At 33.4% G+C, this 46,111-nt stretch carries 39 protein-coding genes and 3 tRNA genes (1 of these 42 running past the window's edge); 24 read left to right on the forward strand and 18 right to left on the reverse strand.

Going from position 1 to position 46,111, the window contains the following annotated elements; genetic code table 11:
• A protein-coding gene (locus F0000_RS07620) for a hypothetical protein (RefSeq protein WP_149624119.1) crosses the window boundary here: on the reverse strand, window positions 1-381 show its 5' portion. Its footprint begins 1,089 nt before the window's first position; only the first 381 of its 1,470 coding nucleotides appear in the window; its start codon is at window positions 379-381; the stop codon falls past the left edge of the window.
• A gap of 185 nt (window positions 382-566) precedes the next feature.
• Between F0000_RS07620 and F0000_RS07625 the strand changes: the two genes are divergently transcribed.
• Genes F0000_RS07625 through F0000_RS07635 form a run of 3 tightly spaced genes read left to right on the forward strand, consistent with a single transcriptional unit; the run spans window position 567 to window position 4,611 of the window.
• The gene (locus tag F0000_RS07625; RefSeq protein ID WP_149624120.1) at window positions 567-1,088 is read left to right on the forward strand and encodes an RNA polymerase sigma factor; all 522 of its coding nucleotides are present in this window, start codon (window positions 567-569) and stop codon (window positions 1,086-1,088) included.
• Window positions 1,089-1,145: 57 nt separating this feature from the next.
• Window positions 1,146-2,057: a FecR family protein gene (locus F0000_RS07630; RefSeq protein ID WP_149624121.1), complete on the forward strand. Its 912-nt coding sequence runs from the start codon at window positions 1,146-1,148 to the stop codon at window positions 2,055-2,057.
• 43 nt (window positions 2,058-2,100) lie between these two features.
• On the forward strand, window positions 2,101-4,611 hold the full coding sequence (locus F0000_RS07635; RefSeq protein ID WP_188112048.1) for a TonB-dependent receptor plug domain-containing protein: 2,511 nt from the start codon (window positions 2,101-2,103) through the stop codon (window positions 4,609-4,611).
• A gap of 68 nt (window positions 4,612-4,679) precedes the next feature.
• Here F0000_RS07635 and F0000_RS07640 read toward each other — a convergent pair whose 3' ends face one another.
• A complete protein-coding gene (locus F0000_RS07640; RefSeq protein WP_149624123.1) occupies window positions 4,680-5,099 on the reverse strand; it encodes a nucleoside-diphosphate kinase in 420 nt (139 codons plus the stop codon).
• Between the two features lie 266 nt (window positions 5,100-5,365).
• The gene (locus tag F0000_RS07645) at window positions 5,366-6,394 is read right to left on the reverse strand and encodes an alkaline phosphatase D family protein (RefSeq protein WP_149624124.1); all 1,029 of its coding nucleotides are present in this window, start codon (window positions 6,392-6,394) and stop codon (window positions 5,366-5,368) included.
• A 78-nt stretch (window positions 6,395-6,472) separates the two neighbouring features.
• Between F0000_RS07645 and F0000_RS07650 the strand changes: the two genes are divergently transcribed.
• Genes F0000_RS07650 through F0000_RS07660 form a run of 3 tightly spaced genes read left to right on the forward strand, consistent with a single transcriptional unit; the run spans window position 6,473 to window position 9,255 of the window.
• A complete protein-coding gene (locus F0000_RS07650; RefSeq protein ID WP_149624125.1) occupies window positions 6,473-7,486 on the forward strand; it encodes a bifunctional oligoribonuclease/PAP phosphatase NrnA in 1,014 nt (337 codons plus the stop codon).
• Window positions 7,486-8,037 (forward strand): gliding motility-associated peptidyl-prolyl isomerase GldI, encoded by a 552-nt coding sequence (gene gldI, locus F0000_RS07655; RefSeq protein ID WP_149624126.1) that lies wholly within the window; start codon window positions 7,486-7,488, stop codon window positions 8,035-8,037. The genes F0000_RS07650 and gldI overlap by 1 nt, the downstream gene beginning before the upstream one ends.
• 15 nt (window positions 8,038-8,052) lie before the next feature.
• The gene (locus tag F0000_RS07660) at window positions 8,053-9,255 is read left to right on the forward strand and encodes a peptidylprolyl isomerase (protein WP_149624127.1); all 1,203 of its coding nucleotides are present in this window, start codon (window positions 8,053-8,055) and stop codon (window positions 9,253-9,255) included.
• A 570-nt stretch (window positions 9,256-9,825) separates the two neighbouring features.
• Here F0000_RS07660 and F0000_RS07665 read toward each other — a convergent pair.
• Window positions 9,826-11,292 carry an aminoacyl-histidine dipeptidase gene (locus F0000_RS07665; protein ID WP_149624128.1) on the reverse strand — a complete coding sequence of 489 codons (1,467 nt, stop codon included), beginning with the start codon at window positions 11,290-11,292 and terminating at the stop codon, window positions 9,826-9,828.
• Between the two features lie 98 nt (window positions 11,293-11,390).
• Between F0000_RS07665 and F0000_RS07670 the strand changes: the two genes are divergently transcribed.
• The 3 genes from F0000_RS07670 (at window position 11,391) to F0000_RS07680 (ending at window position 16,869) form a co-directional block, all read left to right on the forward strand.
• Window positions 11,391-12,455, forward strand: coding sequence for a DUF3810 domain-containing protein (locus F0000_RS07670; protein WP_149624129.1), 1,065 nt, complete (start codon window positions 11,391-11,393; stop codon window positions 12,453-12,455).
• Window positions 12,456-12,570: 115 nt separating this feature from the next.
• Complete coding sequence (locus tag F0000_RS07675) at window positions 12,571-15,558, forward strand: amidohydrolase family protein (protein ID WP_149624130.1); 2,988 nt, start codon at window positions 12,571-12,573, stop codon at window positions 15,556-15,558.
• Between the two features lie 18 nt (window positions 15,559-15,576).
• Complete coding sequence (locus F0000_RS07680; protein WP_149624131.1) at window positions 15,577-16,869, forward strand: amidohydrolase family protein; 1,293 nt, start codon at window positions 15,577-15,579, stop codon at window positions 16,867-16,869.
• 361 nt (window positions 16,870-17,230) lie between these two features.
• Here F0000_RS07680 and F0000_RS07685 read toward each other — a convergent pair whose 3' ends face one another.
• A complete protein-coding gene (locus F0000_RS07685; RefSeq protein WP_149624132.1) occupies window positions 17,231-17,806 on the reverse strand; it encodes a hypothetical protein in 576 nt (191 codons plus the stop codon).
• A 451-nt stretch (window positions 17,807-18,257) separates the two neighbouring features.
• Between F0000_RS07685 and F0000_RS07690 the strand changes: the two genes are divergently transcribed.
• The gene (locus F0000_RS07690) at window positions 18,258-19,394 is read left to right on the forward strand and encodes a M57 family metalloprotease (RefSeq protein WP_149624133.1); all 1,137 of its coding nucleotides are present in this window, start codon (window positions 18,258-18,260) and stop codon (window positions 19,392-19,394) included.
• Between the two features lie 1,117 nt (window positions 19,395-20,511).
• Here the strand turns inward: F0000_RS07690 and F0000_RS07700 are convergent.
• The 8 genes from F0000_RS07700 to tgt form a co-directional block, all read right to left on the reverse strand.
• Window positions 20,512-20,829 carry a hypothetical protein gene (locus F0000_RS07700; protein WP_149624134.1) on the reverse strand — a complete coding sequence of 106 codons (318 nt, stop codon included), beginning with the start codon at window positions 20,827-20,829 and terminating at the stop codon, window positions 20,512-20,514.
• Between the two features lie 205 nt (window positions 20,830-21,034).
• Window positions 21,035-21,856, reverse strand: a complete 822-nt coding sequence (locus F0000_RS07705) for a DUF6503 family protein (protein WP_149624135.1) — start codon at window positions 21,854-21,856, stop codon at window positions 21,035-21,037.
• Window positions 21,857-21,917: 61 nt separating this feature from the next.
• Window positions 21,918-23,102, reverse strand: coding sequence for an asparagine synthetase B (locus F0000_RS07710; protein WP_149624158.1), 1,185 nt, complete (start codon window positions 23,100-23,102; stop codon window positions 21,918-21,920).
• A gap of 837 nt (window positions 23,103-23,939) precedes the next feature.
• The gene (gene dnaB, locus F0000_RS07715) at window positions 23,940-25,484 is read right to left on the reverse strand and encodes a replicative DNA helicase (RefSeq protein ID WP_149624136.1); all 1,545 of its coding nucleotides are present in this window, start codon (window positions 25,482-25,484) and stop codon (window positions 23,940-23,942) included.
• Window positions 25,485-25,653: 169 nt separating this feature from the next.
• Window positions 25,654-26,607 carry an acetyl-CoA carboxylase carboxyltransferase subunit alpha gene (locus tag F0000_RS07720; protein ID WP_149624137.1) on the reverse strand — a complete coding sequence of 318 codons (954 nt, stop codon included), beginning with the start codon at window positions 26,605-26,607 and terminating at the stop codon, window positions 25,654-25,656.
• Between the two features lie 71 nt (window positions 26,608-26,678).
• Entirely contained in the window at window positions 26,679-27,593 is a 915-nt protein-coding gene (locus tag F0000_RS07725; protein ID WP_149624138.1) for a DMT family transporter, read from the reverse strand.
• On the reverse strand, window positions 27,580-28,656 hold the full coding sequence (locus F0000_RS07730; protein WP_149624139.1) for an LptF/LptG family permease: 1,077 nt from the start codon (window positions 28,654-28,656) through the stop codon (window positions 27,580-27,582). The genes F0000_RS07725 and F0000_RS07730 overlap by 14 nt, the downstream gene beginning before the upstream one ends.
• A 1-nt stretch (window position 28,657) precedes the next feature.
• The gene (tgt, locus tag F0000_RS07735; protein WP_149624140.1) at window positions 28,658-29,788 is read right to left on the reverse strand and encodes a tRNA guanosine(34) transglycosylase Tgt; all 1,131 of its coding nucleotides are present in this window, start codon (window positions 29,786-29,788) and stop codon (window positions 28,658-28,660) included.
• A gap of 175 nt (window positions 29,789-29,963) precedes the next feature.
• Here tgt and F0000_RS07740 point away from each other — a divergent pair, with 175 nt between their 5' ends.
• The 3 genes from F0000_RS07740 to F0000_RS07750 all read left to right on the forward strand — a co-directional run bounded on the left by F0000_RS07740 (window position 29,964) and on the right by F0000_RS07750 (window position 32,550).
• Window positions 29,964-30,809 (forward strand): transketolase, encoded by an 846-nt coding sequence (locus tag F0000_RS07740; RefSeq protein ID WP_149624141.1) that lies wholly within the window; start codon window positions 29,964-29,966, stop codon window positions 30,807-30,809.
• A gap of 10 nt (window positions 30,810-30,819) precedes the next feature.
• On the forward strand, window positions 30,820-31,773 hold the full coding sequence (locus F0000_RS07745; RefSeq protein ID WP_149624142.1) for a transketolase family protein: 954 nt from the start codon (window positions 30,820-30,822) through the stop codon (window positions 31,771-31,773).
• 159 nt (window positions 31,774-31,932) lie between these two features.
• A complete protein-coding gene (locus F0000_RS07750) occupies window positions 31,933-32,550 on the forward strand; it encodes a porin family protein (protein WP_149624143.1) in 618 nt (205 codons plus the stop codon).
• A gap of 71 nt (window positions 32,551-32,621) precedes the next feature.
• Here F0000_RS07750 and F0000_RS07755 read toward each other — a convergent pair whose 3' ends face one another.
• Entirely contained in the window at window positions 32,622-33,878 is a 1,257-nt protein-coding gene (locus F0000_RS07755) for an FKBP-type peptidyl-prolyl cis-trans isomerase (RefSeq protein WP_149624144.1), read from the reverse strand.
• A gap of 90 nt (window positions 33,879-33,968) precedes the next feature.
• On the opposite strand from F0000_RS07755, the gene F0000_RS07760 reads away from it, so the two are divergent.
• Both F0000_RS07760 and F0000_RS07765 read left to right on the forward strand, forming a co-directional pair.
• Entirely contained in the window at window positions 33,969-34,358 is a 390-nt protein-coding gene (locus F0000_RS07760) for an RNA-binding S4 domain-containing protein (RefSeq protein ID WP_149624145.1), read from the forward strand.
• A 155-nt stretch (window positions 34,359-34,513) separates the two neighbouring features.
• Window positions 34,514-35,014, forward strand: coding sequence for a phosphoribosyltransferase family protein (locus tag F0000_RS07765; protein WP_149624146.1), 501 nt, complete (start codon window positions 34,514-34,516; stop codon window positions 35,012-35,014).
• Here the strand turns inward: F0000_RS07765 and F0000_RS07770 are convergent.
• Entirely contained in the window at window positions 35,006-35,527 is a 522-nt protein-coding gene (locus F0000_RS07770) for a shikimate kinase (protein ID WP_149624147.1), read from the reverse strand. The two genes, F0000_RS07765 and F0000_RS07770, sit on opposite strands and share 9 nt — an antisense overlap.
• A 134-nt stretch (window positions 35,528-35,661) precedes the next feature.
• On the opposite strand from F0000_RS07770, the gene F0000_RS07775 reads away from it, so the two are divergent.
• From F0000_RS07775 to F0000_RS07815, 9 genes are all read left to right on the forward strand, one after another.
• Window positions 35,662-35,734 (forward strand) — tRNA-Lys (locus tag F0000_RS07775).
• A gap of 69 nt (window positions 35,735-35,803) precedes the next feature.
• Window positions 35,804-35,876: transfer RNA gene (locus tag F0000_RS07780), tRNA-Lys, on the forward strand.
• A gap of 78 nt (window positions 35,877-35,954) precedes the next feature.
• Window positions 35,955-36,038 (forward strand) — tRNA-Leu (locus F0000_RS07785).
• Between the two features lie 1,283 nt (window positions 36,039-37,321).
• Complete coding sequence (locus F0000_RS07790; protein WP_149624148.1) at window positions 37,322-37,774, forward strand: nuclear transport factor 2 family protein; 453 nt, start codon at window positions 37,322-37,324, stop codon at window positions 37,772-37,774.
• Between the two features lie 230 nt (window positions 37,775-38,004).
• On the forward strand, window positions 38,005-38,880 hold the full coding sequence (locus F0000_RS07795) for an AraC family transcriptional regulator (protein ID WP_149624149.1): 876 nt from the start codon (window positions 38,005-38,007) through the stop codon (window positions 38,878-38,880).
• 257 nt (window positions 38,881-39,137) lie between these two features.
• Window positions 39,138-39,851, forward strand: coding sequence for a pirin family protein (locus tag F0000_RS07800; RefSeq protein WP_149624159.1), 714 nt, complete (start codon window positions 39,138-39,140; stop codon window positions 39,849-39,851).
• 16 nt (window positions 39,852-39,867) lie between these two features.
• The gene (locus tag F0000_RS07805) at window positions 39,868-40,497 is read left to right on the forward strand and encodes an NAD(P)H-dependent oxidoreductase (RefSeq protein ID WP_149624150.1); all 630 of its coding nucleotides are present in this window, start codon (window positions 39,868-39,870) and stop codon (window positions 40,495-40,497) included.
• A gap of 405 nt (window positions 40,498-40,902) precedes the next feature.
• Window positions 40,903-41,097 carry a hypothetical protein gene (locus tag F0000_RS07810; protein ID WP_149624151.1) on the forward strand — a complete coding sequence of 65 codons (195 nt, stop codon included), beginning with the start codon at window positions 40,903-40,905 and terminating at the stop codon, window positions 41,095-41,097.
• Window positions 41,098-41,186: 89 nt separating this feature from the next.
• On the forward strand, window positions 41,187-41,369 hold the full coding sequence (locus tag F0000_RS07815; protein WP_149624152.1) for a hypothetical protein: 183 nt from the start codon (window positions 41,187-41,189) through the stop codon (window positions 41,367-41,369).
• Window positions 41,370-42,160: 791 nt separating this feature from the next.
• Here F0000_RS07815 and F0000_RS07820 read toward each other — a convergent pair.
• The 3 genes from F0000_RS07820 to F0000_RS07830 all read right to left on the reverse strand — a co-directional run bounded on the left by F0000_RS07820 (window position 42,161) and on the right by F0000_RS07830 (window position 45,855).
• A complete protein-coding gene (locus F0000_RS07820) occupies window positions 42,161-43,123 on the reverse strand; it encodes a beta-agarase (RefSeq protein WP_149624153.1) in 963 nt (320 codons plus the stop codon).
• 173 nt (window positions 43,124-43,296) lie between these two features.
• Window positions 43,297-44,094 (reverse strand): DUF1080 domain-containing protein, encoded by a 798-nt coding sequence (locus tag F0000_RS07825; RefSeq protein ID WP_149624154.1) that lies wholly within the window; start codon window positions 44,092-44,094, stop codon window positions 43,297-43,299.
• 759 nt (window positions 44,095-44,853) lie between these two features.
• On the reverse strand, window positions 44,854-45,855 hold the full coding sequence (locus tag F0000_RS07830; protein ID WP_255452665.1) for a ThuA domain-containing protein: 1,002 nt from the start codon (window positions 45,853-45,855) through the stop codon (window positions 44,854-44,856).
• Window positions 45,856-46,111: the final 256 nt, after the last annotated feature.

Here is a 46,111-nt window from a genome sequence, read left to right on the forward strand (position 1 = left end):
ATCATTACTAGTATCTTCTTCGATTGTTATTTCCTTACAGAAATCAGTAAGAGTACAGGTTGTACTCTCAGAAACCAGACAAATCGTATATGTCCCTGGTTCTAGGTTCTCAAGAGAAAATTTATTATCCCCTTGATTATCAGTGCCTTCATTTTCTGTAATTGTTTCTTCTCCCAGAGACTCCCCTGTCACTTCCCAGGCGTAGAACTCCAGTGTTTCGGCTCCTTCAAAATTTGCTAGCAATTCTTTCCCATCTTGAGTAAAGGATAATTCTGGACAGTCTGTATCTGGATTCGGATCGACTTCTTCATCTTCACCACAAGAGGTGAAACTTAAAATCATAGCAAAAGCTAACAGACTCCATAATTTAAGATTTTTCATTTTCATCATTTATTTTAACTTATTAATTATTTTACGATTTTTTTGGTTGTTTACTTAAGTACCTTTTTTGTTATAACATTAATAAAACGCTTTATGTATCCATCTCCCTACCCCTTATGAAATTTTTTTTTTTATTTTTGCGACTAATAAAAAAAGTATAGACCTTGTGCCCATAATTTTCATAAATGTCTGACGATAAAAATTCTACCTGTAATGAACGCGCTTTTGATCATTTTTTTAAAAGCCATGCAAAACTTTTGAGGAGTTACTTATATTATAAATTCGGAGATCTGGATCAAGCTGAAGATATTGTACAAGATACTTTTATAAAGTTATGGAACAACTGTTCTAAAGTCCCTTTGGATAAAGCCAAAAGTTATGTCTATACGATTGCGACTAATTTAGGAATCAGTAATGCACGCCACCAACAAGTAAAATTCAAATATCAAAATTATATAACTCAGCGAAAAAATGATATTACGAATGAATCTCCAGAGTTTGTTATTCTTGAAAAAGAATATATGGAAAAACTAAAAAGTGCTATTGCTGATTTACCCGAAAGACAGAGAGAAGTTTTTTTATTAAGTAGAATCGATAAAAAAACTTATAAAGAAATTGCAGAATTATCTAGTGTTTCAGTAAAAGCAATTGAAAAACTGATGCATAAAGCTTTAGTCACATTAAGAAAAAAAATTGGAAATATTTAATATTGAGAGGTAGGGTAACACCACTTTCAAACGTTTCTATTAATATATACGTAGGTTATGTTAGAAGATAAAAAAGATAATATATTCTTATCCAGGTGGGTTAACGGCGAGCTCTCCCCTGAGGAATTTCAGGAGTTTCAATCACATCCTGAGTATGAATATTACACAAAAATAATAGCTGCTACCAATACATTGGACTTGGTTGATTATGATGTAGATGAAGAACTTACAAAGTTAAAATCTAAAAGAAAAACTACGCCCGCTAAAAATAAACCAGTAATCAAATTATTGCCATATATCGCTGTCGCCGCATCAATTGCTATACTATTAGGGGTATTTTTATTTAATGCTAATGATTCTTTCTCTACTTCATATGGAGAGCAGCTAGCAGTCACACTACCTGATGGTTCTGAAATGATCCTTAATGCTAAATCTGAAGCTAGTTTTGATAAAAGTAACTGGAAAAATAACAGAACGGTATCCTTGCATGGGGAGGCATATTTTAAAGTAAAAAAAGGAAGTAAATTTACGGTTTCTACAACCAATGGAAATGTCTCTGTATTAGGAACCCAATTTAACGTAAAATCACATGCTTCATTCTTTGAGGCGGTTTGTTATGAAGGGAAAGTAAGTGTTAAAAATAAACAAGAAAACAAAATTCTTACAGCTGGAAAAGGCTTTAGAGCTATTGCAAACAAACCGTCTGAGCTTTGGGCATTTATAACAGAAAAGCCTTCCTGGATTGATAATACAAGTTCTTTTAGAAGTGTTCCTATACGATATGTTTTCAAAGAACTTGAAAAACAATATAACATATCTATTGACACTACTAATATTGACAATAATATAATTTATACAGGAACTTTTCCTAATAATGATATAAATGTTGCTCTTAAAACAGTTTTTAGTACCTTGGACATTCAATACCAGTTGCTGGATAATGGTAAGACCGTGGTGTTAGAAGAATAGGAGAATGATAAGATTTTTTTGGGCCTGTATACTTTTTTGGGGTATGTCTGTTTTTTCACAAGAAAAGACAGACATTATTATTACTGAAAATCAGCCTCTTTCTCAGATTATTCCCATTATAGAAAAACAATTTAATTTAAAAATTTCTTATATTGATCAGGTAATTAATGACAAGTTAGTTTCTGTACACATCCAAAAGGATACTACCCTGGATGATATTATAGGTACATTGCAACAGCAAACAAAACTAAAATTTGAACCTGCAGGAAATAATTTTTTTACAATCAGAGAGTATTCCAGAAAAGATATAATCCCCATCTGTGGGTATATTCTCAATGAAAATGATGAGCCTCTTGCTGATATCAGCATTTTTTTTAAAGCTTCTTCGGAGAATATAACGACCAATGAAAAAGGGTATTTCGAACATAAAGAAGCTTTTTTTAACACCCCTCTATTAATCAGTGCTCCTGGGTTTAGACAAAAAGTACTAAACTCATCTTCATTCTTAGCAGAAAATTGTATAACCATATATATGATCAACACTGTAGAGGCATTAGACGAAGTAATTATACAGGAATACCTTACCAAAGGAATTACTCTAAATAAAAAAGTAGTAGCCATCAATCTTAATGATATTGAGATACTACCAGGTCTGACAGAACCTGATATCCTTCAGAGTATTCAATTAACCCCAGGTGTTAACAGTCCCTTTGAGACCGCTTCGGGATTATATGTTCGCGGTAGTCCCCCCAATCAAAATCTGGTACTGTGGAACGGAATCAAAATATATCATCAAGGACATTTTTTTGGGATGTTATCAGCATTTAATCCTTATGCTGTAAAAGAGGTAGATTTCTCTAAAAGTGGTGTTAGTGCTAGGTATGGAGATCGCGTATCTGGTGTCATTGATATCAAAACAGATGATCAAGTTGCCAAACAATTTTCTGGTGGAGCAGGGTTTAATATGATAAATGCTGATGCCGTAATTCATACGCCCATTATAAAAGATAAAGTTTCACTACAGATTTCTGGAAGAAGGTCTTTCACCGATATTTTAGAAACTCCTACATATAATCAATTTTCGGAAAGAGTGTTTCAGAATACTACAATTGCTGAAACAAATGAACTAAGCAATGCTAAGAATAATTTTTTCTTTGCTGACTATAATGCGAATCTAATTGCTCAGGTATCAAAAAGTAATAAAATTGAAATTAATTCTTTATACAGTAAAAATGATTTGGATTTTAAGAGAAATGATGCGCTCATGTCTTTTAATGACAATCTGACTACCGAGAATGAAGGATACAACATACGTTGGAATCATCAAAAAAGAGAGCGCTTTTCGATTAAAACAAGTGGATATTATACCAGGTATTTATTAAACTACCAATTCATTACACAAGAATCAAATACCATTACAGAAATCGAAAGCAAAAAGAACAGCGTAAAAGATATTGGAGCGGCATTAGATCTACGTTTTAAATTATCAAACTACCAAAATTTATCTGGTGGCTATCAATTTTCTAATAACGCTATAAAATATGCTTTTGTCACACAAACACCTAGCTATGAATTAATTTTAGATCAAGATGATCGTTTTATCAATACCCATGCTGGATATGCAGAATACAAGTATGAAAATCCTGCATATTTTTATCTCTCAACCGGACTGCGCTTTAACCATTATACAGAATTAAATAAGTCCTTTATAGAACCTAGAATCTTTATACAAAAAAATCTATCTAAATATTGGGAAATCAATATTACCGGAGAATATAGAAGTCAGGTTGTAAGCCAGATAAGAGAATCTGTTGTGAGTGATTTGTCTTTGGAAAATCAGGTATGGACACTCTCTAATGAAGAACAATTCCCTATAATCAGCAGTTATCAATTTACATGGGGAAGTAGTTTTAAAAAAAACAGATGGTATTTTGATGTTGACACATACTATAAACAAATTGATAATATCACTTCGCTAACAGCCGGATTTATAAATCCTATAGACAATACTTATCACAATGGGGATAGCAGAGTATATGGTATTGATTTTTTTCTAAAAAAACAGTTTAAAAAATATAAAACCTGGGTAAGCTACTCTTATATTAATACCAAAAACAGATTTGATGATATTAATAATAATGAATCTTTTCCTGGTAATTGGAATATAGAACACACTATTAAATGGTCTCACTTCTATAAGATTAATAATTTTCAGTTTTCATTAGGATGGATCTGGCATACTGGTAAAGCGTTTACCAATGTATCTGGAGTAGATCAAAGTGGAAACCTTATTTTATTGGATTTTGATGAAATCAACGGTAATAACTTACCTATATATCACAAAATGGATTTTTCTGCCCTTTATAATTTCAAAATAGGTACTAATCCCAAGATAAAATATCGATTAGGACTCTCTGTACTCAATCTTTATAATAAAAAAAATGTGCTCAATAGAGAATTCAGAACTACTAACTCTTTAGAAAATCGATTTATTAATGCTGATGTATTTGCTTTAGGAATTACTCCCAATCTAAGTTTTAGAGTACTATGGTAATAATCAAAAGAACGATTAAAAAATCAAAACCGTCTCAGGATATTGAGACGGTTTTGAATCATATATATTTAGAATTGCTCTCTTCCCGAAAAATGGAAAGCACCTTCAATAGCAGCATTATCATCGCTATCACTACCATGTACTGCATTTTCACTAATTGAAGTTGCATATTTCTTACGAATAGTTCCTTCTGCAGCTTCTTCTGGATTAGTAGCTCCTATTAAGGTTCTAAAATCTTCTACTGCATTATCTTTCTCAAGAATAGCCGCCACAATAGGGCCACTTGTCATATATTCTACTAATTCCCCATAGAATGGGCGCTCGCTGTGCACTGCATAAAAAGCTTTTGCATCATCAGTTGTCAATTGAGTCAATTTCATTGCTACCACTCTAAAACCTGAAGCTGTGATTTGTTCTAGGATTGCACCTATGTATCCTTTTCTTACCGCATCCGGCTTAAGCATTGTAAAAGTTCTATTTGTTGCCATTTTAAAAGTTTATTTTTATCTAATTTCTTTTTTTATCAGAAATTTTTACTAGTTGTCTTAACGGTCGGCTGGTCAAAACGCCAAAGCAAAATTTTGTGCAAAAATATGTATAAAAGCTTCAAATGCAAGAAATATTAGTAGAGATGTGATGCAAACTTTTTTCTTTCCACATAAATTAAGTGGACAACATCCCTATCTATACATCAACCTGTAAAGTAAATATTTGATTAGAAGATAATACGTTTCAGCTATTGTACCTCAATACATTACTCAGTAAGATATTGTTGTCTGAATTCCTGTAGAACAACATTATTAGCACCTCTCATTTGCATCAGTACTTCTCTTGTATCAAAATCAAATTTGAGAATCCCAAAACTGGGCACATAGACAACATCCAAGATTCTATGCTGATTAGGCTCTCCGTCATAATTTACATATGAATGTGTTAATCCACTCGAGGTAAAATCTACAATTGGATATGTTAATCCGTATACATGTTCTCTGGAAAATTCTGAAATATGCCGATCCCCACTTAATATGATAACATTCTTTATATCATGATTAATCAAAATCTTTTTAAAACGATCTATTTCGTGAGAAAAATTACCCCAGGTTTCCCATCCATGTTCAGCTGATAAAAATTGGATACTACTCACTATAATATTAAAATCAGCTTTGCTCGATATTAGTTCTGTTTTAAACCATTCCCATTGCATATCTCCCAGAATAGTGCCTGTTTTATTTGTATACGGCTGATATCTTTTCTTGCCTATACTGTCTTTCTGCAGAGGAGACCTAAAAAATCGTGTATCCAAAACAATAACCTTAACACTCCCTTTTGAGGTACTAAAAACTTTGGACGTATAAATTCCTTCTTGCGCTCTTCTGGGGTCATCTTTTGATACCTCAAGAAAATCTAAAAACAATTGCTGACTTTCTTTTTTCATTCTCCATTCAGCACCAGCATCATTTTTACCATAATCATGATCATCCCAGGTTGCCAGTATGGGAACACTTTTCTTTAATTTTTGATATTCTGAATTCTTATTTTGTAATATATAATCATTCTCTATTTTGGACATATCATCAGAATCTCCATAGATAATATCACCGCCCCATATAAATAAATCTGGAGTGTTTTTTAATATTTCTACCCAAAATGGTTGTGGTTTATCAGGCATACTACAACTACCAAAGGCTATACTAAAGTCTGTCTCTTTTTGTGTAGTCAGCTGTCCAAAAGCAAAATGGACGGAGAGGATACTTAAAATAACAAGTATTACATTTGTTTTCATTACCAAATAATTTGCGCTCGGTAAAATTAAGTCTTCCTATATTATCATATTATTAATAAATAGTATATTCGCTGATATATGGATACTTCTGACATAAAAGAAATAAAAGAGCTTTTAAAGACTCCAAAAAATATTATAATCGTGCCACATAAAAACCCGGATGGAGATGCTATTGGATCTACCTTGGCATTACATCATTATTTAACAATACTCGGGCATACTTCCTGCGTAATGGCACCAAATGAATATCCTTCATTCTTAAAATGGATTCCGGGAGAAAAGACGATTCTCAAATACGATGCTGATAAAGAGCAAGCGAGTTCTAAAATAAAGGAAGCCGATATTATTTTTACACTCGATTTCAATCATTTATCCAGAAGTGGAGATATGGGAGCTGTTTTAACACAAGCTACTGCAATGTTTATTATGATTGATCATCACCAGCAACCTGATGATTATGCCACTTATACATATAGTGATACTAGTATGAGTTCTACGTGTCAAATGGTATATCATTTTATTGAAAAACTGAACGATCTTGAAAAAATATCACCAGAAATTGCTACCTGCCTGTATATAGGAATCATGACAGATACTGGATCTTTCAGGTTTAGATCCACTACCAGTATTACACATACAGTAATTGCAGATTTGATCGATAAAGGAGCAGACAATACTGCAATACACGAAAAAATTTATGATACAAATACATATTCCAGATTGCAACTGCAAGGTGTCGCTTTAAAAAATTTAAAAGTAATACCAGAATACAAAACAGCATATATTACATTATCCCAAAAAGAATTAGATTCGCATAATTTTAAAAAAGGAGATACCGAAGGCTTTGTTAATATTGGTTTATCGCTGAAAGGTGTTATATTTGCTGCTATTTTTATCGAAAACCGAGGTGAAAAAATTATAAAAATCTCACTTCGATCCAAAGGTGATTTTTCTGTCAATGAGTTTTCAAGAAATCATTTTGAAGGAGGTGGTCATCATAATGCTTCGGGAGGAAAAAGTAATCTTTCTCTAGAGAAAACAGTTGAAAAATTTATTAGTATCTTACCGACTTATAAAAATGTCCTAAATTGATGAAACAAAATATTTTACTCTTAGGCCTTTTATTTTTGTTTTTTTCTTGTAAAGCTCCAGAAGCCAGAAGACCCGTTAGCATTTCTTCAGGATCTTTTATAAATGAATCTATAAACAGAAATAAAAAACTCTCGGCAAGAGAAGAAGCAGCAATTCAGAAAATTATAGATAGCGATTCTTTACGTAATTATATATCGTCAGAAAGTGGTTTCTGGTATCATTATAAGAAAAAAGATACGATTGCTACAATGACACCAGAGTTTGGAGATGTTGTAAGCTTCAATTATGACTTAAAAGATCTTAGGGGCAATATCATCTATAATCAGGAAGAAATAGATACGATTACCTATACAATTGATAAAGAGGAATTGTTTTTCGGATTACGGGAAGGACTAAAACTCATGAAAGAAGGAGAAATCGTAACATTTTTGTTTCCTTCTTATCAAGCTTATGGATATTATGGAGACAATGATAAGATTGGTACAAATATTCCGTTAATATCAAAAGTAACACTAAATAAAATTATTAAAAAATCAACAACCGAAAATTAAAACGTAACTCAGAAAATGAAAAAATTAAATCTTTTACTTTTAGCTATTATTGCTTTAACTTTTAGTAACTGCGAAGAAAAATACCCAGATCTTGAAGATGGAATTTATGCAGAGATAATTACCAATAAAGGTACTGCAATTGCTAAGTTATATCATGAAGATACGCCATTAACCGTTGCTAATTTTGTTTCTCTAGCAGAAGGAACCAATACTATGGTAGATAGCACATATCAAGGGAAAAAATACTATAATGGAATTATTTTTCATAGAGTCATTAAGGACTTTATGATTCAAACAGGAGATCCTCTTGGTACAGGAACTGGAGATCCAGGATATAAATTCCCTGATGAATTTGTAGATTCACTGACTCATAAATCTAAAGGAATATTGTCTATGGCAAATTCTGGTCCTGAAACTAATGGTAGCCAGTTTTTTATTACACTTGCCCCAACTCCACACTTAAATGGTAGACATACCGTATTTGGAGAAATTGTTTCTGGGCAAGAAGTTGTAGATAGTATTGGTGCTGTCAAAACAACAAAGCCTGGTGACAAACCTGAAACTGAAGTAAAAATGCAAGAAGTAAATATTATCAGAAAAGGTAAAAGTGCCAAAGCATTTGATGCAAAAACTACTTTTGATGAAAAATTAAAAGCTCTTGCAGAAGAAAAAGCCGAAAAAGAACGTATCGAAAAAGAAAAGCAAGCTGAAATTGCTAAGAAATTTCCTGCGATCGCTGCAGAATATGAAGAATTAAAGAAAAAAGCAACAAAACTGGAAAGCGGACTAGAAATCTTATTTCTGGAAAAAGGTAATGGAACACAGCCAAAATCAGGCGAAATTGTAAATGTAAATTACAAAGGCTTTTTTACTGATGGAAAAATATTTGATACCAACCTGATTGAAGTAGCAAAAGAATTCGGACTTTATGACCCTAATAGCCAGAGAGCTAAACATCCTAAGGGCTATGCTCCTATCCAAATGCCTTATTCTCCAGATGCGCAAATGATTCCTGGATTCAAAGAAGGTATACAAAAAATGAAGGTTGGAGATAAAGCAGTACTTTTTATCCCTTCACATCTGGCATATGGAGAACGTGGTAGAACCCCAATTCCTCCTAATGCTGATTTGATATTCGAATTAGAAATATTGAGCATACAAGATCAACAAGCAGCAGCTCCGCAAGGACACTCAAAAGATGACGGACACGGTCATTAATAAATTTTGATCTATTTATATTTATAAATAGATATTATCAAAAAAGCTGATTAAAAAGTTACACGTACTTTTTAATCAGCTTTTTTGTATCCCTGCTATAACAACCTAGAATTTCTTTGAAAGTAAAATTTAATACGATTTATAACTAAAAATTTCGCATATTCATCGTTTCTTTTTCCTTTCTACTTCGTTTAAAAAATAAACCGTAGCTATAGCTATGCTTGATTTTTTTGCCTTGCATAAAGAAAAAATAATTCAATGAATTTATACGAATTTTTTAATCACAAATCGTATAATTACTATTATACAATAAGAAAAATGTAATATTATTTCTGGCATTATTACCTAAAGTACAAGTAAAAAGAACCTGATGTTACAATAAATGAAAGTCGGAAATGATATATTTTTTTCCTGTTAACTCATATCCACATAACTATAAAATGTAGCATGTCGTCTAGTTCTTTTAAAGTCTAAATGACTTGTTCATAAATTCCGTAACTATTTTATGCAATCTAAACATAGTGCTTTTAAACTTTAAAACAACATCGGCATTAATACGACACTTTATAATTAAATTGTTATAACAGGAATATTCGCTAAAATTTCTTTAACAAAACCCCAATACTTCTGAGTAGAAGAAATACTGGCTCTCTCGTCTGGAGAATGTGCTCCTACTATTGTTGGTCCAAATGATATCATATCCATATCAGGATAGTTTTTTCCTAGTATACCACATTCTAGTCCTGCGTGACAAGCAGCAATATGCGCTTTTTCTCCATTGATCTTTTGATATAATTGATCTAATACCTGTAGTATCGGTGAATCCATATTAGGAGCCCAACCCGGATAATCTCCTCCTGTTACCACTTCGCAACCAATGAGCTCAAAAGTAGCCCTTAGCTTATTTACCATATCCAGTTTTGAAGATTCTACACTACTTCTGGTCAGACATTCAATACTAACCTCTCCTTCGCCAATAGTAACCTTTGCTACATTATTTGACGTTTCTACCAGATTAGGAATAGAAGGACTCATAGCATACACCCCATTATGAGCAGCATACAGAGCTTTCAGCACACCTTCCTGAACTCCCAGCTCCATCACACCAGTAGGTAAATCTGTACCTAATACTTCTATCTGAAGATCAGGGTCATTTATCAAAAGTTCTTGTTTTATAGTACTGCTCAGCTCAGAAATTTCGAATTCAAAAGCGGCTACGTGTATAGCATCCACTACAATAGTAGCAAAGCTCTCTCTGGGAATCGCATTTCTCAGACTTCCTCCTTTGATTTTATGAATTCTAAGCCCAAAATTCTCAAAACCATCAAACAACAATCGATTCATGATCTTATTCGCGTTTCCTAATCCTTTATGAATATCCATTCCTGAATGCCCTCCACTCAGACCTGTCACAGCGATTGTATATGCTTTTTTACCTTCTTCAATCAATTCTTCTCTGTAATTTCTCTTTGCAGTAACATCAATTCCTCCTGCACATCCCACTCCTATTTCATCATCTTCCTCTGTATCTAGATTCAAAAGAATATCACCTTGTAACCAATCTGGTTTTAATCCCATAGCTCCTGTCATTCCGGTTTCTTCATCAATCGTAAACAAAGCTTCTATTGCCGGGTGAGGAATATCTGTTGATTCTAAAAGTGCCATGATTGTAGCGACTCCCAGTCCATTATCTGCTCCCAGCGTAGTGCCTTTTGCCCTTACCCAGTCTCCATCAATATACATTTCGATTCCTTGCGTATCAAAATCAAAAGTAGTCTCTGCATTCTTTTGATGTACCATATCCAAATGTGACTGCATCACCACAGTTTTTCTATTGTCTAAACCCGAAGTTGCCGGTTTTTTAATCAGTACATTCCCTACATCATCAACACTAGTTTCTAACCCAAGAGATTCTCCAAATTCTTTTATAAAAGCTATGACTCTTTCTTCTTTTTTAGAAGGTCTTGGTACAGCATTAAGATCTGCAAACTTATTCCAGAGTACGCGAGGCTCCAGCATTCTTATTTCTGAATTCATATATGTATCGTGTTTTCAACAAATGTACATTATGAAAACCTTAATTCAAATGATATATTAAATGTTGTAGATTTACCAGAAAATACCATTGTTGTTTTATGCCATCAAAAACTAAACTATATCTCACTGCACTACTCCCTATACAGATCGCATTCATACAGGTAATAGCATTCTTCCCAGAATTTATTGAACGATTTTATAGCAACGGGCTTTACATATATATCTCTAAAGCATTACGATATGCTTTTGGCTGGATTCCTTTTTCTTTTGGGGATATTGGATATATGATATTGACTATCCTGATGGTTCGGTTTTTATTCAAAAACATTTTTAAGAGAAAAATACAATGGAAAAATGTATTATTGGATATTGGGGCTACTTTATCCATCGTATATGCCAGTTTTCATATTTTATGGGGAATTAATTATTACAGATTACCGCTACACGAAATTTTAAAAATTGAAGACCAATATACCGAAGATGAACTTATAAGTGTTTCGGAAAAATTAATCCGAAAAGCGAATGACATACACCGCGCACTAGAACCAAATGACTCTTTATCCATAAAAATACCCTATAGTAAAGAACAGATATTTGAGAAAACGATTCCTGCATACAAACAACTAAACAATATATTACCATCGCTTACTTATTCCCCGAAAAGTATTAAAAAATCCATTTTAAGCGTACCACTAACATATATGGGTTTTAGCGGATATCTAAACCCTATAACGAATGAAGCGCAGGTTAATGGATTAATCGTTACCTACAAAACTCCGACTACCAGTTGTCACGAAGAAGCTCACCAAATAGGGTTTGCCAAAGAAAATGAAGCCAATTTTATTGCTGCATTAACGACTATAAATTATAAGGATCTTTATTTTAATTATAGCGGTACTACCTTTGCCTTAAAATTTTGTTTAAATGATCTTTACCTCCGTGACGAACAGAAAGCTATTTGTCTGATAGAAAAACTAAGACCGGGAATACGGAAAAATTATCAAGAAGTAAATCAGTTTTGGGAGTCATATCAAAATCCCTTAGAGCCAATTTTTAAAAGCACCTATGACAGTTATCTGAAAGCAAATAATCAACCTAAAGGAATAGAAACCTATAGCTATGTAGTAGCTTTAATAGTAAACTATTATAAAAATAAACTTTAACTACTATTTTTTTGAAAATGTAATGTTTTATAGTTGTTAAAAAATTATTAATTCCCAAAGTCTTTCTTTAGTAAAAGTTATCTTTAAAACCAATTCAACTTTCACACTAAACCTTATGAGAAAACAATTAATATCACTCTTGGTGGTATGTATGGGGCTTAATTTGTATGCTCAGGAATATTTTCCAAAAAATGACGGTGTAAAATCATCGAATTCTAACTATACTGTTTTTACCAATGCGATCATTCATACTTCTCCGGAAACTGAGATTAAAAATGGGATGTTGATTATACAGAAAGGAAAAATTACACAAGTTGGAACAGCGCTAACGATCCCAAAAAACAGTGTAGTTATCGATTTATCAGGAAAACATATATACGCTTCTTTTATTGACCCTTATACCAATTTTGGCATTGCAAAACCGAAAAAAAGAGGAAACTCTTTTAGAAAAAATCCTCAATATGATGCTTCTCGTGAGGGATATTATTGGAACGACCATATTCGTCCGGAGACTAATCCTCTCGAAGAATTCAAATATGATCGTAAGAAAGCGGAGGAGTTTATTAAGGAAGGATATGGAGTATTGAACACACATCTGCCAGATGGAATCATTAGAGGAACTGGTTCCCTTATAGCACTCAATAAGGATGGTACCGCAGGTGAACGTTTGCTAAGTGATGCTTCATCACAATTACTTTCTTTTACCAAAAGTGCAAAAAGTAATCAGGGATATCCTACCTCACTAATGGGAGCAATGGCTTTGTTAAGACAAGTATATCTTGATGCCGGATGGTACGCTAACGGAAATACAGACAACAAAGATCTTTCTTTAGAGGCTCTCAACAGAAATAAAAATCTCCCACAAATTTTTGAAGCAGGAAGCAGAATAAATGGTTTTAGAGCAGATAAAGTAGGAGATGAATTTAATATTCAATATATAATAGTCGGAGGAGGTGATGAATATGCAAGAATTGATAAGGTAAAAGCTACAAAGGCTACTTATATTCTACCACTTAATTTTCCAGAACCCTATGACGTATCTGATCCGTATATGTCAAACCTTGTAAGTCTGGGAGACATGCGCCACTGGAATCAGGCGCCTTCAAATCCATCTGCACTTGCTAAAAATGGTATACAGTTTTCATTAACTACCCATAAGCTAAAAAAAATATCTGATTTTAAAACACGAATTGAAAAAGTAATAGCATACGGCTTAGATAAGAAAACAGTTTTAGCATCCTTAACGACAATTCCAGCTAAAATCTTGGGTAAAAGCGATGTACTAGGTATCTTAAAGAAGGGAGCATACGCTAATTTTCTAATTACCAGTGAAGAACTGTTTTCTAAAGACAATATCATTTATGAAAATTGGGTACAGGGAAATAAAAATGTAGTTAATGATATACACACTACAGATATCAACGGAACGTATGATCTTGTCCTTGCCGGAAAAACCTATGAATTATCTATATCTGGTAAACCTTCTAAACCAAAGGCAGAAGTAAAACTTGGTGATACGAATTTAGGAAGTAAAATCACTTATAAAGATGATTGGGTATCCATTACCTTTACTGATCCAGATACTACAAAAATACACTATACCAGAATTGTAACCGCCATTAATAACAATCCACAATTTTGGAGTGGAAAAGCAATTCTTCCCAACGGTATCCAAACAACTTTTACAGCAAAACAAAAAACAAAAGAGAACGCTGAAAAAGATGAAAAGAAACCAGAGGATACAAAAGAAACTCCAAAAGTGCTCCCTGTTACGTTCCCGAATATTGCCTATGGCACTCGCGAGCTTCCTAAACCCGAAAATTTATTGTTTAAAAATGCGACCGTATGGACAAATGAATCTGATGGAATTTTAACCGAAACAGATGTGCTTGTGAAAAATGGAAAGATTGCAGCAATTGGAAAAAACCTTAGCGTAGGAAATGCTAAAACAATTGATGCAAGTGGAAAGCATTTAACGAGCGGAATCATTGATGAGCATTCGCATATAGCTGCGGCAGCAATAAATGAAGCTGGTCATAACTCAACAGCAGAAGTTACTATAGAAGATGTAGTATCACCAGATGATATTAATATCTATCGAAACCTTGCGGGTGGAGTAACATCGATACAGATTCTTCACGGATCTGCAAATCCAATTGGTGGTAGATCTGCCATTATAAAGTTGAAATGGGGCGAAAGTGCAGAAAACCTAATCTATACTAATTCTCCAAAGTTTATCAAGTTTGCTCTGGGAGAAAATGTAAAACAAAGTAATTGGGGCGATGCAGAAAGAGTACGTTTTCCACAAACACGCATGGGAGTAGAACAACTTTACATTGACTATTTTACACGAGCCCGAAATTATGAAAAGTTAAAAAAAAGCGGAAAACCATACCGTAAAGATATAGAAATGGAAACATTGGTCGAAGTTCTTAACGACAAACGTTTTATCAGTTGTCATTCATATGTACAGAGTGAAATCAATATGCTTATGAAGGTGGCTGAGAAATTCAATTTTAGAATCAATACGTTTACCCATATTCTGGAAGGGTATAAAGTAGCTGATAAAATGGTGGCTCACGGCGTTGGAGGTTCTACCTTTTCGGATTGGTGGGCTTATAAATATGAAGTTAATGATGCAATTCCCTATAATGCTGCTATTATGCATAAACAAGGAGTTACGGTTGCTATTAATAGTGATGACGGCGAAATGTCCAGAAGATTGAATCAGGAAGCTGCAAAATCTGTAAAATATGGCGGAGTAAGTGAAGAAGATGCCTGGAAATTCGTGACATTAAACCCTGCAAAATTGTTACATATTGACGATCGCACAGGAAGTATTAAAGTGGGTAAGGATGCAGACCTGGTTTTATGGACAGACCACCCCCTTTCTATCTATGCAAAAGCTGAAAAAACAGTGATTGAAGGAGTCACTTATTTTGATCTTGAAAAAGACAAAGCAATGAGAAAAACTATTGCACAAGAAAAAAACGAACTCTCGACCATGTTACTAAAAGCTAAAAATAGTGGTTTAAAAACCCAGCCACCCAAAAAGAAGGAAAAGCAACATTTTCATTGCGAAACCATAGAAACCATTCACTAAAATTAATGTAGTACAAACATGAAAAATATTATATATATATTGTTGCTATTACTATTCGGAACAGAAAATATATCGGCGCAACAAACTCCTGCTAAGCCTCAGACTGAAGCCATAACAATTACCGGAGCAACTGCACACATTGGTAACGGGCAAGTCATACAAAACAGTATGATAATTTTCGAAAACGGAAAAATAACCAATATAGGTACTAACGGAAGCGTCTCTGCTAAGGGAATCATCATAGATGCCTCTGGAAAACACATATACCCGGGATTTATAGCACCTAATTCTACTTTAGGCTTAGTAGAAATTGGAGCGGTAAGAGCCACCGACGATGATAGTGAAATAGGAGGTTTCAATCCTCATATCCGAAGTATCATTGCCTATAATGCAGAAAGTAAAATTGTTGAAAGCATGAGGCCCAACGGAGTATTAATCGCTCAAACCACCCCACGTGGTGGATGGATTTCTGGTTCGTCATCTATAGTACAATTAGATGCCTGGAACTGGGAAGATGCAGCCTTAAAAACAGATGACGGAATTCATATAAATTGGCCCAATCTTTTTACCCAGGGTCGATGGTGGTTGGGTGAAGACCCTGGTTATAAGCCAAATAAAAAATATAAAGAACAGGTAACTGCTCTGAACGATTTTATACATCAGGCAAAAGCTACCATAAAATCAGATTTGAGTACAGAAAATTTACCCCATTTATCCATGAAAAAAATCTTTGACGGTTCGCTGACATTATTTGTTCATGTAAGTCCGGAAAAAGCAATTTTGGATGTTCTGGGATTTGTTAAAGAACAAGGCATAAAAAAAGTAGTTTTAGTAAATGCAGATGAAGCATACAAGGTCGTCAATCAGTTAAAACAACAAAATATTCCTGTATTGCTAACCAGAACTCATTCTATTCCAAATTATGAGGATGACGATTATGATTTACCATATAAAAATGCAAAACTGCTAATGGATGCCGGAGTACTAGTTGGACTAGAAAATAGCGGTCAGATGGAACGTGCCAATGCTCGTAATCTCCCTTTTCAGGCTGGAACTGTAGCTGCTCATGGTTTAGATAAAGAAAAAGCACTACAACTTATTACCGGGAATACTTCAAAAATATTAGGAATTGATGACATGGTAGGTACCTTGGAAGTTGGAAAAGATGCAACTTTATTTATTAGTCTTGGTGATGCATTGGATATGAGAACAAATCAATTAGATAGGGCTTTTATCCAAGGTAGAGATATTAGTTTAGAAAGTCATCAAACCAAACTTTGGAAACGATACAGTGCCAAATATGATAAATAAAATAACAAGGGTAAAATTATAAGACACTAAAGAAAGACTCCCTATCTTATAAAAAAGCATTCCGCAAATGACTATTTTTCACTATTTAGGATCATAATTGAATCTAAAAACGGGCAAATTCTTTCAAGTATAAAAGTAAAATATCTTATCCTAAACTCAACTTGCGCAGTTAGCGAAGGTTTTCTTGTTTACAACAAACCTGTTGAGAATTTTCTTTTTTCAAAAAAAAAAAACAGATCAATACTGTATAGCTCGTAACATAACAACTAAATACATTCTTTTTAAGACAGTATCCAGTTTTAAAAGTATTTGTAACTGCATAAGCGGCTTACTAATGCTATTAATTCTACATTCTCATCCCCTATCTACCAATTCTGAAACTTTCTGCTCTTGCCTTAAACCCATCCAGAACTGTACCTTTACCAAATATACCAACAGCAGCATTGCGTTTTATTAAAAAACCTTTTTTCTGACCTTTAAAATTTAGTTTATCATAGAACGTAACAAACACATTTACAACAACATTACTAATCTTTGCCGAACGAACTCTATTTCTCCAGAATGTATTTAAATTTTGAAATTTATGCTTTCCACAAACCCTAATACTTCTACCTCTTAATCTTGAACTTTCAAATAAAGTAAGTTGAGTATCGTTCATTTTAGCCGTATTTTCAGAAGCATATTCGTCTCTACATTCTTTATTATCAAAAAGAAAAGCATGATCCTTACTTTCTATAAACCAATCCGTATTATAAAGAATATCAGAATGATAGGCTTCAACCAACTCCCTCTCTGTAAATATTTCACCTTTGAAATGGTATGTTAAGTTTTCTGTTTCACTAACTTCTGGAGGAGACTGTAATTCATTTTCTGAACATCCTGTTAGTATTACCGAAAATAGCACAATGTAGATTGGTAACTCGAAACATGTTTTCATGGGTATAAATTTTTAAGTTGGTTATAGCTGTATATATATAAAAATTAAAATACCCTACGTGAAAATACGATAAATTCTTAAAATAATTTTAAGTTAAATTAAACAAAAATTATGATAGTAGGAGTATAACCGTTCAGCAAACTACATCTTGTGTAGTTGCTGCTTAGGCTTTAATTTTGGGATATGCAAAGCGAAAACAAGAGATGTACAAGATTCTGAGGAATTGGAAGAAGAGTACACTAAATCTAAAACACTATAGCGAAAAGCAAGGCATAACTGACACGGGAAGTATAGAGCGGAATTTCCAGATTCCCAGAAAAAAATACTAACCCCAACACGTTCTTTCACCGAAAACAGGATGTCGATTTACCCCAAAAACAGTGGTTTTAGAGGAGATTAAAAACTTATATTTATCTCTAGAAATATATTAATCATCTTAAAAATCTAACACATGAGAAAATTATTATCAGTACTGATTTTACTTGTTATCGTATCCTGTTCTGTAGATCAAGATATTGAAACAATCGAAGAACAATTATTACAAACAAATCCAGAAAAAGCATTAAGTATCCTTGAAGAACTAGGATTCAATACATTTAATGCCACAATGGATGAAGAGTTTATTACTATTGAGGGAGATATAATGATGAATATTGCATTCATCTTAGAGAGTTATGAAAAAGAAAAAGGAGTATCTCAAGCAAAGCAAAGCCTATCACGGAAGCATACTTTCTATGGGGGTAGGGTAAGTAGTGAATATAATAACAGAGTAAAATTCTCAATGGCTCCTAATATGAGAGCAGAGTGGCTTCCAGCATTACAAATAGCTATCTCTAGATATAATAAGGTAAATGAGTGTAGAGTTCAAATGAGTTATACAACGGGTAGAGCACATTCTCATATTTCATTTAGGGATTTAGGATCAAATACTTTAGGTAGAGCGGAATTCCCAAAAAAGACTGTTCATAGTAACCTTAAAACCTATAGAAAACCAGGGGAGTATATCTATATTCATCCAACTCTAAACAGTAACGCTTCATTAGAAGATAAAGTACATTTGTTAATGCATGAAATGGGACATAATATGGGCTTTGAGCACGTTTTTGATAATGCCGCTCATAGAGCTAACTATAGCTTCGATGGCACTCAAATAGCCGGTACGATACTTTATGAGAAAAACTCTGTGATGAATGCCGATGGATATGATTCAAGAGGTATTTTTACGCCAAATGATAAAATTGCATTAAAAACTATTTATCCAGGTCCTTTTGTATCCGATTTTAATCAAACTATCACAGGACCCACACTTGCTGCGACTAAAGAGTCGGTAACTTATCGAACTTCTGTTACCAATCCTGGCAATACTTATCGTTGGGAAGTTAAGTATGTGGGTGCACATCCCTGGACTAGATTGCATTCAAATAGTGCTTCAGTAACTTTTAGAATTAGTACACGAGCAACTCCTAATGGCTTAAACAATATGAATGTTCGTTGTACAATTGTAAAACCAAATGGCGATGAAGGTAGAAAAGTCTTTAGCACCCTTGTGGAAGGAAGACCAACAGATGGAACTCATATTAATCTATAAAAGCAATCCATTACTAAAATATAAAAGCTACTGTATAAAAGCAGTAGCTTTTGTAGTTAATAAGTAATACGATTTATAACTAAAAATTTCGCATATTCATCGTTTCTTTTTCCTTTCTACTTCGTTTAAAAAATAAACCGTAGCTATAGCTATGCTTGATTTTTTTGCCTTGCATAAAGAAAAAATAATTCAATGAATTTATACGAATTTTTTAATCACAAATCGTATAATAATACAGATGTTCTTTTCTTCTGATAGTATAATATTCCTAATGATACGGTATTTCAAGGTGTTTTTTAGATATCTTCTTAACTCCATAATCAAGTACACATTTAGACTCAATACGCTGCATCAAAAAAGGTAAATCTTTATAATTAGATTTCTTCATTATGATCAATATCTATTGATATCCAGGATATGCTAGAGCAAGCTGACCCTAAGCTAAATAAGTGATTAGCGATACATTTTTGCTGTTGTTATGCCGGATACGAATACAACTTAATTTCACTGGGAGCTGGAACGCGGTCTACAGATTTACTACAGCGCGGACTTCGGGGTGAATTTGGAAAAGTACCTTCACACGCTATTTTTCGAATACTATTTTCCAACGCAACTGTTATTTACTTCTCCCAGAGGAAAAGGAGTAAAATGGATTATTGAACAGGAAAATAAATATCTTTTATTAGTTAACTTGGAAACTATTGAATACCATACTATTGGATTTAGAAAATCAAAAGAATATTCACGCTGGAAGGAATTATTGCACCATTATTACGAACCTTTTCCTATTGTTGAACATTATGAAACAATAATTTAATTGACAATAAAAAAATCAAAAAAAGTTCGTTTTTGGTTATAAACTTAATGAAGTGGTTTAAACTTTTCTCAATTCGCTATAAAAATGTCCTTTTTCACTCAATTCTCGTCTTTTTCTTACATCGTAGCGCTGCTATGAAGTGCAAAAAAGACTTCAATTGATTAAAAAATTACTATTTTTCGCCAGAATCATAAAAGTTTAAACCACTTCAATAATAGAATTCAATAATAGGTAAATAGTAAATTATATCAATTATATCTGGCTGTAGTTTACTGAATATTCAATTATTATTCTCTACTTTTAGATCCCTAATCTTTCCATTTGGAACTGACTTTTATACTTAAGAGCTACCGTCGCACGAACAGATTCATAAATATCATCTCCTCCTTTTGATCTCCATACCGCTTTTACTCCTTCTTTTATTAACCAGGAAAATGACGGAGTATATGAAGGCCTCGGCACTAAATTCATAGAATTAGAAGCCTCTAATGCTTCTGCATACATCTCAGCTGCCAAATCTCCCAGGTCATTTGTTATGTCGTATTCTGAAATGCTACTGTTTGGATAAAAAAAGGTTAAAATTTCTACGACCATCTGTTCATCTTGTATCTTACTCATTGAATATGTAGTATTAAGAGATTAAAATTTATTTATATTACTATCACAAAGTTTATAAAATCTCCCTAAAGATCAACCCCTGTTTTCAGTGAATCTTAACACCCTATTTGCAAGTAAATTGAACTGATATCCTTTGTCATATAATTTTATAACACGTGTATTATAGTCTCTTAATCAATAATAACCACCACTCTACACGTTTCTTTTATTTTCCTGAGGCTTCTATTGGTTTTATATATATAGATGGGGTTTTCTTCTCCTTGGTTAGAATTGCATTGGTAAAATTTCTTTCACTTTTTACATCGCCTATCACCCCGTCTTTATATTCCAACCATTTTAACGTCTTAGGTAGTAACAAACCACTCACTTTATTCCAGTCAGAATATTCAATCAAACTTATTCTTTCACTACTTTCTTTACTAAAAAATGTAACGGTATATCCTAAATACTTCATTTGATGAGATGAATTATCATAATATAAAAAGTAATTGTCTTTAGGAGAATCTCCCACTCCATCCCCATAAGAAATCTTATAACCAGGATATGATATATTATTCACCAGAAGATCTTCTACTTTTTTATACTTAATTCCCGGATCTCCAAGCACAAAAGGCATCGTATAAAAATAAAACATTAAATTATGGTAGAAACGTGGATTACCTTTAAAAGAGGTGGAATCTTCCTGAACAAGCCAAGCTTCTTTTCCGTCAAACCCCAATGCAAATTTATCTGTTTCTATGCGTGCATATCTAGTTTTGAGATCCGTAGTATGTTTTTCATTCCCTTCTGGTTTTACGAGTTCAAAAACCAATGTATTCATGTCATCAAAAGCTTTGATTCCACCATGAGCTTCAAAAACTGCAGCAATATCATTAGGAAATTCTTGAGATCGTTTGGATGCAATTTCTGCACTGGTATCTTTGGGTGTAACAACAGATTCCTTTTCTGTCTCTTTTTCTACAGAAACCTGTTGCTTACAGGCTACAAATACAATAATTAAAAATAATAGTGTGATTAATCTTTTCATAGTTGAGTTTACATTAAATCTTAAGAAATCATTTTACAAATCTCTACAAATAAATGACATCTTATGTTTTTTGTTTCTTCTTTTTGGCAGCAGGAAAAAGTACATTATTAAGAATTAGTCTGTATCCAGGAGAATTAGGGTGCAGTTCTAGTTCTGTTTTGGGGTCTCCTACCCTGTGCTGATAGTCTTCTGGATCATGTCCTCCATAAAAAGTAAAAAACCCTTTCCCTTTGATCCCATGGATATATCTAGCCTCATTATTAGTTCTATTCTCCCCCAATACCAATACGTTTGATTTAATTTCATCAGGATCATATGCTGTAGTTTGCCCCATAAATCCTTTTACCAAAGCAGTATGATTCTGGCACAACATAGTAGGAATAGGATCCCACTTTGCAGAAAAATCCATTAATGTAAAATAATCAGTAGTCTTAGGGATACGCCGTTTACGAGTCATATCAATAGATGAAAATTCATATACACTAGGGCTTCGTTCTAAGGTAAAATCTTTAAAGGCAAAAGTTTTATTATAATTTATTTTGGATTGATATCCCGGTTCACTGGGATCTCCATCAAACATAGATTCACAAATATCAACTCCTTCTGCAGCCAAAGCTATTTCAAAACTATCAGTTGCACTGCACATAGCAAACATAAAACCTCCACCAACTACATAATCTCTAATTTTTAATGCTACTCCTAACTTTTCTTGTGATACTTTCTGATATCCCAGATCTTTTGCTAATTTTTCTGCTTTGGCTTTTTCCTTTATATACCAGGGATGTGCCCTGTATGATTCATAGAATTTACCATATTGCCCCGTAAAATCCTCATGGTGCAGATGTAACCAGTCATACAATATAAGATTATCCTCTAGTACTTCTTTATCATATATTGTTTCATAAGGGATTTCTGCAAAAGTCAATACCATAGTAACAGCATCATCCCAAGGTTGATTCCCTTTTGGTGAGTATACTGCTATTTTGGGTGCTTTTTCTAATACTACTGCTTCCATATTCTTAGAAGGGCTACTTATTTCTTTCAAAATTTCTCCAGCCTCAGTATCACTTAACACCTCATACGTCACACCTCTAATGGTACATTCTTTTCGTATATTTTCTGTATCCGGTAACAGGAAAGAACCTCCTCTATAGTTTAATAGCCATTTTACTTTTAAATCTTTACTTAATGTCCAATAGGTAATTCCATAGGCTTTTAGATGGTTTTGCTGGTTTTCTACATCCATAGGTATGAGTACCTTTGATGCATACGATTGAAAAGTTAAAAATAATATCAACACATACACGATATAATTTACTCTCGATATAGGTGTTATTTTAAAAAGGAACGTCATCTTCATCATTGAAATCATTAATACTACTCCCAGGAATTTTATCTAAAGTAAAAGTGCTTCTTACAAACAAAAATACGATACGTATCAATACTATCAATATTTTATGACTAGCAAGAATAAAACTCAATATGGAGTACTAAATTTGTCTAATTTATCAAATTTACTTAAGTGACCAATAAATTTTAACCTAATATTTCCCAATTCGATGGTTCAATAATTAAACAGTAGCATGGTACCTTACATTTATATGATTTCATTCGGCAGCACCAAACCTCATTAACTACTAATTATCAATAACATAAACACACTACAAACTGATATATTTAAAACCTACTTTTGACGCTACTTGTTAATTACTTTTTTGTTATACTCTAATATTCTTTGTTAAAAAAAAACGACATAGACCTTTTAAATCATATAACAAGCAAGGCTATAAAGTCCTTTGATTTAAAAGAGGTTGAACTATCTTGACTTTTTATGTTTAACCGGAAATAAGTTAAAATTTGAGCAGATGAGGCACTTTTTGTAGTCTACAGTAGCACTACAGACGAAAAAGTAACGAAATATGGACGAATTTCAGTCATTTTTTAGGAAATAGAAAAGTCAAGATGAGTTCATTATTAAAATAACAAGCTGCAAAACTAGTTAAAGCAAAAAATTCCTGTAAAATAAGTGTAGCCAATTGCTGTGAATTTCAACTAAAAACAACTTGCTCTAATAATGTTTTTTTTAAAAAGGAACATCATCTTCATCATTTGAATCATTTATGCTACTGCCAAAAGCTTCATCTGCACTAGGAAGATTCTTAGTTATAAATGGATCATCCTCATCACCTTCATTCATTTTGGAATGAAACTCAAAAGGAGTACTAAAATCGTCTAAATTGTCAAATTTACCCAGATGACCAATAAATTTTAACCTAATATTTTCTAATCCTCCATTACGGTGCTTAGCCACTATGAATTCTCCTTGCCCTTGTGTAGGTGATCGTTCTTCATCATCCCATTCATCAATCTTATAATACTCTGGTCTAAATATGAACGCAACAATATCTGCATCCTGCTCTATTGCTCCGGATTCCCTAAGGTCACTTAGTAATGGTCTTTTACTGCCACCTCTGGTCTCTACTGCACGAGATAACTGAGATAAAGCTATTACAGGTATATTTAGTTCTTTTGCCAAAGCTTTCAGGTTACGGGATATTGTGGAGATTTCTTGCTCACGATTTCCATTCTTACCACTTCCTCCTGCAGTCATCAATTGAAGATAATCTATAACTATCATTCGTATTCCGTGCTGAGAAGCAAGACGGCGCGCTTTAGCTCTTAAATCAAAAATTGACAACGAAGGAGTATCGTCTATAAAAAGTGGTGCTTTTTCTAAATCTTTTACTTTTACATTAAGTTGCTCCCATTCATGTTTCTCCAATTTTCCCGTTCTTAGTTTTTCTGAAGAAAGACCCGTTTCTGAAGAAATCAAACGGGTAATTAACTGTACAGAAGACATCTCCAGAGAGAAAAAGGCTACGGGTATATTTGCTCCCACTGACATGTTTCGAGCCATCGACAAGGTCAACGCTGTTTTACCCATACCAGGACGAGCTGCTACAATAATCAAATCACTTGGTTGCCAGCCAGAAGTCAGTTTATCCAACTTATCAAAACCAGAAGGCACTCCACTCATTCCTTCTTGATTGGATATCTCCTGTATTTTTTTCTTTGCCTGAATAACTAAATTCTGAGCAGTTTCTGTAGATCTTTTGATATTACCCTGAGTTACTTCGTATAATCGGGATTCTGCCATATCCAATAAATCAAAAACATCTGTTGTTTCATCATAAGACTCTTCAATAATCTCATTGGATATTTTTATCAGACTTCGCTGTATATATTTTTGCAAAATTATACGAGCATGAAACTCTATATGTGCAGAAGAAGCTACCTTTTGAGTCAATTGTATTAGATAATATTCCCCACCGGCAATTTCTAATTTCCCATCTTTCTTTAATTGACTAGAAACGGTTAATAAGTCAATAGGTTCTGAATTTTCAAAGAGTTTATAAATAGCTTCAAAAATAAACTTATGAGACTCTCTATAAAAAACATCAGGGTTCAGAATATCGATAATTTCGTCTACTCCCTTTTTATCAATCATCATCGCTCCTAACACAACTTCCTCTAAATCAGTTGCTTGAGGAGGTATTTTCCCTTTTTCAAGCGAAATTACGTTCCCCCGATCATAATTTACTTGTTGAGATTGCTTTACTTTTTCCATGATTACGAATGTAAAAAAATTGTATAGAGGTGAACCTCCTATAAAGGTAATGAATGTTCACCAGTCTTCAACAAACGAGCTGTTGATAACTTAATATTATTGTTAATAAGTACAAAAAAAATCTGAAGTCGTAAACTTCAGATTTAGGTAGTAGGTGATTTTTTAGGGATTATCCTTTAAACACTCCCATATCTGCATATTTATTCATACGATTTTCTACCAGATCTTCTGGTGATAAGTTTTTTAAGGCATCAAAAGATGTTAAAATTTTGTCTCGTACTGTTTTAAATGTTTTTTCCCGGTCACTATGAGCACCACCAAGAGGTTCTCTTATTATTTCATCAACCACTTTAAGTTTAACACTATCCTTGGCTGTTAGTTTTAATGCTTCTGCAGCAATTTCTTTTTGTTCCCAACTTCTCCATAATATAGAAGAGCAATTTTCTGGAGATATTACAGAATACCAAGCATTCTCAAGCATTAACACTTTATCACCCACACCGATTCCTAATGCACCACCACTGGCACCTTCACCAATAATAATCACTATAACTGGCACTTTAAGGCGTGTCATTTCTAAAATATTTCTTGCTATTGCTTCGCCTTGTCCCCTTTCTTCTGCTTCTAATCCAGGATATGCGCCTGGCGTATCTATAAAACTAACTACTGGAATTCCAAACTTCTCAGCACTCTTCATTAGCCTTAATGCTTTCCTATAGCCTTCTGGATTTGCCATTCCAAAATTACGATACTGCCTGGTCTTCGTATTATTTCCTTTTTGTTGACCGATAAACATAAAACTCTGATCACCTATCTTTCCCAGACCACCGATCATAGCTTTGTCGTCCTTAACCGTGCGATCCCCGTGTAATTCTAAAAACGAATCCCCACAAATAGCATTTATGTAATCCAGAGTATAGGGTCTAGAGGGATGCCTTGATAACTGTACACGCTGCCAAGCTGTTAAATTCTTATAAATATCTTTTTTGGTCTCATTTAGCTTCTTCTCAATTTGCTTGCATGTGTCTGTAACATCTACATCACTTTCTTCACCAATAGCACATGCTTTCTCAAACTGTTCTTCAAGCTCTTTTATAGGAAGTTCAAATTCTAAATATTCCATATCAAAGAATATATTTTATTGTTACTAGGGTTAGCCGACAAATATAAAAAACTTTACTTGGTAAAGTACTATTAAGATCTTTGTCTTTTTATTTTTTTTATATTTTTAAAAATCCCATTGAGTATAACTGTAGCAAGTATAATAAGCGCTCCGTAATAAAATCCAGGGTTCATTTTTTCTGAGTCTCCAAAAATTAAAAATGCCAGTACAATCCCATAAACAGGTTCTAAATTAATCGTAAGCATTACTGTATAAGGACTTAAATACTTCATCACTTGTACCGAAGCAATAAAGGCATAGGCAGTACAGACGGATGCTAAAATGAGTAAATACCCCCAATCAGAAAGAGATAACTGAAAAAAAGATACTGAAAACCCTTGACTTTCACTCCCAAAAATTGTACTCCCTAATAAATAGATGGTTATAAAACCTACACCACTTAATAGTTCATAAAAAGAAATCATGGATGAATTGTATTGTTGGGCAATTTTACCATTGATAAGTGAAAACACAGAAGATAAGAAAGCAGAACAAATTGCATATATAATTCCTAAAAAGTAATCTCCTTCTACATTAAAGATAATATACAATCCTACAATTACCATCATCCCAAAAACAACCTCATACCAAATAAGCCTGCGTTTATAAAATATAGGTTCCAAAATAGAAGTAAAAAATGCCCCTGTAGATAGCACTGCCAGTGTAATTGACACATTCGCAACTTTAATGGCAGCAAAAAAAGTAATCCAATGCAATGATATTATTGCTCCGGCGATGCATAATGTAATTAGAAGTCTTTTTGATATTACAAGGGAAACTCTCTTTAATCTTACGAATATATAAATGAATCCCGATGCCATTAACATCCTATACCAAACAAGTGGTAATGCATCAATAGCTATTAATTCACCAAGAATAGCCGTAAATCCCCATACAAATACTATAAAGTGTAAATGTAAATAATTCTGAAACTTAACGCTTGGCATTATACAATAGATAAATAGCCAACATACCAAAAGTTACGTTGGGAAACCAAACTGCGACTAAGGGCGGAAAATCTGACTGATTAGCTAATGTTCCCAATACTTTATCAAAAAATATAAAAATAAATGCTAATGAAATTCCTACTGCAAGATTAATCCCCATTCCTCCTCTTCTTTTCATTGAAGACACAGCAACACCTATCACTGTCAAAATAAATGCTGAAATTGGGATACTCCAACGTTTATATGCAACGACCTTATATCGGTTGATATCAGAAGATCCTCTTTTGCTTTCTTTTTTTATAAACTTACTCAATTCCATATAATTAAGTGTCTCTGCCACATAACTCACAGAAGTAAATTCGTCTATATTAAACGGAAGCACTGTATCTTTTTTTTTAGCTTTTTCGATAATATCTTTATCCTCCAGTATGGTTCTTTTTACAAAATTACTTAATTCATACAGACTATCCTTTTCTATAAAAGTTATCTTTCTTGCCGAAATTTTGGTCACAAGTTTATTTCCGTCAAAATATTCTAACGTAAAATTAGTTGCTGATTTCTTAAGCGGTTTAAAATCATTAGCATATAAGAATATACTATCATTCAATTGTCTGTATACATTTCTGGTTTCCTGTACTTTTTTTCCTTTTTTCAGGTAAGAATATTTAAACTCATTAAACCCCTGACTTGCTCTGGGAGCCAAAAATAATCCCATTGCTAAAGCACCTAAACAAATCAGTATTGCACCAATCATATAGGGCCTCAAAAATCTCCAGAATGACACTCCAGAACTTAAGAAAGCAATGATTTCAGTTTTATTTGCCAACTTAGATGTAAACCAAATAACAGAAAGAAAAACAAAAAGTGGAAACAACAGGTTCGCAAAATAAACTGTAAAATCCAGATAGTATGTAACCACTGCTCCAAACGGAACTTTATGTTCTAAAATATTGTCAATCTTTTCTGAGAGATCTACAATAATACCTATTGGGATAAACAGAAGAATCATTGTAAAAAATGTTCCCAAATATCTTTTGAGTATGTACCAATCTAATATTTTCAAATTATAATCTTTTATCCATTTGTTTAACCATCTTATTTTTCCACGGGTAAAAATCTCCAGCTAAGATATGTTTTCTTGCTTCTCTAACCAACCATAAATAAAAACCTAGATTATGTATTGTTGCTATTTGTTTTCCCAACAATTCATTTACAGAAAAAAGATGTTTTAAATATGCTTTAGAATACTCAGTATCTACATAGGTAATCCCCATTTCGTCAATAGGCGAAAAATCATCTTCCCATTTTTTATTTTTCATATTTATCGTTCCATGAGCTGTAAAAAGCATCCCATTGCGGGCATTGCGGGTTGGCATCACACAATCAAACATATCAATACCTAATGCAATATTTTCTAATATATTAATAGGAGTACCTACTCCCATTAAGTATCTGGGCTTATCTTCTGGCAAAATTTCTGTTACTACTTCTGTCATTGCATACATCTCTTCTGCTGGTTCTCCAACCGAAAGACCACCAATGGCATTCCCCAGCGCTCCTGCATTTGCAATATATTCTGCGGATTGTTTTCTAAGGTCCTTGTATGTGCTTCCTTGTACAATTGGAAAAAAAGTCTGATCATATCCATACTTAACAGGTATTTTATCCAAATGTTGCATACATCGATCTAACCACCTATGCGTCATATGCATACTTCTTTTGGCATAATTATAATCACAGGGGTATGGAGTACACTCATCAAAAGCCATAATAATATCAGCTCCGATTGTTCTTTGTATTTCCATTACATTTTCTGGAGTAAAAACATGATAAGAGCCGTCTATATGAGACTTGAATTTAACACCTTCTTCTTTAATCTTTCGGTTTGCTGACAAAGAGTACACCTGATATCCGCCACTATCTGTAAGAATATTTCGATCCCAATTCATAAACTTATGTAATCCACCAGCTTTCTCTAATATCGGAGTCTGTGGTCTTAGATACAAATGATATGTATTTCCTAGAATAATATCAGGATTAATATCGTTTTTAAGCTCTCTTTGATGAACTCCTTTTACAGTCCCTACAGTACCGACGGGCATAAAAATGGGAGTCTCAATCACTCCATGATCAGTTGTAATTTTTCCTGCTCTGGCTTTACTTTGAGAATCAGTAGATAATAAGTCGAATTGCATATTTTATTTTTCGTAGAGCGCAAAGATAATTAATAAAACCACTTCCCTAAATGAAAGCTTTTGAAAAAGCTTTGTTATTACCTTTATATATTCATTAAAAGGTCTTCAGACATTTTGCCACCGTAATCAAAACCTGTATTTTTGCGCCTTAATCATTAAGTTAATTAGCATCGCAATGCCAAAAACACAACAATTAGAAGATTTTGTTACTCAAGTGCGTAGGGATATCTTGCGCCAGGTACACAAAGTAAACTCAGGACATCCGGGAGGCTCTCTAGGGTGCACAGAATTTTTCGTTGCACTATATCAAGAAATTCTGGAAAGAAAAGATGGTTTTGATATGAATGGAATTGAAGAAGACCTTTTCTTCTTATCTAATGGTCATATTTCTCCTGTTTTTTATAGCGTATTAGCCCGAAGCGGATATTTTCCGGTTGAAGAACTAAATACCTTTAGATTAATTAATAGTAGACTTCAGGGTCATCCGACAACCCATGAAGGACTGCCTGGGATACGTATTGCTTCTGGTTCTTTGGGTCAAGGAATGTCTGTAGCTATTGGAGCAGCACAAGCAAAAAAACTTAATAATGATACTCATCTTGTGTATAGCCTTCATGGAGATGGAGAATTACAAGAAGGTCAAATCTGGGAGGCTGCTATGTATGCTGCTGGGAAAAAAGTAGATAACTTAATCTCTACAATAGACCTTAATGGTCAGCAAATTGATGGATCTACAGATGATGTTCTGCCTTTAGGAAGTCTTCGCGCAAAGTTTGAAGCTTTTGGCTGGGATGTTATGGAAATTAAAGAAGGAAATAATATTACTGCTGTTATAGAAGGTCTTAAAGAAGCAAAAAGCAGAACGGGTAAAGGAAAACCTGTGTGTATATTAATGCATACTGTTATGGGTAATGGCGTAGATTTTATGATGCACACACACGCCTGGCATGGTAAAGCTCCTAGTGATGAGCAATTAGAAATAGGTTTGGCACAAAACCCGGAAACTTTAGGAGATTATTAAATTAGAAAAGATGAAAAAATATATAGATACAGGAAAAAAAGATACACGTTCAGGTTTTGGTGTCGGTCTTGAAGAACTTGGAAAGACTAATGAAAATGTTGTTGCATTGTGTGCAGATCTTATTGGTTCTTTAAAAATGGATGCTTTTATTGCTAATAATCCAGAGCGTTTCTTTCAGATTGGAATTGCAGAAGCTAATATGATGGGAATTGCTGCTGGTATGACAATTGGTGGCAAAATTCCTTTTACAGGTACATTTGCCAACTTTTCTACAGGTCGTGTTTATGATCAAATCCGTCAATCTATTGCCTACAGCGGAAAGAATGTGAAGATTTGTGCTTCTCACGCAGGGATTACCTTAGGTGAGGATGGTGCTACACACCAAATACTGGAAGATATCGGCTTAATGAAAATGTTACCTGGTATGGTTGTGATTAACCCTTGTGACTATAATCAAACAAAAGCTGCTACGCTTGCAATCGCAGCGTATGAAGGTCCTGTATATTTACGTTTTGGAAGACCTAAAGTAGCCAACTTTACTCCTGAAGATCAAAAATTTGAAATAGGCAAAGCCATTCTTCTTCAAGAAGGTACTGATGTTACTATTGTAGCTACAGGACACTTAGTATGGGAGGCTCTTATTGCTGCCGAAACTCTACAAGAAAAAGGTATTAGTGCTGAAGTAATTAATATACATACTATAAAACCACTGGATGACGAAGCTATCTTACATTCTGTAAAAAAAACAGGGTGTATTGTAACTGCAGAAGAGCATAACTTTTTAGGAGGATTAGGAGAAAGTGTTTCCCGAGTATTAAGTTTACACCACCCTACACCACAAGAGTTTATTGCCACGAATGATACCTTTGGGGAAAGCGGAACACCAGCGCAATTAATGGAGAAATACGGATTAAACGCAAAAGCGATTACAGCTGCAGCCCAAAAGGTTATACAAAGAAAATAATCAAATAGAATTTTAAGTCTATAAAAAGCCCTTGTATTAAAACACAAGGGGCTTTTTTTTATGCTTTAGAATAAATACATTCATATTCCGTTATAAAAAACACTGACAACAACCAAAAAAAGTATAATTATTTATTCATCTTTTAAAAAATCATTTAAAATGAAAAATGTTTTAATTTTTTTGATCTTATTCAATTCTTGTGCAATGATTGCTCAGAATAAAAGGGTTAATTTTGGAGTAAAAGCAGGCCTTAACTATGGAGACAATGGTAAAATTGAGTTTACTGATATCACCAACTCGGGAGAGAATTTATTGTCTGAAAATGCGAATGATAGAGTAGGCTATCATATCGGAGTCTATCTTAGAGGAAATATTACGGATAATCTATATATCAAGCCTGAATTGCAGTATACACAAAATAATAGCTCTTATGAGGTAAATAACTCAAAACTGGATTACGATATCAAGAAGTTAGATTTACCAATTCTGGTAGGAGTCTCTGTTTTTGGTCCCTTACATGTTTTTGGAGGTCCTTCTTTACAATATATTGTAAACAACGAGCTCGATGATGTGAGATTAGGAGATGTAAAAAACGAGTTTACTGTCGGTCTACAATTTGGTATAGGATTACAGTTAGGGCGTCTTAATGCTGATGTACGCTATGAACGCGGGCTGAGCGAGAATCAAGCTCAATCCATCGATGACAATATAGGGCAAAGTATCAGAGTGGATTCCAGACCTAATCAATTTATACTGAGCTTAGGGTTGGATTTATAATCTTTGTAATAGCTTATAAAAATGAAAACTCCGATGATTAGTCGGAGTTTTTTATTTTTATAAGTTAATGATTAATTTGTATCATTTCTAGAACCTTTATCATCTGGATCCAGATAATTAGGAATACCATCTCCATCTGTATCGTCGTTAGCAGGATCTCCATCTCCTATATCATTAGTAGGATCTCCATCCCCATCTCTATCTACTGTTAGATCTGTATCCGGTTCTAAATCCTCATTCACTGTTCTGGTTCCATCTCCATCATCATCTATATCAAGATAATTAGGTCTAACATCACTATCTGTATTATCATCCACTACCAATCGGTCATTATCTAAATCTTCTAAATATGAAGGGATACCATCATTATCATGATCAGCTTCATTCACTCCATACAACTGAATATTAAATATCAATGATTTATAAAAACCTATTCCTGTACCAGAAGGAGGAGCATTAAAATATGCTAATCCAGAAGGTATAAAAACAACCAGATTACCAAAATCGGTATTATAGTTTATGGTTCCATCACCATTTACATCTGGCATAGAAAAATTAGACGCTCCTTTAAAACCAACTAAGGCCTCTCTCCATCCCTCAATCACATTGACCTGATCAAACCATATAGGATTTACAGCACTATCAAAGACACGTCTGTCTGGATCATTATTATCTATTGTGTCTTTATCATCAATAACTCCATCTCCATCAGAATCCGGCTCATCTGGATTGGTATCTACATCTGCAAAATCAGCAATTCCATCCTCATCCTCATCTTCGCGAGTTACTTCTTCACCTTCTACGGTATCCACATCTGCTGCACCATCTCCATCTGCGTCTACATCTGCTGCATTGGGAATCCCATCTCCATCATCGTCTTGATTTTCATAAAACTGTTCTCCTCTGTACGTAACAAAGGTAGAGTCTGCAAAGGTAGGCTTGCGCTCTCCGGCTCCAACTGAAATTCCATCCATCACTCCATCTTGATTTTTCGTCAAATTCAAAATGTATAATGTATAATCAACTTCGAATCTAGTAATCACTTTGGTAGTCAAAAGACCAGAGTCCCATATAGAAGTTTGCTCACTATTCACTCCCGCAATCGTATCAATCTCCACTATCGGATAATCAGGATTCGCATCATTATCTACCAAATTGAAAAAATGTTTTTTAAGATACTCTTGTATTAATGGGTCTTCATTAGCCTGCTGTTCAGCAAAATCTCTGGGAGGCACTCTTTCAACCCCATCATCATCATCATCATTATTACACGCATATAAAAATGCCATAACCACTATCAGGGCATATATATATTTTCTTACATTCATCTATTTTACTTTTTTGAAGGTGCAAGATACAATTTTCTTGTACTTTTGTTTTACTATTATTAGAGATAAAACTCCTTTTTTCCATTTTTTATGAGAGTTGATAAATATTTATGGTGTATTCGATATTTCAAAACCCGAAGCATTGCTACAAAGGCTTGCAAAGACGGCAAAATAAGGGTGAATGGAGATTTAATAAAACCATCTCGCGAAGTTTACCCTACAGATAAGGTTACCGTTAGAAAAAATCAAATAAACTATGAACTCATAGTTTTAGATACTCCCAAGAGCCGGCTAGGAGCCAAACTAGTCGACATCTATCGTAAAGACGTTACTCCCAAAGAAGCGTTGCAAAAACTAGATCTTCTAAATTATTCCAAAGATTACTACCGAAAAAAAGGAACAGGCAGACCTACCAAAAAGGATCGAAGAGAAATTGATGATTGGTTTGAAGATCCTAATGACAATGATAGTGAAGAATAACAATCTATAAAACGCTTACGCAACATCTGTTAGTCTATGTTTTGTTTTTTTTAGAAACTACAGAAAACTATTATAATTTGATTTCTTATAGGATTGTATACCAAACTCTTTTTTATATTTGAAATTAATTAACTAGTATATAACTAAAATAATTTATGCAGGCTAAAGATAATATCATTCTTACTCACGAGCAGATTCAACATAAAATCAAAAGGATGGCGTATCAGATTTATGAAACCAATGTTGATGAAAAAGAGGTCATTCTTGCTGGTATTGCAGAGAATGGTTTTATTCTTGCACAACGCTTAAAAGTAATTCTAGAGGATATTTCTGGAATTATTGTTACGTTATGCAAGGTTACTATGGATAAACCCTCCCCCCAAAACACAGTAAAGACTTCGCTCTCTCCCTCAACATATGAGAACAAAGCTCTTATATTAGTAGATGATGTACTAAATTCGGGAACAGCATTGATTTATGGTGTAAAGCACTTTCTGGATGTACCACTTACACGTTTTAAAACCGTGGTATTGGTAAATCGAAATCATAAAAAATATCCTATCAAGGCCGATTTTAAAGGAATTTCGCTTTCGACATCCTCTCATGAACATGTGACTGTTACCTTTGGAGACAGGGATATTGCTATCTTAGAGTAAGACATTCTTAATTTCTTGTGCAATCTGATTAACTGTTTTACTATCAGTAGAAACTACATACTCAGCCTGATTATAATAAAAAGAACGTTCGAAGAGGTGTTTTCTGATAAAATCTTTAAGATCAGGTTTTTTATCTATATGTGCAATAAGTGGTCGTGCATGTCTTTCTACAAATAATCTATCAACTAATTCATCTAATGATGTTTTTAGGTAGATACTTTTGCAATGTACATTTTCTTTAATTAATTCTATATTTCCAGCAAAGCATGGAGTACCTCCGCCCAATGAAATTATAGTGTTTACAGATTCATTAAGTACTTTTTTGAGGTATTCTGATTCTTTTTTTCTAAAATATATCTCTCCTTTATCCTCAAAAATCTTTTTGATTGATTTTTCTTCTTGGGTTTCAAGATAATCATCCAAATCCAGATATTTCATATCTAATTCTGAAGCTAACTCCTTACCAATAGATGATTTACCACATCCCATATACCCCAATAAAATAATATTCATACAACAAAAATTAAGACTATTACTACCCAAAAAATAAGGCTTTCAAAATAAAATGTAAATTTATATTAAATTCTTCTTGAAAAATAAATTATTGATAGTATATTTGCACCCGCATTCAAGGAAAAAGAATGTATGACCTGGTAGCTCAGTTGGTAGAGCATCTCCCTTTTAAGGAGAGGGTCCTGGGTTCGAGCCCCAGCCCGGTCACAACAATAATTATTATAATGATAATAATTATGGCGTTCATAAAAATATTTGATAAATTGATGTATCAATGACCTGGTAGCTCAGTTGGTAGAGCATCTCCCTTTTAAGGAGAGGGTCCTGGGTTCGAGCCCCAGCCCGGTCACTAAACAAAAAAGTATCACAATTATCCTGTGGTACTTTTTTAGTTTTACAGTATATTGCAAACAAGCATCTTTATTTTGCCCAGGTGCTGGAATTGGTAGACAGGCATGGTTGAGGGCCATGTGTCCATTAGGGCGTGTGGGTTCGACTCCCATCCTGGGCACAATTATTGTTGTTTAGCCCTATAAAATATACGGGGTATATTTTTAGTGTATAGTTTAGTTGCTAAAAATAATTTAAACCTACACGAATTACCATATATTTCGAAAAAGAGAACTTTAGCAACTCTTAAAGCGATATAAGTACTACCTCACTAACCTAGCACCACCTCCTTATTTCTTCATAAAATTTATAGTATTCTTCAAATGATATAATATAGCTTACTACTTTGTATGGCTTCTAAAGAATCAAGCCTAATTGTTGTGTGTATGCAAATATTATATGAAGGTTACTGGTTTTTCAAAAACAAATCTGCAAATTACTACTATTTATTCCCTTTAATGAGTTTGAAATAATTTCTTCGTCTGCATAAAACTAAAGATCAAGGCAAAAGGAAATAAATCAAGGGGATTTGCCCTTAATTTTTTTTTAAAATGTTGTAAATTAGACGTATGCGATGTGTAGGACACATGTGCTATGTATCCTTGTTAAGCACAATACTAATGAATTCACTGGACAAATTTTGTAAAATACTTAGGAGTAGATCAATTGAAAACAAAAAATCTTTTCGAATATTGTTTAATAATCGGTTATACGATTTACGGGTGAGAATTTCGTAAAAATAATGGCAAGGATTTTTCGTTAGATTGATGAATCAAATTAAAGAATAGCCATAGCTATTGTTTCATTTTATGAAGAAAATATAGTAGAAAAAGAATGTCATTAGATGCGAAATTTTTATTCGTAAATCGTATGATATGGTAATTGCTTCCCAATCCTAAGACAAGAATTGGATTCTATGGTAAGAGTAATTTACTTACTAAATATTTCAGATTTAAATCGGAGAGAATCTTTTATCAAAAAAACTCTCAATGGAGAAAGATGGTCGTTCATTAACCGTAATAATAAAAAACAATATGTTACGGACAAAAATATGGTCGATTTAGCTAACAATCTAAATGGATGAACACAAAGTGTTTATAGATTTGGTTGTGCATTTATTCATTTGTCAAATTTCCACGATTACCAAACAGAAGACCCATTCCAATCCTTAACTGATATGGAAAAAGATGCTATAATTCATCAAATGAAATACTATCATTCTGCAAATCTGAATAGAGAATCTTCTTTGAGTAAAATCATTTTCTTCCTGCCGAATATTATGGATAAAATAAGTTCGAATTTTGAATGTGAAATAAAATCACTTGAAGAGAAAAAAATAATTACTAATTACTCTTGTAAAAATTGAATAAAAACGCACAGTACGAAATATTTGTAAAAATAATTATGAAACAATCTTTAATTCTTTCGATATCACTTCTTTTCCTTTCAACTTTTTATGTTACGGGACAAACCAAACAAGACTCTTTGGATATTAGACAAGTTGCTTTGGACTATATAGAATCGCAACACAATGCTAATCCTGAACAATTTGAAAGAGCAGCACATCCTAGAATGGTTAAAAGGACTTTTTGGACGCACAAAAAAACTGGAAAAGAATATTTGAGAGAATCTTTTACGGATTATATGATTTTACTTTCAAAAACTTATAATCAGGATGGCAAAAGATTTCCAAAAGATCCTAAAAAGGAAGTTATAATACTTGATGTTTTTGACAAAACAGCTTCGGTGAAACTTATTGCAGATGAATGGATTGATTATATGCACATAGTAAAACTGAATGAAAAATGGAAAGTTGTAAATGTATTATGGCAATTCAATGATTCTGAAAAACACTAAAAATGAACTACCCCGAGGCAGAGCCATCGGGGTAGTTCATTTTATAACAATCTTCCCTTCACACCTTCTTTATAATTGCAATATAGAAAAGAAAATTTCTTAGCTTTGGAAAAAACGAACTGAATAATTTTGTGAATTCTATTAATCAAATTATATACGCACACTATCGAAACATGAGCAATTTAATCAACCACCATACTAAGTTCATTTAGAAATTGTAGGTAATCAAAATGAATACAGTCAAAACATATCAAAAAATTAATTCTGAAAAGAAAAACGCAACCTTTGGTATATCAAAAATGGAAGACATTTATACCAAGAGAAATGGAAAATTTGATGAGCCCCATAGACACAATTACTACACAGTTCTTATCATTAATAAGGCTCTAGGGTTTCATAAAATTGACTTCATGTCATATAACTTATCCAATAAGCAAATTTTCTTTGTTGGACCTGGTCAAGTACATCAATTATTAGAATCTGAAAAATCATTAGGTTTTGTTATGACTTTTTCAAATCAATTTTTGATTGAAAATTCTATTTCAATGTCATTCATTGATGGATTAAACCTGTTTCAAAACTATGATCAAAACCCGCCTCTATTGCCTGATCAGGAACAATTTGATGCCATAGAAAATTTTACGAATCAAATTTTTGCATTATTTAATAGTGATGCCAAAATGAAGAATTTATCTATTGGTGCATTTTTAAAACTCTTACTAATAGAATGTAATAATATTTGTGAGATCAACCCAAATGATATAGATATGGGTGCAAGCGGTTATAATTTGATTAGAGCTTTCAAAACTGCGGTAGACAAAAATTACAAAAAAGAACACGCTACTTCATTCTATGCAAAAGCACTTCATATTACTCCAGACCACTTAAACCGAACAATCAAATCAAAAATAGGCAAAACAGCCAAAGAATATATTCAATCCAGAATAATAATAGAAGCTAAAAGATTGCTCTATTTTACAGATGCCTCAAATAAAGAAATAGGGTATGAATTAGGTTTTAATGAACCTGCAAATTTCAGTGCTTTTTTTAAGAAATGCACCCAATCTTCTCCTTCAAATTTCAGAAAAAACAAGATTAAGTCCTAAATATCGGATTTTCATAAGCTTCTTCCTATTTATCATATTCCACAGCTTTCTACTCTTTCTCATCTTTGCATCATATTTTTAAAGCAAAATATATGAAACGTAAAGAATTTATAAAAAAAGTAATATACACAGGAGTTATTAGCACTATAACTTCTCAAATACTTAAAGCAACTATCAGCAATCCTGCAAATTCTAACTACGATTCATTTATGCAAAAAGCAAGCTTTAATCATGTATCAAATAAAAATATTAATACCATGAATACAGTAGTTCACAAAGCAGAAACAAGAGGAAATGCAAATCACGGTTGGCTCAACTCACACCACACTTTCAGTTTTGCAAATTATCATAACCCTGAAAGAATGAATTTTGGTGTACTTCGTGTTTTAAACGACGACCGCGTACAAGCAGGTATGGGGTTTGGAACGCATCCGCACGACAATATGGAAATAATTTCAATTCCTTTGGAGGGTGACCTAGAACATAAGGACAGTATGGGAAATGTCACTGTTATCAAAGAAGGGGATGTACAGATAATGAGTGCAGGAACGGGGATTACTCACTCTGAATATAACAAAAATAAAGACAAGGAAGTAAAGTTTCTTCAAATCTGGGTGTTTCCTAAAGACAAAAATGTAACACCACGTTATGACCAGATTTCTATAAGAGACATTGAAAAAACGAATGAATTCTATCAGATTCTATCTCCTAACAAGGATGACCAGGGTGTATGGATTCATCAAGATGCCTGGTTTCATATTGGCAAATTTAACGCTGGAAAATCAGACGAGTATAAACTTCAAAAACCCGGAAATGGTATATATGCATTTATACTTGAAGGAGAAGTAGAAATACAAGGGGAATCTTTATCAAAAAGAGATGGAATAGGAGTTTGGAATACAGATTCGATCAGCGTAACGGCTACAGGTTTTGCCCGGGTATTATTAATGGAAGTCCCAATGAGTTTTTAATTTTAAAATAAATAATATGCAATTAATAAAGAATCTAAAATGGCGATACGCCACAAAGAAAATGGATGCTTCAAAAAAAGTATCACAACAGAATATTGAGTATATAAAGGAGTGCGTTCAATTATCCGCTTCCTCTTATGGCCTGCAACCTTACAAAGTTTTGGAAGTTGCAAATCCCGAATTAAGAGATGAACTAAAATCATTATCCTGGAATCAATCACAAATAACAGATGCTTCTCAGCTATTTGTATTCTGTAACTACATAAAAGTATCGGATAGTGATATAGATGACCTGATGCAACTAACATCAGAAATCAATGAAATAGAAATTGATGAAATTTCTGGCTATGGAGATTTTATTAAAGGAAAACTCAAAGAGAAATCAGAGACTGAAATGTTACATTGGACAGCCAGGCAAACATACATTGGATTATCTAATGCAATGAATGCTTGTGCAGAATTACAAATTGACTGCACTCCCATGGAAGGATTTGAACCGGAAGCGTACAATCAAAAATTAGGACTACAGGAGAAAGGATTAAATGCCTGTGTGTTATTGGCTGTTGGTTATCGTAGTCCTGAAGACGCTTCCCAAAAAGGAAAAAAAGTCAGAAAATCAACCGATACTATTTTTCAAACAATTTGATTTGGGGAAAATAACACCATTTTCCATATGAATTTACTGGAAAAAGCTCAATTATTCCTCTTATTCTTATTACAATATCAGAGTTATTGCAGAAAGTGTCTGGTCGGAAATAGGCGATTTTCATAATTTGAAAGATTTTTGATGAAAATTTGATTTTGCTGTATTTACGACCAAACACTTCTATATACACTCTTTGAGATGCAAAAACAATACACATTAATCGGATTAAATTTTGGATTGAATGCTCAGTCTATACCTATTGAGAACGATAATTATCATTACTATGGGTCAAATTTAAGCTAGAAAGCGTATCTACAAGTTGAAGGCAATGGGAGAATAACAAATTATGCCTCTGTAGCAACAACAAATAGAAATCTACACTTAAACTCACAGGAAGAGCAGGATATGTATCTTAATCATTATAGTTTAGGGAACACCTATATTAACCCAAGAGGTGGCAATGTTAGGACAGGAACCGATAACCCTGGTTCATGGAAATTGGCAATAAATGGAAAAATCATAGCAAAAGAAATAGTAGTAGAAACTGGTTGGTCTGACTTCGTCTTCTATACTGATTACAAATTACCATCACACTTATAGATGTTGAAAATTATATTCGGAAAAAAGGCCATTTAAAGGATATTCCTAGCGCCAAAGATGTAAAAGAAAATAGAATCTCCCTTGGAGAAATGAACTCAAAACTACTACAAAAGATTGAAGAACTAACATTATATACAATCCGGCAAGAGAAAAAATTAAACTCTCAGCTATCTGTAATAGAAAAAATTAAAAAAGAAAATCAAGAAGTAAAGTTATTGAACAAAAAGCTTGTTGAATTACAATCAAGATTAGAAAAACTGGCATCTAGATGATAAAAAGTTTAAACAATTTGTATAGTGCTTTTACCTGTTTCTATTAAGTAAACGAGATATAATACGATTTATAACTAAAAATTTCGCATATTCATCGTTTCTTTTTCCTTTCTACTTGGTTTAAAAAATAAACCGTAGCTATAGCTATGCTTGATTTTTTTGCCTTGCATAAAGAAAAAATAATTCAATGAATTTATACGAATTTTTTAATCACAAATCGTATAACATCATTTTTTATCCTTTGAATTTACTCGATAGTCGAGATTCAAATACTCTAAGGGTTATCTCAAGGTAGTTTACGGGAAAAATCTGTTGTTTTTTACTGATGTCAGCGAAGCAAGTGAAGAAAAATATTTTGAGTTAAAAAATAACTTAGGTTCAGTCTATATCGAACTTAGTCGATACGTAATAAAATACGGTTGCGCATCATTTCTAAAACAAAAATAACAAATTGAATGAATAATTTTAAATCAGACTTGATGCTAGCATAGCGTTAGCACTAAATGCCAACAAAAAACGAAGTGTATTTATTTCAAAGTATACATTACAAAATCTACTTTTTACGATGAGTAGACGGCTCTCCTCAAAATAGAGGAGAGTACGTCTCTCATACCACCATACGTATGGGGCCCGATATGGCGGTTATATTATCGAACTTATTCTGGCGATCGCGTATAATTTGATAACTTTTTTTCTTAGGGACTCTGTGTAATATTATAAAGTAAAAGTCATACCATTTTACTTTCTTTTGTTGGTTTTTTTAATTGTTTCTTGATAAGAAAAAAAGATTTCTATTTAGGCTCCAGCTTCCAGGTACGAACCCAATCTACACGCATTGTATTAACCGTATCATCATTCAATTCTTCTTTTTCTGGTAAGCCTCCCAACCAACATTCAGGACCAGTCCATAAATCCCAAATAATCTCCAGTTCTCTGGTAAAATCCTGTTGTGTTGTTACTTTTCCTGCCGGCTCTCCATTCAAATAAAACTGAACGGTTCTCGCATCAATCCACCAGGCACCTATAATATGATACGCTTCATTCCAGGTTTTACCCTTATTTGGATTTCTATCTGATAAAAATCTGGTATCATAATTATCTTCGTGTCTTTCTGTAATACTATTTTCAGCAATAAAATACTGAGAATTCATTTGTGTCGGGAACAACCATGGTGTCCAGGGGAAATCAGATGGTTTATTTGATTGATCTCTACATTCTGCCGTTGGATTAGAGTTATTTTCTACAATATCTATTTCATCTCGATTGTCGATATCTCCATTATTCAACCAAAATGTATTAAATGCAGATATGTGAGCCGTTTTCATACTGCACTCCGTATACATCGGGAAACTTATCTTTGCTGTCGAATGGACTCTGGCAGTTTGGAACCAACGTTCCGGATCATCACGCAAGGTTGCTTTTATATACAATTTACCATCTTCTACTCCAGAGTTTTCACTTCGCATCCAAACGGGGGTATTCCCATAATTCCAAAACGAATTAAACCATTTACTATCATCCCACACATCAAATTCATCGGACATTTCTTCTACTTTAACCCATTCCATGTCGGCTGGGGTTGTATCATCTATAGAGACAAAAGAAGGTAGGTTAGGATCAAGAGCTTCAAGATCAATATCCTCTACTACCGGTGGGGTTGGAGGATCTACTGAAGTCGTGTCATTATCATCATCAGAACTACACGACAGTAAAGCTACGCATAAGAAGCAAGCTAAAAATTTATACAATTTCATAATTTTTTTGAATATTTTTGTTATTATTTTAGTTAGTCGCACAAATTTCAATACTATTTCTTGTACGAATACATATTACACCTAAAAACCTAATAGATTTTTTTAATACACCATCATTTTAATACCTAATATCTAGTATAGCATTCCCTTTTTTGATACCTAAATACTAAGTATTAATCGAGTTTTAAGAGTTCTATTTTTCTAATATCCAGAGGATGACTTTCGCCTTGTAAAGCTACATAACCAGAAGTCAATTTTATTGAAGCTCCATCCGCTATAAGTTTTGCTGTGTGTGCATCTTTTTCGTCTAAAATAGCATCGGAATACTCTAGTACAAGTTCTCCATTTGCAAAATGTTTGAATACGCCATCATTTACTTCAACTTCTGCGGTTATCCATTCTCCTTTTTTAAAAGGCTTAGAATTTGATAACGTACAATGTTCTGTAATCAGCTCTTTATTAATTACAATATGCGTGCCAGGCGTACACACACTTCCTGTGGGTCTATCTTTAAATTTTTCTTCCTTAGCATTATCACTTGACAGCAACTGTGCTTCAATAGACGTTGGGAATGCCTGATCTAATTCCATTGTTTCAGGGGATTCACAATGAATCATGATTCCACTATTTAAGAAACCCCACCACGGACCTCCTTCTAATTGATCTCCAACAAATCTATATTCAACTTTGATTCTATAGTTCGTAAGTTTTTCGTTATAAAAAATATGGGCAAAGTCATTATCAAACTTATTATAATCATCATAAGACACTTTGAGCATACCATCTTCAACACGAAATGTGTTCTTATAATTTTGGCCAATTTTATGTCCGGCAACTTTGATAGTCCAATTCGTAAGATCTTTCCCGTTAAAAATCGGAACCCATTTTTCTTCTTTCTTTCTAGTAAGTGATAATGTAAGTAATGTTACCAATACCAATAAAACAAGAGTAGTTATGCTCTTCTTTCCCATTTTAGTCTTATTTATTACTCCTAAATATTATTAAAACACAAAAACTATATCGATTTCGTAACTTTATGATAATCTTTATAATTTTTTCATAAAATTAAACATTTTTTTCAATTGAAAAATATTATACCTTTTTATTTTTATTTTTAACTAATTTTTAAAATTTATGATTCTGAAAAAAAACAGCTCCATTTAATCAATTTTCATCATAATTTACTTCCTAAATATTCACTTTTCACAAAGAAATAAGAGATACACCAAAGAAGGAAATTTCAAATCAGGAACACTCAACAGGAGAAGAAAAAAAGAAAAAAACGCGGTATCTACTCTGACAGCAAGATGAGTTATATACACACTACACACAACTGTTTTTGAAGAAACGAAACAATCTCAAGGAAAGCATCAAAGCAAAACCCGGGTTGGTTAATTTTGCACCTGCTAATAGCTTACTATAACAATATTAGCCTTGATCCGTTAACAATGCCTTTATTAGTCAGTAATCACAAAGGTGTTTCCAAAACTGTTGTGTGACTTGTAAACATAAAAATTATGAAATGATCTACATTATAGTAAGATTCGCCACAAAAGTACATGATACACAAGAACAACAATTACAGAAAACTACTTGCAAATGTATATTGCAATTTGTAAAAAAGTAATCTAGCTTTACTAGTTAATCTACTTTATTATATGGTTCAGAGATTTATTAATTACCCGAACTCAATTTTCTTTTTATGAATATTTCAGCTTAGCTCACAAGACTTATTCGTTATCAAGAATCCACTTTATTGACTTTGATTCATTTAATTTCGGAAAAATTTGAGGTTTTTTTTGAGTAACCTTACCTGTAGCAGCCCATTCGGCTCCTCGTTGAAATGTTGTTATAAACCCAACACACTCCATAGAATAGTCAAAATGCCCTAGTGTACTATGAAAAATCCTACCTTTACCATAGTCGATCACCATCAGTATTGGTACATTTTTTCCTGTTCCTGGCAACACCGGTTTGTATGGTTGCTTATTTATTTCAGCATCCGAATATGCGGTAGCCAGTATAGTTGCATTCTCAAACGGCCCTCTCATACGGTCATAAAGTTCATCTTTTGCGTGAAGCCATTTTTCTGGCAACCCCTTTAGAATAGGATGATTGGGTTGTTGGTTCGTTATTACGAATTCATGTTCTTGTCCATGAGAACCACATACTCCGGGAGAAAAATCTTTTTGCACCTCTCCAGTTTCATCAACATATACAAATGCTCCTGAGGAAACATCTCTCCTACCCCAAGCTCCAAGCCCAATCATTGTATTATATGCTTCCCAGTCTCCCCAGGCATTGTTAGCCGAATGTATGACCACTAATCCTCCTCCTGCTTTCATGAATTTTTCGAAATCTCTTTTCATACGGTTAGACCACACAGGAGTAAAAGCTCCTAAATTTGAAACAATTAGGTCATATTTTTTAAAATCAATTTCAAAATCCGTAGTCTTTAAAGCCTCTTTGGTGACAGGTCTTAGTATTGAATCTACAGGGAATTCTGTAATAAAAAAATCATGTGGCTCTGGTCTATTCGGAAAATATTTAAATCCCTTCCAGATAGTATCTAATCTAGCGATAGACACTTCAAAAAGCCCTGTTTTTTCCAAATAGTCTTTCATCATTAATGAAGTTTTGGGCCATACATAATGATTGTTTGATCCATCCAGAATAAGTGCTTTTAGAGGTATTGAGGGCTTTTGCGCATGCACTGTAAAAGACAGTAACAACTGAATACATAGTATAAGTTTAACTTTAGGGGACCTCTATTAATTGGTTTTTAAAAATATTCTATATCTATTCTGCTATATTTTTACTTTCAAAAATGATCGTTATTTTTTCATTTCAACTCGATTTTGTGTAAGTTATTGTTTTATAGCTACTTGTTGTTTTTTACATCTCCCAATTAGACATAGTTATCCCATCTAACCTGCTTACTTGTTCATATCTAAAGAGATTATAGGTAAGGTTTACCAAACCTACAAA

This window comes from Aquimarina sp. RZ0 (genome assembly GCF_008370685.1).
Classification (GTDB): Bacteria; Bacteroidota; Bacteroidia; order Flavobacteriales; family Flavobacteriaceae; genus Aquimarina.

Coding starts and splice junctions, on each gene's coding strand:
- F0000_RS07645 (WP_149624124.1), bottom strand. CDS start 6,394: ATGAAAACAAATGTAATACTTGTTATTTTAAGTATCCTCTCCGTCCAT.
- F0000_RS07690 (WP_149624133.1), top strand. CDS start 18,258: ATGAGAAAATTATTATCAGTACTGATTTTACTTGTTATCGTATCCTGT.
- F0000_RS07705 (WP_149624135.1), bottom strand. CDS start 21,856: ATGAAAAGATTAATCACACTATTATTTTTAATTATTGTATTTGTAGCC.
- F0000_RS07720 (WP_149624137.1), bottom strand. CDS start 26,607: ATGGAATATTTAGAATTTGAACTTCCTATAAAAGAGCTTGAAGAACAG.
- F0000_RS07725 (WP_149624138.1), bottom strand. CDS start 27,593: ATGCCAAGCGTTAAGTTTCAGAATTATTTACATTTACACTTTATAGTA.
- F0000_RS07790 (WP_149624148.1), top strand. CDS start 37,322: ATGAAACAATCTTTAATTCTTTCGATATCACTTCTTTTCCTTTCAACT.
- F0000_RS07820 (WP_149624153.1), bottom strand. CDS start 43,123: ATGAAATTGTATAAATTTTTAGCTTGCTTCTTATGCGTAGCTTTACTG.
- F0000_RS07760 (WP_149624145.1), top strand. CDS start 33,969: ATGAGAGTTGATAAATATTTATGGTGTATTCGATATTTCAAAACCCGA.
- F0000_RS07665 (WP_149624128.1), bottom strand. CDS start 11,292: ATGAATTCAGAAATAAGAATGCTGGAGCCTCGCGTACTCTGGAATAAG.
- F0000_RS07640 (WP_149624123.1), bottom strand. CDS start 5,099: ATGGCAACAAATAGAACTTTTACAATGCTTAAGCCGGATGCGGTAAGA.
- F0000_RS07800 (WP_149624159.1), top strand. CDS start 39,138: ATGAATACAGTAGTTCACAAAGCAGAAACAAGAGGAAATGCAAATCAC.
- F0000_RS07650 (WP_149624125.1), top strand. CDS start 6,473: ATGGATACTTCTGACATAAAAGAAATAAAAGAGCTTTTAAAGACTCCA.
- F0000_RS07685 (WP_149624132.1), bottom strand. CDS start 17,806: ATGAAAACATGTTTCGAGTTACCAATCTACATTGTGCTATTTTCGGTA.
- F0000_RS07825 (WP_149624154.1), bottom strand. CDS start 44,094: ATGGGAAAGAAGAGCATAACTACTCTTGTTTTATTGGTATTGGTAACA.
- F0000_RS07680 (WP_149624131.1), top strand. CDS start 15,577: ATGAAAAATATTATATATATATTGTTGCTATTACTATTCGGAACAGAA.
- F0000_RS07750 (WP_149624143.1), top strand. CDS start 31,933: ATGAAAAATGTTTTAATTTTTTTGATCTTATTCAATTCTTGTGCAATG.
- F0000_RS07795 (WP_149624149.1), top strand. CDS start 38,005: ATGAATACAGTCAAAACATATCAAAAAATTAATTCTGAAAAGAAAAAC.
- gldI (WP_149624126.1), top strand. CDS start 7,486: ATGAAACAAAATATTTTACTCTTAGGCCTTTTATTTTTGTTTTTTTCT.
- F0000_RS07815 (WP_149624152.1), top strand. CDS start 41,187: ATGAACTCAAAACTACTACAAAAGATTGAAGAACTAACATTATATACA.
- F0000_RS07770 (WP_149624147.1), bottom strand. CDS start 35,527: ATGAATATTATTTTATTGGGGTATATGGGATGTGGTAAATCATCTATT.
- F0000_RS07740 (WP_149624141.1), top strand. CDS start 29,964: ATGCCAAAAACACAACAATTAGAAGATTTTGTTACTCAAGTGCGTAGG.
- F0000_RS07745 (WP_149624142.1), top strand. CDS start 30,820: ATGAAAAAATATATAGATACAGGAAAAAAAGATACACGTTCAGGTTTT.
- F0000_RS07700 (WP_149624134.1), bottom strand. CDS start 20,829: ATGAGTAAGATACAAGATGAACAGATGGTCGTAGAAATTTTAACCTTT.
- tgt (WP_149624140.1), bottom strand. CDS start 29,788: ATGCAATTCGACTTATTATCTACTGATTCTCAAAGTAAAGCCAGAGCA.
- F0000_RS07660 (WP_149624127.1), top strand. CDS start 8,053: ATGAAAAAATTAAATCTTTTACTTTTAGCTATTATTGCTTTAACTTTT.
- F0000_RS07670 (WP_149624129.1), top strand. CDS start 11,391: ATGCCATCAAAAACTAAACTATATCTCACTGCACTACTCCCTATACAG.
- F0000_RS07805 (WP_149624150.1), top strand. CDS start 39,868: ATGCAATTAATAAAGAATCTAAAATGGCGATACGCCACAAAGAAAATG.
- F0000_RS07710 (WP_149624158.1), bottom strand. CDS start 23,102: ATGGATGTAGAAAACCAGCAAAACCATCTAAAAGCCTATGGAATTACC.
- F0000_RS07765 (WP_149624146.1), top strand. CDS start 34,514: ATGCAGGCTAAAGATAATATCATTCTTACTCACGAGCAGATTCAACAT.
- F0000_RS07755 (WP_149624144.1), bottom strand. CDS start 33,878: ATGAATGTAAGAAAATATATATATGCCCTGATAGTGGTTATGGCATTT.
- F0000_RS07810 (WP_149624151.1), top strand. CDS start 40,903: ATGTATCTTAATCATTATAGTTTAGGGAACACCTATATTAACCCAAGA.
- dnaB (WP_149624136.1), bottom strand. CDS start 25,484: ATGGAAAAAGTAAAGCAATCTCAACAAGTAAATTATGATCGGGGGAAC.
- F0000_RS07675 (WP_149624130.1), top strand. CDS start 12,571: ATGAGAAAACAATTAATATCACTCTTGGTGGTATGTATGGGGCTTAAT.
- F0000_RS07625 (WP_149624120.1), top strand. CDS start 567: ATGTCTGACGATAAAAATTCTACCTGTAATGAACGCGCTTTTGATCAT.
- F0000_RS07635 (WP_188112048.1), top strand. CDS start 2,101: ATGTCTGTTTTTTCACAAGAAAAGACAGACATTATTATTACTGAAAAT.
- F0000_RS07630 (WP_149624121.1), top strand. CDS start 1,146: ATGTTAGAAGATAAAAAAGATAATATATTCTTATCCAGGTGGGTTAAC.